The organism is Bacillus sp. ISL-41, from assembly GCF_018613235.1.
Lineage (GTDB): Bacteria > Bacillota > Bacilli > Bacillales > Cytobacillaceae > Mesobacillus.
On record NZ_JAGGQP010000006.1, the window covers coordinates 1 to 57,671 of the forward strand.

At 43.0% G+C, this 57,671-nt stretch carries 52 protein-coding genes and 3 tRNA genes (1 of these 55 running past the window's edge); 41 read left to right on the top strand and 14 right to left on the bottom strand.

The features are described 5' to 3' along the window. Positions 1 to 337: 337 nt before the first annotated feature. The 8 genes from J7I80_RS02215 to dnaA form a co-directional block, all read right to left on the bottom strand. Positions 338 to 1,423: an HD-GYP domain-containing protein gene (locus tag J7I80_RS02215; protein ID WP_214735803.1), complete on the bottom strand. Its 1,086-nt coding sequence runs from the start codon at positions 1,421 to 1,423 to the stop codon at positions 338 to 340. Positions 1,424 to 1,516: 93 nt separating this feature from the next. After that, positions 1,517 to 4,069, bottom strand: coding sequence for a DNA gyrase subunit A (gyrA, locus tag J7I80_RS02220; RefSeq protein ID WP_214735804.1), 2,553 nt, complete (start codon positions 4,067 to 4,069; stop codon positions 1,517 to 1,519). Between the two features lie 129 nt (positions 4,070 to 4,198). Further along, positions 4,199 to 6,106 carry a DNA topoisomerase (ATP-hydrolyzing) subunit B gene (gyrB, locus tag J7I80_RS02225; RefSeq protein WP_251027546.1) on the bottom strand — a complete coding sequence of 636 codons (1,908 nt, stop codon included), beginning with the start codon at positions 6,104 to 6,106 and terminating at the stop codon, positions 4,199 to 4,201. 129 nt (positions 6,107 to 6,235) lie between these two features. Further along, positions 6,236 to 6,484: an extracellular matrix regulator RemB gene (gene remB, locus J7I80_RS02230; RefSeq protein ID WP_214735805.1), complete on the bottom strand. Its 249-nt coding sequence runs from the start codon at positions 6,482 to 6,484 to the stop codon at positions 6,236 to 6,238. Between the two features lie 10 nt (positions 6,485 to 6,494). Then, the gene (gene recF, locus J7I80_RS02235) at positions 6,495 to 7,613 is read right to left on the bottom strand and encodes a DNA replication/repair protein RecF (protein ID WP_214735806.1); all 1,119 of its coding nucleotides are present in this window, start codon (positions 7,611 to 7,613) and stop codon (positions 6,495 to 6,497) included. A gap of 19 nt (positions 7,614 to 7,632) precedes the next feature. Beyond that, positions 7,633 to 7,848 (bottom strand): S4 domain-containing protein YaaA, encoded by a 216-nt coding sequence (gene yaaA, locus J7I80_RS02240; RefSeq protein ID WP_192472744.1) that lies wholly within the window; start codon positions 7,846 to 7,848, stop codon positions 7,633 to 7,635. A gap of 389 nt (positions 7,849 to 8,237) precedes the next feature. Further along, entirely contained in the window at positions 8,238 to 9,374 is a 1,137-nt protein-coding gene (gene dnaN, locus J7I80_RS02245) for a DNA polymerase III subunit beta (protein WP_214735807.1), read from the bottom strand. A gap of 182 nt (positions 9,375 to 9,556) precedes the next feature. Next, the gene (gene dnaA / locus J7I80_RS02250; RefSeq protein ID WP_214735808.1) at positions 9,557 to 10,903 is read right to left on the bottom strand and encodes a chromosomal replication initiator protein DnaA; all 1,347 of its coding nucleotides are present in this window, start codon (positions 10,901 to 10,903) and stop codon (positions 9,557 to 9,559) included. A 1,087-nt stretch (positions 10,904 to 11,990) separates the two neighbouring features. On the opposite strand from dnaA, the gene rpmH reads away from it, so the two are divergent. The 8 genes from rpmH (at position 11,991) to noc (ending at position 20,049) form a co-directional block, all read left to right on the top strand. Next, positions 11,991 to 12,125: a 50S ribosomal protein L34 gene (gene rpmH, locus J7I80_RS02255; protein ID WP_013059930.1), complete on the top strand. Its 135-nt coding sequence runs from the start codon at positions 11,991 to 11,993 to the stop codon at positions 12,123 to 12,125. A gap of 179 nt (positions 12,126 to 12,304) precedes the next feature. Beyond that, positions 12,305 to 12,649 (top strand): ribonuclease P protein component, encoded by a 345-nt coding sequence (gene rnpA / locus J7I80_RS02260; protein ID WP_214735809.1) that lies wholly within the window; start codon positions 12,305 to 12,307, stop codon positions 12,647 to 12,649. Between the two features lie 180 nt (positions 12,650 to 12,829). After that, the gene (gene spoIIIJ / locus J7I80_RS02265) at positions 12,830 to 13,603 is read left to right on the top strand and encodes a YidC family membrane integrase SpoIIIJ (RefSeq protein WP_214735810.1); all 774 of its coding nucleotides are present in this window, start codon (positions 12,830 to 12,832) and stop codon (positions 13,601 to 13,603) included. Further along, positions 13,600 to 14,220 (top strand): RNA-binding cell elongation regulator Jag/EloR, encoded by a 621-nt coding sequence (jag, locus tag J7I80_RS02270; protein ID WP_214735811.1) that lies wholly within the window; start codon positions 13,600 to 13,602, stop codon positions 14,218 to 14,220. The genes spoIIIJ and jag overlap by 4 nt, the downstream gene beginning before the upstream one ends. Positions 14,221 to 14,817: 597 nt before the next feature. Next, entirely contained in the window at positions 14,818 to 16,203 is a 1,386-nt protein-coding gene (mnmE, locus tag J7I80_RS02275; RefSeq protein ID WP_214735812.1) for a tRNA uridine-5-carboxymethylaminomethyl(34) synthesis GTPase MnmE, read from the top strand. 113 nt (positions 16,204 to 16,316) lie between these two features. Beyond that, positions 16,317 to 18,197: a tRNA uridine-5-carboxymethylaminomethyl(34) synthesis enzyme MnmG gene (mnmG, locus tag J7I80_RS02280; RefSeq protein WP_214735813.1), complete on the top strand. Its 1,881-nt coding sequence runs from the start codon at positions 16,317 to 16,319 to the stop codon at positions 18,195 to 18,197. A gap of 51 nt (positions 18,198 to 18,248) precedes the next feature. Then, on the top strand, positions 18,249 to 18,965 hold the full coding sequence (rsmG, locus tag J7I80_RS02285) for a 16S rRNA (guanine(527)-N(7))-methyltransferase RsmG (protein ID WP_214735814.1): 717 nt from the start codon (positions 18,249 to 18,251) through the stop codon (positions 18,963 to 18,965). 190 nt (positions 18,966 to 19,155) lie between these two features. Next, entirely contained in the window at positions 19,156 to 20,049 is an 894-nt protein-coding gene (gene noc / locus J7I80_RS02290) for a nucleoid occlusion protein (protein ID WP_192472750.1), read from the top strand. 378 nt (positions 20,050 to 20,427) lie between these two features. Here the strand turns inward: noc and J7I80_RS02295 are convergent, their stop codons facing one another. Continuing rightward, complete coding sequence (locus J7I80_RS02295) at positions 20,428 to 20,607, bottom strand: hypothetical protein (RefSeq protein WP_214735815.1); 180 nt, start codon at positions 20,605 to 20,607, stop codon at positions 20,428 to 20,430. 85 nt (positions 20,608 to 20,692) lie between these two features. On the opposite strand from J7I80_RS02295, the gene J7I80_RS02300 reads away from it, so the two are divergent. From J7I80_RS02300 to J7I80_RS02310, 3 genes are all read left to right on the top strand, one after another. Next, positions 20,693 to 21,454 (top strand): ParA family protein, encoded by a 762-nt coding sequence (locus J7I80_RS02300; protein WP_102264747.1) that lies wholly within the window; start codon positions 20,693 to 20,695, stop codon positions 21,452 to 21,454. Continuing rightward, positions 21,447 to 22,295: a ParB/RepB/Spo0J family partition protein gene (locus J7I80_RS02305; protein ID WP_214735816.1), complete on the top strand. Its 849-nt coding sequence runs from the start codon at positions 21,447 to 21,449 to the stop codon at positions 22,293 to 22,295. Before J7I80_RS02300 ends, J7I80_RS02305 begins: the two co-directional genes overlap by 8 nt. A gap of 69 nt (positions 22,296 to 22,364) precedes the next feature. After that, a complete protein-coding gene (locus J7I80_RS02310) occupies positions 22,365 to 23,075 on the top strand; it encodes a DUF554 domain-containing protein (RefSeq protein WP_214735817.1) in 711 nt (236 codons plus the stop codon). Positions 23,076 to 23,117: 42 nt separating this feature from the next. Here the strand turns inward: J7I80_RS02310 and yyaC are convergent, their stop codons facing one another. After that, positions 23,118 to 23,750, bottom strand: coding sequence for a spore protease YyaC (yyaC, locus tag J7I80_RS02315; protein ID WP_214735818.1), 633 nt, complete (start codon positions 23,748 to 23,750; stop codon positions 23,118 to 23,120). 375 nt (positions 23,751 to 24,125) lie between these two features. On the opposite strand from yyaC, the gene J7I80_RS02320 reads away from it, so the two are divergent. The 26 genes from J7I80_RS02320 to J7I80_RS02445 all read left to right on the top strand — a co-directional run bounded on the left by J7I80_RS02320 (position 24,126) and on the right by J7I80_RS02445 (position 50,241). Then, positions 24,126 to 25,034, top strand: a complete 909-nt coding sequence (locus J7I80_RS02320) for a mechanosensitive ion channel family protein (protein WP_192472732.1) — start codon at positions 24,126 to 24,128, stop codon at positions 25,032 to 25,034. Positions 25,035 to 25,051: 17 nt separating this feature from the next. Then, positions 25,052 to 25,246, top strand: coding sequence for a DUF951 domain-containing protein (locus J7I80_RS02325; RefSeq protein ID WP_192472731.1), 195 nt, complete (start codon positions 25,052 to 25,054; stop codon positions 25,244 to 25,246). A gap of 87 nt (positions 25,247 to 25,333) precedes the next feature. Beyond that, a complete protein-coding gene (locus tag J7I80_RS02330) occupies positions 25,334 to 27,334 on the top strand; it encodes a molybdopterin-dependent oxidoreductase (RefSeq protein ID WP_214735819.1) in 2,001 nt (666 codons plus the stop codon). A 325-nt stretch (positions 27,335 to 27,659) separates the two neighbouring features. Then, on the top strand, positions 27,660 to 28,760 hold the full coding sequence (ychF, locus tag J7I80_RS02335; protein ID WP_214735820.1) for a redox-regulated ATPase YchF: 1,101 nt from the start codon (positions 27,660 to 27,662) through the stop codon (positions 28,758 to 28,760). A gap of 249 nt (positions 28,761 to 29,009) precedes the next feature. Next, positions 29,010 to 29,297 (top strand): 30S ribosomal protein S6, encoded by a 288-nt coding sequence (rpsF, locus tag J7I80_RS02340; RefSeq protein WP_213369671.1) that lies wholly within the window; start codon positions 29,010 to 29,012, stop codon positions 29,295 to 29,297. 78 nt (positions 29,298 to 29,375) lie between these two features. Next, the gene (gene ssb, locus J7I80_RS02345) at positions 29,376 to 29,873 is read left to right on the top strand and encodes a single-stranded DNA-binding protein (RefSeq protein ID WP_214735821.1); all 498 of its coding nucleotides are present in this window, start codon (positions 29,376 to 29,378) and stop codon (positions 29,871 to 29,873) included. 50 nt (positions 29,874 to 29,923) lie between these two features. Next, a complete protein-coding gene (gene rpsR / locus J7I80_RS02350; RefSeq protein ID WP_079507585.1) occupies positions 29,924 to 30,160 on the top strand; it encodes a 30S ribosomal protein S18 in 237 nt (78 codons plus the stop codon). A gap of 211 nt (positions 30,161 to 30,371) precedes the next feature. Beyond that, positions 30,372 to 31,313, top strand: coding sequence for a YybS family protein (locus J7I80_RS02355; protein ID WP_214735822.1), 942 nt, complete (start codon positions 30,372 to 30,374; stop codon positions 31,311 to 31,313). A 30-nt stretch (positions 31,314 to 31,343) separates the two neighbouring features. Continuing rightward, positions 31,344 to 33,317, top strand: a complete 1,974-nt coding sequence (locus J7I80_RS02360) for a DHH family phosphoesterase (protein ID WP_214735823.1) — start codon at positions 31,344 to 31,346, stop codon at positions 33,315 to 33,317. Then, positions 33,314 to 33,763 carry a 50S ribosomal protein L9 gene (gene rplI, locus J7I80_RS02365; protein ID WP_214735824.1) on the top strand — a complete coding sequence of 150 codons (450 nt, stop codon included), beginning with the start codon at positions 33,314 to 33,316 and terminating at the stop codon, positions 33,761 to 33,763. Before J7I80_RS02360 ends, rplI begins: the two co-directional genes overlap by 4 nt. Before the next feature lie 121 nt (positions 33,764 to 33,884). Next, positions 33,885 to 35,249, top strand: a complete 1,365-nt coding sequence (dnaB, locus tag J7I80_RS02370) for a replicative DNA helicase (RefSeq protein ID WP_214735825.1) — start codon at positions 33,885 to 33,887, stop codon at positions 35,247 to 35,249. 218 nt (positions 35,250 to 35,467) lie between these two features. Further along, a complete protein-coding gene (locus tag J7I80_RS02375; protein ID WP_214735826.1) occupies positions 35,468 to 36,757 on the top strand; it encodes an adenylosuccinate synthase in 1,290 nt (429 codons plus the stop codon). 552 nt (positions 36,758 to 37,309) lie between these two features. Beyond that, positions 37,310 to 37,385: transfer RNA gene (locus J7I80_RS02380), tRNA-Lys, on the top strand. A gap of 70 nt (positions 37,386 to 37,455) precedes the next feature. Next, positions 37,456 to 37,530: transfer RNA gene (locus tag J7I80_RS02385), tRNA-Glu, on the top strand. 159 nt (positions 37,531 to 37,689) lie between these two features. After that, positions 37,690 to 37,762, top strand: a tRNA-Phe gene (locus J7I80_RS02390). A 390-nt stretch (positions 37,763 to 38,152) separates the two neighbouring features. After that, complete coding sequence (locus tag J7I80_RS02395; RefSeq protein WP_214735827.1) at positions 38,153 to 39,637, top strand: peptidoglycan DD-metalloendopeptidase family protein; 1,485 nt, start codon at positions 38,153 to 38,155, stop codon at positions 39,635 to 39,637. Positions 39,638 to 39,923: 286 nt separating this feature from the next. Continuing rightward, positions 39,924 to 40,634, top strand: a complete 711-nt coding sequence (gene yycF / locus J7I80_RS02400; RefSeq protein WP_192472720.1) for a response regulator YycF — start codon at positions 39,924 to 39,926, stop codon at positions 40,632 to 40,634. Between the two features lie 8 nt (positions 40,635 to 40,642). Beyond that, entirely contained in the window at positions 40,643 to 42,463 is a 1,821-nt protein-coding gene (gene walK, locus J7I80_RS02405; protein ID WP_214735828.1) for a cell wall metabolism sensor histidine kinase WalK, read from the top strand. Next, positions 42,460 to 43,773 carry a YycH family regulatory protein gene (locus J7I80_RS02410; RefSeq protein WP_214735829.1) on the top strand — a complete coding sequence of 438 codons (1,314 nt, stop codon included), beginning with the start codon at positions 42,460 to 42,462 and terminating at the stop codon, positions 43,771 to 43,773. Before walK ends, J7I80_RS02410 begins: the two co-directional genes overlap by 4 nt. Further along, entirely contained in the window at positions 43,760 to 44,554 is a 795-nt protein-coding gene (locus J7I80_RS02415) for a two-component system regulatory protein YycI (RefSeq protein WP_214735830.1), read from the top strand. The genes J7I80_RS02410 and J7I80_RS02415 overlap by 14 nt, the downstream gene beginning before the upstream one ends. A 6-nt stretch (positions 44,555 to 44,560) precedes the next feature. Then, the gene (locus J7I80_RS02420) at positions 44,561 to 45,355 is read left to right on the top strand and encodes an MBL fold metallo-hydrolase (RefSeq protein ID WP_214735831.1); all 795 of its coding nucleotides are present in this window, start codon (positions 44,561 to 44,563) and stop codon (positions 45,353 to 45,355) included. Positions 45,356 to 45,852: 497 nt separating this feature from the next. After that, a complete protein-coding gene (locus J7I80_RS02425; protein WP_214735832.1) occupies positions 45,853 to 47,085 on the top strand; it encodes a S1C family serine protease in 1,233 nt (410 codons plus the stop codon). A gap of 121 nt (positions 47,086 to 47,206) precedes the next feature. Next, positions 47,207 to 47,377, top strand: a complete 171-nt coding sequence (locus J7I80_RS02430) for a CxxH/CxxC protein (RefSeq protein ID WP_483297209.1) — start codon at positions 47,207 to 47,209, stop codon at positions 47,375 to 47,377. Positions 47,378 to 47,477: 100 nt separating this feature from the next. Further along, positions 47,478 to 47,957, top strand: a complete 480-nt coding sequence (rlmH, locus tag J7I80_RS02435; protein ID WP_214735833.1) for a 23S rRNA (pseudouridine(1915)-N(3))-methyltransferase RlmH — start codon at positions 47,478 to 47,480, stop codon at positions 47,955 to 47,957. A 30-nt stretch (positions 47,958 to 47,987) separates the two neighbouring features. Further along, entirely contained in the window at positions 47,988 to 48,524 is a 537-nt protein-coding gene (locus J7I80_RS02440) for a GNAT family N-acetyltransferase (protein WP_214735834.1), read from the top strand. Positions 48,525 to 48,720: 196 nt separating this feature from the next. Continuing rightward, positions 48,721 to 50,241, top strand: a complete 1,521-nt coding sequence (locus J7I80_RS02445) for a malate:quinone oxidoreductase (protein WP_353050078.1) — start codon at positions 48,721 to 48,723, stop codon at positions 50,239 to 50,241. A 79-nt stretch (positions 50,242 to 50,320) separates the two neighbouring features. Here J7I80_RS02445 and J7I80_RS02450 read toward each other — a convergent pair whose 3' ends face one another. The 3 genes from J7I80_RS02450 to ahpC form a co-directional block, all read right to left on the bottom strand. Continuing rightward, a complete protein-coding gene (locus J7I80_RS02450; protein WP_214735836.1) occupies positions 50,321 to 51,025 on the bottom strand; it encodes a DUF421 domain-containing protein in 705 nt (234 codons plus the stop codon). A gap of 200 nt (positions 51,026 to 51,225) precedes the next feature. After that, on the bottom strand, positions 51,226 to 52,755 hold the full coding sequence (gene ahpF, locus J7I80_RS02455) for an alkyl hydroperoxide reductase subunit F (RefSeq protein WP_214735837.1): 1,530 nt from the start codon (positions 52,753 to 52,755) through the stop codon (positions 51,226 to 51,228). A 13-nt stretch (positions 52,756 to 52,768) separates the two neighbouring features. Further along, positions 52,769 to 53,332, bottom strand: coding sequence for an alkyl hydroperoxide reductase subunit C (gene ahpC / locus J7I80_RS02460; protein WP_167830988.1), 564 nt, complete (start codon positions 53,330 to 53,332; stop codon positions 52,769 to 52,771). A gap of 307 nt (positions 53,333 to 53,639) precedes the next feature. Here ahpC and J7I80_RS02465 point away from each other — a divergent pair, with 307 nt between their 5' ends. From J7I80_RS02465 to J7I80_RS02480, 4 genes are all read left to right on the top strand, one after another. Next, positions 53,640 to 54,590 carry a heme-dependent oxidative N-demethylase family protein gene (locus J7I80_RS02465; RefSeq protein ID WP_214735838.1) on the top strand — a complete coding sequence of 317 codons (951 nt, stop codon included), beginning with the start codon at positions 53,640 to 53,642 and terminating at the stop codon, positions 54,588 to 54,590. Beyond that, a complete protein-coding gene (locus J7I80_RS02470; RefSeq protein ID WP_214735839.1) occupies positions 54,587 to 55,045 on the top strand; it encodes a dimethylamine monooxygenase subunit DmmA family protein in 459 nt (152 codons plus the stop codon). Before J7I80_RS02465 ends, J7I80_RS02470 begins: the two co-directional genes overlap by 4 nt. An 18-nt stretch (positions 55,046 to 55,063) precedes the next feature. After that, positions 55,064 to 56,023, top strand: a complete 960-nt coding sequence (locus J7I80_RS02475) for a PDR/VanB family oxidoreductase (protein WP_251027549.1) — start codon at positions 55,064 to 55,066, stop codon at positions 56,021 to 56,023. A gap of 205 nt (positions 56,024 to 56,228) precedes the next feature. Next, entirely contained in the window at positions 56,229 to 56,984 is a 756-nt protein-coding gene (locus J7I80_RS02480) for a hypothetical protein (protein WP_214735840.1), read from the top strand. A 53-nt stretch (positions 56,985 to 57,037) separates the two neighbouring features. Here J7I80_RS02480 and J7I80_RS02485 read toward each other — a convergent pair whose 3' ends face one another. Then, positions 57,038 to 57,671, bottom strand: the 3' portion of a protein-coding gene (locus J7I80_RS02485) for a dicarboxylate/amino acid:cation symporter (protein ID WP_214735841.1). It continues 596 nt past the right edge of the window; only the last 634 of its 1,230 coding nucleotides appear in the window; the start codon falls outside the window, past its right edge; the stop codon is at positions 57,038 to 57,040.

A 57,671-nucleotide genomic window follows, 5' to 3' on the forward strand; every position in this document is an offset into this window, starting at 1 on the left:
ATGTTCTTATAGAAGAAACATGATCATTTATTGTTTGTTGACGCTTGTTTGTTTAGTTTTCAAAGAGCAATTCTTGCATCGTCGCCCAGAAGCGACTTTAATAATATAACATTTACTAACTGTATAAGTCAATAACTTTTTTCAAAAACTATTGATTTGAAAGTTGTTGTCTCGTTACTGACTTTGAAGATTATATCAGGCAAATTATTTTAATGCAATACTTTTTAGCCACTTTCTTAAAACTATATAGTTTTTTAGGTATATCTCTTTTTCAGATCACAAAAGACAGCGGCATGCTCTCCATTTTAAAAAACAAAAGCCGGCTTAGAACGCCAGCTTACTGAATGATTTCCTCGATATGCAAGTACCTGTTCTTTTCCAAGGCAAGAATCTGTTCTGTCTCAAGCAACTTAACCAGCGGCCTTGCCGGGTTCTTCTCTTCTACAAAAATGATTTCTGCTGCCTGTCCATCTGAAAGGCGGATTTTTGTTCCAACTGAATAATTCATAATGGCAGAACTCAATGCTTTCAGGGCGGTAATGTCGAATTCGCCAAATAGCTCCTCATTGATCATCTCTAGTACTTTAAATGGGGAGTGTTTTGGCTTATAAATCCTTTCTGAAGTCATTGCATGGAAAGAATCAGCTACAGCAAGGATTTTTGCAAAAGGATGGATCCTGTTTGCCTTTTCTCCAAATGGATAGCCGCTGCCATCCATTCTTTCATGATGATGGAGAATGGCAATCTTTGTAGCATCCTTCAGCAATGGACTGTTTTTTACCATCTGATAGCTGTATGTAGGATGCTTTTTGATTTCTTCAAATTCATCTACAGTCAAAGTCGAGTTTTTATTAAGAAGTGTTGGACTGATCTTCGCCATCCCGCAATCCGATAAACATCCAGCCAGTGCAATCTGGGTGATATCCCCTTTGCTGTAATTCAGCTTTTTGGCGATGAAGGCACTGATGATGCCTACGGCCAATGGATGATCGTATATGTATTCAGTCTTGGTTGAATAATGATGAAGATTGAATATATCCGAAGAAGTCAGCTCTGTCTGCTCGATCAAAGGGACAATAATCGTTCTTAGTTTAGCGATATCTATCTGCATTCCTGATTGCCAGGAGATAAACTCTTTCCTGAATTTCTGTCTGGCCTGTAAAAACAGATCGATAAAAGTCTCTCCATCCTCATTAGACTTGAAGCCCGCTTTCTTATCGCTGCCAGTCGAAGGGGCATGAAAAGGCAAACCATTCACTAATGTTTTCTCCACATCCACTTCTTTAATCAGAAACACTTTCAGGATTCCTATTAGATGTTCTGATAATACTGTTTTTTTATTCATGATAGGTCTATTCGTTTTACTAAGAACATCATCAGTAAGGATACAGCCCTCTTTAAGGTTGTCTACTAGTACACGCAAGGCTTTCCACCCCAGAATTTTAATTTTCTTACAATTTATTTTACTTTATTTTACCAAAAAAGAGGAACACATTTTTGTGTTCCTCTCAAAAGTTTATTCTTCATCCACTTCAGTTGGCAGTTCAGTCGTTTCTGTTTCTTCACTGGCAACTTCTTCTGGGTCAACTGTTGCTTCAGCATTTTCATCCAGTTCGGCGTCTTCAGGCTTTTCTTCTTCCTTATCGACTTTCGCAACTGTAGCAACATATTCATTTTCTGCTTTGTTGAGGCTGATCAATTTTACACCCTGTGTATTACGGCCTGTCATGGAGATCGAGCTTACCGGGATGCGGATCAGGACACCGCCTGTTGTGATCAGCATCAGGTCTTCCTCGCCAGTCACGACTTTCATCGTCACAAGGTCGCCGTTTTTATCAGTGATGTTACATGTCTTGATTCCTTTACCGCCTCTGCCTTGCCTTCTGTATTCTTCGGAAGGGGTTCTTTTTCCGTATCCGTTCTTCGTTACAACAAGGATTTCAGCAGTTTCTTCAAGGACTTCCATGCCGACAACTTCATCATCACCGGACAGGGTAATACCTTTAACACCTGTGGCAGTACGGCCCATAGAGCGAACATCGGTTTCAGGGAAACGAATCAGTAAGCCATTCTTCGTGCCGATGATCATTTCCTTGCTGCCATCTGTCATCCGGACTGAGATCAATTCATCGCCTTCACGCAAGTTCAGGGCAATTAGTCCATTGTTCCGGATATTCGCAAATGATGAAAGCGGTGAACGTTTTGAGATCCCTTCTTTCGTTGTGAAGAATAGGAACCAGTCATCCACGAATTCCGAAACAGGAATGATGGCGTTGACCCACTCGCCTTTCTCGATTTCCAATAGGTTGATAATTGGTATTCCCTTCGCTGTACGGCTGAATTCAGGGATTTCGTAACCCTTCGAACGATACACCTTACCCTTGTTTGTAAAGAAAAGAATGGTATCGTGCGTTGAAGTAGTGATCAGATGTTCTACAAAATCATCTTCATTCGTTCCCATACCCTGGATTCCTCGGCCGCCGCGGCGCTGTGCCCTGTATGTTGATACAGGCAGGCGCTTAACGTAGCCGTTATGTGTCAGGGTAATGACGATATTTTCACGAGGAATCAAGTCTTCATCCTCGATCATTTCCAATCCGCCCGATACGATTTCCGTACGGCGCTCATCGTTGAAGCGCTCTTTGATTTCAGTTAGCTCTTCGCGGATGATTTCAAGAACTTTTTCATTATCAGCAAGGATCGCTTTTAATTCCGAAATCAGCTGCATAAGGTTCTGGAATTCTTCTTCGATCTTTTCGCGTTCCAAGCCTGTAAGTCTCTGCAGACGCATATCAAGTATTGCCTGCGCTTGCTTTTCAGACAACTTGAATTGTGTCATCAATCCTTCTCTTGCTATATCCGTCGTGCGTGAGCTTCTGATCAGGCTAATGACCGCATCGAGGTTATCGAGCGCGATTCGCAGACCTTCGAGAATGTGGGCACGTGCTTCAGCCTTCCTAAGTTCAAACTCTGTGCGTCGTCTAATGACGACTACCTGGTGGTCAAGGTAGTATTCCAGGCATTGCTTGAGGTTCAGAACCTTCGGCTGTCCATCGACTAAAGCAAGAAGGTTGATACCAAAGCTTGTCTGCAATGCAGTTTGTTTATAAAGGTTATTTAAAAGGACATTGGCATTCGCATCCTTGCGAACTTCAATTACAATCCTCATACCCTTGCGGTCAGATTCATCTCGCAGGTCTGTGATGCCGTCAAGCCTCTTGTCGCGGACTAATTCAGCGATTTTCTCAATCAGCTTGGCTTTGTTGACCTGGTAAGGCAGTTCTCTAACGATGATAACTTCCTTGCCATTTGATTTCTGTTCGATTTCAACTTTCGCACGGAGGGTGATCGATCCGCGGCCTGTCTCATAAGCCTTGCGAATGCCACTGCGGCCTAATATCAATCCCGCTGTCGGGAAGTCAGGTCCTGTGATGATTTCCATCAATTCCATGATGGTCATGTCAGGATCCTTACTGATTGCCAGTACTCCATCAATTACCTCGCCAAGCTGGTGTGGAGGGATGTTTGTCGCCATTCCGACAGCGATTCCTGAAGTACCGTTGACGAGCAGGTTCGGAAACCTTGATGGCATAACAATCGGCTCTCTTTCAGAACCGTCATAGTTGTCCTGATAATCAATTGTATCTTTGTTGATGTCACGTAAAAGCTCCATCGAGATTTTCGACATACGTGCTTCTGTATAACGCATCGCAGCAGCGGCGTCGCCATCGACAGAACCAAAGTTTCCATGTCCATCTACAAGCATATAACGATAGTTGAAATCCTGTGCCATACGGACCATAGTGTCATATACAGCAGAGTCACCGTGCGGGTGATACTTACCGATAACTTCACCGACGATCCTCGCCGATTTTTTGTAGGCCTTATCCGAATGCATACCAAGGTCATGCATCGCGTACAGTATCCTTCTATGTACCGGCTTCAAGCCGTCACGGACATCCGGAAGCGCACGTGCCACGATAACACTCATGGCATAATCCAGGAAAGATGAACGCATTTCCTGGCTAATATTAATCTCTTTTACACGTGGATTTGGTGTTTCAGCCATTTAAGAGAGACCTCCTTTAGGAACTCTGTTCAGCACGGCCATATAGGGGCAAGGCGCTCTGCGCGGCCCCTTGGCCATTTCAGAAAAAGCAGGATAGAGGCAGAACCTTCTATCCTGAGCATATATTTATTAAATATCCAGGTTCTTTACATAAAGTGCATTCTGCTCGATGAAATTGCGTCGAGGCTCTACCTTATCACCCATCAGGATTTCAAAGGTTTCATCCGATTCGATTGCATCTTCAAGGCTTACCTGGAGCAGTGTCCTTGTTTCAGGATTCATCGTTGTCTCCCATAGCTGCTCTGGATTCATCTCACCAAGACCCTTGTAGCGCTGGATGCCTGGCTTCGGCTGCTGTGGAAGTTCCGCTAGAATCTCTTCAAGCTGCTTGTCGTTATAAGCATACTCGATTTTTTTACCCTGCTGGATCTTGTATAAAGGCGGCTGGGCAATATAAATGTACCCTGCTTCAAGGATCTTTCTCATATATCGGTAGAAGAACGTCAATAATAAAGTACGGATATGGGCGCCGTCGACATCGGCATCGGTCATGATGACGATTTTTTGGTATCGTGCTTTTGAAAGGTCGAAGTCTTCGCCGATCCCTGTTCCGATCGCTGTAATGATCGCTCTTACCTCATTATTGGATAAAATTTTATCAAGACGTGATTTTTCAACGTTCAGGATTTTACCGCGCAATGGCAGGATCGCCTGGAAGTGGCGGTCACGGCCCTGCTTGGCAGATCCGCCCGCAGAATCACCCTCAACGACATAGATTTCACTGATGGATGGGTCCTTTGAAGAACAGTCAGCCAGTTTGCCCGGCAAGCTTGAAATTTCAAGCGCACTCTTTCTCCTGGTCAGCTCGCGTGCCTTTTTCGCCGCAAGTCTTGCTCTTGCTGCCATGAGTCCTTTTTCGACAATCTTTCTTGCGACATTCGGATTTTCGAGCATGAATTTTTCAAAGTGGTCGGAAAACAGTGTGTCAGTTACCGTACGGACTTCTGAATTCCCGAGCTTTGTTTTCGTCTGGCCTTCGAACTGTGGATCAGGGTGCTTGATGGACACGATTGACGTCAATCCTTCACGAACATCATCACCCGAGAGATTTGAATCACTTTCCTTGAAGATTCCGTGTTTACGGGCATAATCATTAATGACACGCGTCAAAGCTGTTTTAAAGCCAAACTCATGCGTACCACCCTCATAGGTATGGATATTGTTCGCGAATGAATAGATATTCCCTGTATAGCTATCGTTATATTGTAGAGCCACTTCGACCGTAATGCCTTCTTTTTCACCCTCAATATAAATCGGTTCTTCGTGAAGGACTTCTCTAGTACGGTTTAAATGCTCAACATAGGATTTAATACCGCCCTCGTAATAATACTCATTCTTTTTGCCTTCTCCCCGCTTATCTTCAATCGTGATCTTGATTGCTCTGTTCAGGAAGGCAAGCTCACGCAGACGGTTTGCGAGTGTATCATAGTCATATTCCAATGTCTCGGTGAAAATTTCCGGGTCAGGCTTGAAGTGGACAGTTGTTCCTGTCCGGTCCGTTTCGTCAATGACCTTCAACGGGTCACCAACAGCGCCTCGTTCGAACTTTTGATAATGGACTTTGCCATCACGATGGACAAATACTTCAAGATAAGTAGACAGGGCATTAACAACGGATGCACCAACACCGTGGAGACCTCCGGAAACCTTATAGCCTCCGCCTCCGAATTTACCTCCGGCGTGAAGTACTGTCATGATGACCTCGACTGCTGGCCTTCCCATTTTCTCGTGGATACCGACAGGGATTCCGCGGCCATTATCCTGAACTGTAATACTGTTATCTTCTTCGATAATGACATTGATCTCGTCACAGTAGCCGGCAAGTGCTTCATCTATACTATTATCAACGATTTCCCATACAAGATGGTGCAAGCCTTTTCCACTCGTTGATCCGATATACATCCCTGGACGTTTGCGTACAGCTTCCAGGCCCTCAAGCACTTGTATCTGGTTTTCATCGTACGCTTGTCCTTGCATGGATTGTTCCTCCATAGCCATATCGATCACCTACACTTTCATTTTGACTCAACTTTTTGAAAACATATCTATTAGCTATTTTCGCATATATCGTTGTTTTTCGACATTTTTTGCGAAGATGCCGATCTATTAAAATTCCTGAACGGATAATTTTTGGGAGCGTTTCTTTAATGTTCCTGATGCAAGTGGGGAATAATATATATGATTTCCTGTTACCACGATTGATTTGACCGTTCCTTTGGCCAAATGGATTATCTGCTGGCCCTGGCGCGTTATGAACTCCTCCATGAATGGAGAAGAACTAGCGCTTTCAATATCTAATATCGCTATAATATCTTTTGTCCTGACTAGGACTTCTTCACCAACATGCAAATACATGTAATCCACCTCATTGGATTCTTGACATTTCGCCGGTTTTCACTTTGTAAGTGGCTGCTTCCCTTAATGTCTGATGGTCAATCCCATCCACACTAGTGGTCGTGACGAAGGTTTGGACTTTCCCCTGGATGGTATTTAATAAATGGGATTGGCGATAATCATCTAACTCAGACAGGACATCATCAAGCAGCAGGATTGGATATTCGCCAATTTCTGAATTGATCAATTCAATTTCCGCCAGCTTTACCGAAAGTGCTGTCGTCCGCTGCTGACCCTGCGATCCGAATGTCTGGACATCACGGCCATTCACGAAAAATTGCAGATCATCCCGGTGCGGCCCGAACATGGTGGTCCCCCGGTCAATTTCTCTCATCTTCATTTTAGCAAATTTTTCTTCATACACTGCTATCATTTTCGACAAATCATCATCTTCTGATACCTCTGCTGAGGGTTTATAGACTATTTTTAAATCCTCAAGCCCTCTCGATATACCATGGTGGATTGGTAATGCCCACTGTTCGAGCAAATTCAGGAATTCAAACCGCTTCACGATGATCCTGGCAGCTGCCTGGATAAATTGTTCAGTGAGAATATCGAGCATGGTATGGTCTGATGCTTTTTTGATTTGCAGCTGCTTGAGATAATGATTCCGCTGCTGAAGGATTTTGTTGTACTGGCCCATATCATGCAAATAAATCGCCGATACCTGGCCAATTTCCATATCGACAAACCGTCGTCTTACTTGAGGACTCCCTTTTACAAGATTAAGATCCTCAGGAGCAAACATGACGACATTCATATTGCCGACATACTGGCTTAGCTTCCGCTGTTCAAGATGATTGACCTTCGCCTTCTTGCCTTTTTTTGAAATGACAAGCTGCATGGGCAATGAACCGTTGTTTTTTTTAATCCGTCCCTCTATTTTAGCATATTCCTCATCCCAGCGAATTAAATCTTTATCATTGGAGGTACGGTGCGATTTTGCCATTGCCAGCACATAGATGGACTCCATGACATTCGTTTTCCCCTGAGCATTCTCCCCGAGGATGACATTTACCTTATTTTCAAATGCCGCCTCTAATCCCTGGTAATTGCGGTAATTCCTTAATTGCAGTTCCTCTATATACATGAACAGTTCATCCTCTGGATTATTGCGTTATGCTGAACTCGCCTAAACCAGGAATTGATACCTGATCTCCGGAACGAAGCTTCCTTCCTCTTCGCTGATCTTGTTCACCATTGATAAAAACATCATGTTCACTTAAAAACCACTTTGCCATTCCGCCTGATTGGATTACATCGGCAAGTTTCAGGAATTGGCCAAGCGTGATATATTCCGTATCAATTTTTATTTCCTCATTCACGTTTCTCACCCTTTTCTTCCAAAAGGACTTAATACTTTATTTTACTAAATTTTTTCCATAGAAACAAATTTTCTTATATTCAGATGGATTTTCGCTCCAGGCACTTCGCTTTCCGCGGGAAGAATATGAAAAAGACCACTTGCCGTCTTTTTCATAAGCAATTCTTCCTTGGGGCTGGCGGTGAGCCTCCTCGGAGCAAGCCCCTGTGGGGTCTCACCTGTCCAGCTGATCCCGCAGGACATTGAATTACTTCCTCGAGTCTGCCCACGCACGATGGAAATGCGTTAGCATTTTCGAGGAGTCTTCGTGCCTCCCGCTACAATCCAATTAGTATACATTTTCAAGCTATAAGTAAAAAGCCACCAGCAAAAACTGGTGGCGTTATGAAATTAGTAAGTTCTAACCGGCAGGATCAGCTGCAGGATGGAGTCATCGTGGAGCGGTCGGATGACGAATGGTCTCATTGCGCCTGTAAAGCTGATCTGGATTTCTGTTCCTTCCAATGCTTTCAGGGCATCCATCATATATTTTGCGCTGAATGAAATTTTCAGATCCTCGCCATCGATTGATTGGCTTTGGATTTCTTCGACAACAGTACCGATTTCTGGCGTGTTGGAGGAAACCTCGATAGCGCCCCCTTCGATTGTAGAAAATTTAACAACATTGTTTCTTCCTTCTCTGGCAAGCAGGGATGCACGATCGATTGCATGAAGGAATTCTTTTGTGTTAACGACTACATCTGTTTTGCTCTCAGTCGGGATCAATCTTCCTGTGTCAGGATAATTTCCTTCAAGCAGTCTTGAGAAGAACAATAAGTGCTTTGCTTTAAACAATACTTGGTTTTCTGTAATGACGATATCGACTGACTCTGAGCTGTCATCAAGAATCTTGCTCAATTCTGTCAAACTTTTACCCGGGATGACCACATTATAGCTTCCAGTGTTCTCCGCCTCGAGTTTCGCTTTTCTTAATGCAAGCCTGTGGCTATCTGTTGCAATACAGATTAATTCATTGTTTTCGACCTTCCAGTTTACACCTGTCAAGATTGGGCGTGTTTCTGAGGTGGACACTGAAAAGACAGTCTGGCGAATCAGGCCTTTCAATAAGTCTGTAGGAATTTTGAATACATGCTCTTCCGAAATTTGCGGAAGGTGTGGATATTCCTCAGCATCCAGGCCATTTAGGTTAAATTCTGATTTACCAGAACGGATAATGGTTTGCAGATTATTGTGGACTTCGATTTCTACTGAATCTGTAGGAAGCTTCTTAACGATTTCACTAAAGAAACGCGCCTGCAAAACAATAGATCCTGGCTGTTTGATTTCGACGATTTCATCCCCAGCTTCTTCTTTAGGAATGAAAGATTCGATGGAAATATCAGAATCGCTGCCTGTAAGAGTTACTCCCTCTTCAGTCGCAACAATCTTAATACCTGTCAAAATGGGGATTGTTGTTCTGCTCGTCACTGCCTTCATTACGTCTTGGACGCTTTGGAGCAATGAATCGCGCTGGATAATAAATCTCATTTTTTAGCCTCCGTTTAGGAATATTTTTTATCTTAAATGCATATATTAATATGTTTTAAAAAATAGTAGAAGTACTAGTAGGGCCTGTGGATTTGTGGATAAGTGGATTTTTTCAAAGGAAACACAGCCTATCCACATGTGGACAGACTGTGCGTAACCAATGGAGAGTTATTCACACTTTCCTAAACCCTTAATTGTTCATTTATTTCTTTTAGCTGCTTTTGCAGACTTGAATCAACAGCAATCATCTTAGAGATTTTTTCATGGGCATGGATGACCGTCGTGTGGTCACGCCCTCCAAATTCTTCGCCAATTTTAGGCAGAGAGAAGTCGGTCAGTTCTCTAGATAAGTACATAGCGATTTGCCTAGGGAATGCGACTGATTTTGTCCTTTTCTTCGCTTTAAAGTCCTCTAGCTTCACATTGAAATGCTGGCCTACGACTCTCTGGATGTCGAGAATCGTGATTACCTTCGGCTTGGAACTCGGGATTATATCCTTTAGCGCTTCAGCCGCCAGGTCCGCATTGATATCCTTGTTGATCAGTGATGAATAAGCAACGACACGAATCAATGCTCCTTCAAGCTCACGGATGTTGGAGTCGATTTGGTTCGCGATATAGAGCATAACCTCATTCGGGATATCCAGGCCTTCTGCTTTAGCCTTTTTACGGAGAATCGCAATCCTGGTCTCGAGATCTGGAGGAGTGATATCCGTAATCAACCCCCATTCAAAGCGGGATCTCAGCCTGTCTTCAAGCGTTGGAATTTCTTTTGGCGGACGGTCACTGGAGATGACAATCTGCTTGCTTTCCTCATGCAATGTATTGAATGTATGGAAAAACTCTTCCTGTGTTTGTTCTTTTCCAGCCAAAAATTGAATATCATCAATGAGCAGGACATCGACATTGCGGTACTTATTGCGGAAATCTCCCGCTTTATTGTCCCTGATAGAATTGATGAATTCATTCGTGAATTTTTCGGATGACAAATAAACCACTTTCGCATTCGGATTATGGTCCTGGACATAATGTCCGATTGCATGCATCAAGTGGGTCTTACCAAGTCCTACGCCCCCATAAATGAATAAGGGATTATAGGCTTTTGCCGGCGCTTCAGCTACTGCAAGCGACGCTGCGTGTGCGAAACGGTTGCCTGAACCAATGACAAAAGTATCGAATGTATACTTCGGGTTCAGCATGCTGACAGGCAAATCTGGAATATCGTCTTCTTTCTTCACTCGTCTTGGCGGCAATGGAATGTCGAGATCCTCTTCGTTCTGGTTCTGAGGAATGATGAATTTTACAGAAAGCTCTTCACCAGTGATTTCATACAAAATACCGCTGATTAACTGGGAATAACGTTCTTCCAGCCAGTCACGGGCAAACTCATTCGGGGCTGTAATCGTAAGGACGTCCCCTTGCAAGGAATGTGCCTTAGTTGATTTAAGCCATGTATCGAAACTTGGCTTGCTGATCTTTTTCTCGATTTTAGCGAGAGCGTTGTTCCAGAGATCTGCAATGTTCTCCAACAATTATCCCTCCTTTTCTCGTCGTTTTACGCTTTTTTATTTGTATCTGGCTGCATTTGCACTCACAGTTTCATAATTTAATCTTCTGCATCCATGCTCGAAAAGCACAAAATCAAAGGTTATACATGCTGTACAACCCTTGGATTAATAAATATACAAAACTATTAATGTGGAAAAATATATAATAAGGAAGAAATGAAGCTTTTCGACAATATCCACTTTCTGTGGACAAAGTTTTACAACAGGTCTGAATAACCTATCCACAGCTTATCCACAATTTGTGGATAAGTATATTTTCGTTATCGAATTATTAAGAGTGAAAACACAAATATAATATCAGATAATCTAGCATGGCGCAACGCTTTTTAATACATTATCCACAATACACTATCACTGTGGAGATTAATTGTCCACAGGCACTTGAATTGTGTAAAAGCTGTCAGAAAGGGCTGTGGATAATAAAAAACGTGTCGATTTTTGTCCACAGGACGCTGGAAAGAGAAAAAATGGCGGATAAATATTGGGATTAATATTTATTTTGTTGGGAGAAAATATTCTTCTTTAAATGTTTTTGATGTCAATGGAAAAATTCTATGATCCGTACTGCTGGATTAACTTTTTCTTATAAAATGGCTTTAGACAATAGTAAGTTTTGAGGACCGGTTGATTGGAGTTGAAGGCGTGAAGACTCCTCGAAAATGCTAACGTATTTCCTTCGTGCGTGGGCATTTTCGAGAAAGCTAATTCAAAGTCCTGTGGGATGAGCAAGTCATCGGGAGACCCCGCAGGTGTGTTAACGCCGAGGAGGCTTCGGGACTCCAAGGAAGAATTTAATTTTTGAAAAAGCCGGCAGTTGGGCTGTTTCTTAATTCTTCTCCGCGGAAAGCGAAGCACCTGGAACAAAATCAACAGCCTAATTTACCAAGCCGAGACCTTTTTAAGAGAACGAATTAAATCATGGGCATTAGGAACTTAAATTTTGCCAATGCCGTCGATTTCCGAATAGGCACTTGACAATATACGGTGCCCCTCTTTATAATTACAAAGACTGTCTGTAACAGCTATTCCTCAGGGAGGTGTAACATATATGAAACGCACTTATCAACCAAATAAACGTAAACACAGCAAAGTTCACGGATTCCGTGCCCGCATGAGCAGTGCAAATGGCCGTAAGGTTCTTGCTCGCCGTCGTCGCAAAGGAAGAAAAGTATTATCAGCTTAGGCCACTGAAATGTCAGTGGTCTTTTTTCTCTTTGGGCAATACTATTTTGGGAGCTGGAATTACTGGCGAATGGGCTTTACGGGATTTGTTTTTGGAAATACTTATAAATGAATCCCGGTGGAGCCATTTTTAAAAGATCCCTAAAAAAACGGATCCATAGAGAATTGTAGGTGTTATAGATGAAAAAAGACTTCAGAGTGAAAAAAAATAAAGAATTCCAAGAAGCTTTTAAAAAGGGAAGATCAGTCGCGAACCGGCAATTTGTCGTTTATATTTTGAAAAAACCGGAGCAGGAAAATTTCCGCATCGGGCTGTCAGTGAGCAAAAAAATCGGCAATGCCGTCATGCGCAACCAGATCAAGCGTTATATCCGACAATCCTTTCATGAATTTCAGGACCGCGTCCAAAATGGTAATGACTACATCATCATCGCCCGAAAGCCGACTGCTGAAATGGACATGCATGAAGTGAAGAAAAGCCTGGAGCATGTCTTGAAGGTCGGAAAGGTTTTGAAGAAGCCATAACCTGGAGATAATGGAAGAGGCAAAAATATTTACCGAATTGCATTTTTTAAAAGCGCTTCCCTATAAAAGATGTTAAAATACTCTTGATTGCATTGTGCTGGCAAAGCTAAATGTACATAAATTTTGGGACAAACTATTGAAAATAAATGAACGCACCGGGAAGTTAGGAGGAAATGAAGCTTGAAAAAAAGAATATTATTGATAATGGGCTTGCTTTTAGTGATGACCGTGCTGACAGGCTGTATGGAGTATGATCAGCCAATCACTGAGGAAAGCAAGGGTTTTTGGAATGAATACATTGTTTATCCATTGTCCTTGTTAATCGTCAAGATGGCTGAATGGCTCTGGGGCAGCTTCGGTTTATCGATTATCGCTGTTACTTTGATCATCCGCCTGGCTATCCTGCCGCTTATGATCAAACAGACAAAGAGTTCCAAGGCAATGCAGGCGTTGCAACCGGAAATGCAGAAGCTGAAGGAAAAATACAGCTCGAAGGACCAGAAAACCCAGCAGAAGCTGCAGCAGGAAACGATGGCACTTTTCCAAAAGCATGGTGTCAATCCGCTTGCAGGCTGTTTCCCGCTGATCGTTCAGATGCCGATCCTGATTGGTTTCTACCACGCGATTTCAAGAACAAGGGAGATTGCCGAGCATAACTTCATGTGGTTCGACCTTGGTTCACCGGATCCATATTATATCCTGCCGTTAGTCGCAGGTGCTACAACGTTCATCCAGCAAAAAATGATGATGGCAGGCCAGGAAGCAAATCCGCAAATGGCGATGATGCTATGGCTGATGCCAATCATGATCATTGTATTCGCGATCAACTTCCCAGCAGCACTTTCATTGTACTGGGTAGTCGGTAACTTATTCATGATTGTTCAAACTTACTTTATTAAAGGGCCGGATCTTAAGGCAACTGCTGCCGGCAATGCGGGAGGAGCAAAAAAGTGAAACAGGTAACTGCTACAGGACAAAATGTCGACGAAGCAGTAGAATCCGCTTTAGCTCAATTAAAAACAACCAAAGACCGCACAGAAATTGATGTAATTGATGAAGGCAAAAAGGGGATTTTCGGACTTTTCGGCACACGCCCGGCTGTCGTCAAGGTGACAGTTAAAATTGATGCTGTTGAAGAAGCCGTAAATTATTTGAAATCGGTTGGCTTGCAAATGGGGGCTCCAATTGAAGTTGATGTGAAGAAGGAAGGGAAAACAGTACTCTTTACGATGTCAGGTGAGAAAATTGCTTTGTTGATCGGAAAAAGAGGACAAACACTGAATTCTCTGCAATTTTTGACCCAGCTCGTAATGAACCGTTACTCTGAACAGTATGCTACTGTCCTGCTTGATGCGGAGGATTATCGCCAGCGCAGGAATGATACACTCGTGCAATTGGCTGAACGCCTTGCGCAAAAAGCAGTCAGAACCGGACAGACAGTTGCGCTCGAACCTATGCCTTCGTATGAACGCAAAGTGATTCATACTGCATTGATGTCAAATAAAAAAATCAAAACCTTTTCCGATGGCACCGAACCACATAGACATATTGTGATCGCGCCTTCGAAGTAATAATGAGCGAAAAAACCCGATCCAGGAGCTGGTTCGGGTTTTTTTGTGCGATATTTTTAAGGATTTGGCACATATTTTGAAGTATCTGCTTCATTAATCCTTCATGAGAGTTGAAATTCAATATTTTATGGACTCTCAGTGATGTTAATTTTGTTCATTTAAAATTTTTATTGGCGAATTGGAAATCATCATGAATTTTTTCCAATTTAACAACCCGCTCATCAGCCTTAAAACATCATTTTTCGTCATCAGTTCCAAACGTCTACCAACATGGAGATCACTAGTTGAATTAAAATCAAAATCCAACATTCAGTTCCTCAAGTTCAGACAACTTATGTTCCTTAGCCGGACCTCTAGCAATCCACTTTTCCACAACACAAATAAAAATCATTTATTTCCTCATTTGGTTTTATTGTTATTCACATGTGGATAAGTTAAAATTAAATAAGTTTATTTAATGAGTTGTGGATAAATTCAGAGTTGAAAGTATTCCTTTCTTTTTTTCGCTAAAGTGATGTGGTATTCTAGTAATTTGTAGAAAACAAACTTTAATCTTTTTTGATATAAATAATTCTTTTGAAAAAGCGGGGTGAGCAAATGGAATTTGATACGATTGCGGCGATTTCTACGCCGATGGGTGAAGGTGCGATTGCGATTGTCCGTTTAAGCGGTGATCAGGCTTTTGAAATTGCAGATCGCCTGTTCAAAGGGGTTGGCAGCAAGAAGCTGAGTGAGGTGGCCTCGCATACAATCCATTACGGCCATCTGATTGATCCGAAAACTGGACAAGTCGCGGAAGAAGTAATGGTCTCTGTCATGAGAGGGCCAAAAACTTTTACGAAAGAAGATGTAGTCGAAATCAACTGCCATGGGGGTCTTGTTTCTGTAAACCGTGTGCTCCAGCTTGTTCTGAATCAGGGAGCGAGACTGGCGGAGCCGGGGGAATTTACAAAACGGGCTTTTTTAAATGGACGGATCGACCTTTCCCAGGCGGAGGCAGTCATCGACTTGATCAGAGCGAAAACGGACCGTGCGATGAATCTGGCGCTTGGCCAGATGGAAGGACGCCTATCTAAGCTGATCCAGAAGCTGCGCCAGGAAATCTTAGAAGTTCTTGCGCATGTCGAAGTGAATATCGATTATCCGGAGTATGACGATGTAGAAGAAATGACGCATAATATGCTTTTGGAGAAGGCGAAGTATGTAAAAGGGGAGCTTGAAAAGCTTCTGCAAACCTCACAGCAGGGAAAAATCCTCCGTGAAGGATTGTCCACGGTCATAGTTGGCCGCCCGAATGTAGGGAAATCTTCGCTGCTTAACAGCCTTGTGCATGAAAATAAAGCGATTGTTACTGATATACCAGGGACCACGCGCGATGTCATCGAAGAATATGTGAATGTTCGTGGTGTTCCTTTACGACTTCTTGATACAGCGGGGATCCGCGAAACTGAGGATATCGTTGAACGAATCGGCGTCGAACGGTCTCGCCAGGTTTTGAAGGAAGCGGATTTGATCTTGCTCGTTCTGAATTATTCGGATGGGCTTTCGGAAGAGGATCGGAACATTTTCAAAGCGGTTGAGGGGATGGACGTGATTGTCATCGTCAATAAAACAGACCTGCCGCAAAAAATTGATATGGACCAGGTGAAGGAGCTTGCGAATCAGTATTCCCTTGTAACAACCTCATTGCTGGAGGACAAGGGAGTGGATGAGCTGGAAGAAGCGATATCCAGCCTGTTCTTCTCAGGTGCGATCGAATCGGGAGACATGACGTATGTTTCGAACAGCCGCCATATCGCACTCCTGAATCAGGCTGTCCATTCAATAGAAGAAGCAATCTCGGGTGTTGAAATGGGAACTCCAATCGATATCGTCCAGATCGATCTGACTCGTTCCTGGGAGCTGCTTGGCGAAATCATTGGAGAAAGCGTCCATGAAAGCTTGATCGACCAGTTATTCTCCCAGTTCTGTTTAGGGAAGTAATAGGAAAGAAACTATTTTCATAAAACATTATCTCTTGCTACTAGAGAATTATCTGGTGTAGCACTTTTGGACTATAAAGGTATTTGAATGGAGCATAAAAAGGAGGCAGCAGGATGGGTTATGAAGCCGGAAATTTTGATGTGGTTGTAGTTGGTGCCGGCCATGCGGGCGTTGAGGCGGCCCTTGCGCCAGCACGCATGGGTGCGAAAACAGCGATGATTACCATCAATCTTGATATGATTGCGTTCATGCCGTGCAACCCGTCAATCGGCGGACCTGCAAAGGGTATTGTTGTACGGGAAATTGACGCATTGGGCGGAGAAATGGGCCGCAATATCGATAAAACTTACATCCAGATGAGGATGCTGAATACAGGAAAGGGACCTGCAGTACGTGCGTTGAGGGCCCAGGCCGATAAATTCGATTATCAAAATGAAATGAAAAAGACGCTGGAAAATGAAAAGAACCTTACATTGGTACAAGGCATGGTTGAGCGCCTGATTGTAGAGGACGGAGAATGTAAAGGGGTCATTACGCAGACTGGAGCCATTTATCGCGCAAAAACAGTCGTCATTACGACTGGTACGTATATGCGCGGGGAAATTATCCTCGGCGAATTGAAATATTCAAGCGGTCCGAACAACCAGCAGCCGTCAATCAAGCTTTCAGAGCATCTTGAGGAGCTTGGCTTTGACCTGGTTCGTTTTAAAACGGGAACGCCGCCTCGTGTGCACAGCGACAGTATTGATTATACAAAAACAGAAATTCAGCCTGGTGATGATGTCCACCGTGCATTTTCTTATGAAACGACGAAATACATCACAGATCAGCTTCCTTGCTGGCTGACATATACGAATGAGCGCACACACCAGCTGATTGATGACAATTTGCACCGGTCACCAATGTATTCCGGAATGATCAAGGGAACTGGCCCGCGCTACTGCCCATCCATCGAGGATAAGGTCGTCCGATTTAATGACAAGCCGCGCCACCAGATCTTCCTCGAGCCGGAAGGCAGGAACACTCAGGAAGTGTATGTTCAGGGACTATCAACCAGCTTGCCTGAAGAGGTCCAGCATAAAATCCTTCAGACGATACCTGGTCTTGAAAAAGTACAAATGATGCGTGCCGGCTATGCGATTGAGTATGATGCTGTTGTGCCGACGCAGCTGTGGCCAACATTGGAAACAAAACTAGTCAAAAATCTTTATACAGCTGGCCAAATCAACGGTACTTCTGGCTACGAAGAAGCTGCCGGCCAGGGAATCATGGCTGGAATCAATGCCGGCAGAAGGGCGTTGGACAAAGAAGAAGTCATCCTGAGCCGCGCCGATGCCTATATCGGGGTATTGATCGATGACCTCGTGACAAAAGGAACAAATGAACCATACCGTCTATTGACATCCAGAGCGGAGTACCGCCTGCTTCTGCGTCATGACAATGCAGATCTTCGCTTGACTGAAAAAGGATACGAAATCGGCTTGATTACCGAAGAACGTTACCAGAAGTTTTTAGCGAAAAAAGAAGCAATCGAAGGTGAGAAACAACGCCTGCAATCGATCATCATCAAACCGACAGCGGAAGTTCAGGAACTGATCCGTTCACTTGGCGGCAGTGAGCTGAAGGATGGCATCCGTGCTTCAGATTTATTGAAGCGACCTGAGGTTTCTTATGAGCATATCAAGCAGCTTGTTCCTGCAGCAGGCGAACTTGATTTTGAAACAGAAGAACAGACCGAAATCCAAATCAAATATGAGGGATATATCGAGAAATCTCTTCAGCAGGTTGAAAGGCTGAAAAAGATGGAAGACAAGAAAATCCCGGAAAATATTGATTATGATGCGATTTCTGGATTGGCGACAGAAGCCCGCCAAAAATTAAAAGAAGTACGTCCGCTAACCTTGGCACAGGCATCGAGAATCTCAGGTGTGAACCCTGCTGACATCTCAATTCTGCTTGTCTATATGGAACAGGGGCGTATTGCACGGATCTAATCGTTCATTTTTTGTAAGGAAATCACCAGCAAGGACAGAAAGGGTTGGCTTATGAATACAGATCAATTTAAAGCTTTGCTCGCTGAAAAGGGGATTGAGCTTTCCCAGAAGCAAATGGAGCAATATGAAAAGTATTACCAAATGCTCGTCGAGTGGAATGAAAAAATGAATTTAACTGCGATCACAGAAAAGCCTGATGTGTATTTGAAGCATTTCTATGATTCCGTTTCCGCAGCATTTTATTTTGATTTTAACAAGCCGCTCAATTTGTGTGATGTTGGTGCCGGTGCCGGTTTCCCAAGCATCCCGATTAAAATTGCTTTCCCGGAAATCAAGGTGACGATTGTTGATTCCCTGAATAAGCGAATTACGTTTCTGGAGCAGCTTTCGAAGGAATTGGGTCTTGAAGGAACGACTTTCATTCACGATCGCGCCGAGACATTCGGACAGAATCCTTCTCATCGTGAAAAATATGAGGTTGTGATGGCAAGGGCAGTTGCAAGGATGTCAGTATTAAGCGAGCTTTGTCTCCCGCTGGTGAAAGTAGGCGGGACATTCGTCGCCATGAAAGGCAACCAGGCAGGGGAAGAACTGCAGGTTGGCGAAAAAGCGATTTCTGTCCTTGGCGGGAAGCTGGAATCCGCTCACTCCTTTACTTTGCCGGTGGAAGAGAGCGAACGGAATATTTTAATCATTAACAAACTAAAAGCAACACCTAAGAAGTACCCAAGAAAACCGGGAACTCCGAATAAAACGCCGATTGAATAGAGGCATCCATCATCCGCAGCACCTCCAGTCAAAGACCCGAGGTGCACGGTTGATGAAACCGGCCATGTTCACGTATGCTCTTTGGTCTATTTTGAAAAATGAATTTAGTTTATAATAGAGTCTATAGGCAGGAACTTGTCATTTTTATAGAGAATATGTAATAGGGAGTTCATAAAGGTGGTGTAGGGTGATGAAGCCTTCTTTTTCGCGCTTTTTTGGCCTTGGGGAAAAGGAAAAAGAACGGAATCAAATGGAAGAACAGAACCAAGTGGAAGAACAGACGGTTGAGGATATTGACAACATAGAAAACGAAGAAATAAAGAAAATTCCGATTGACCATATTATTCCAAATAGATACCAGCCAAGAACTGTATTTGATGATGAAAAAATTGAAGAATTGGCCCGTACCATTCACATACATGGAGTGATCCAGCCTATCGTCGTCCGGGAATTCGATCAGGATCGGTTTGAAATCATCGCAGGTGAACGCCGCTGGCGAGCGATGAAAAAGCTTGAGTGGGAAGAAGTTCCTGCAATTGTTAAGAACTTATCCGATTCCGAAACGGCATCCGTTGCTTTGATCGAGAACCTCCAGCGTGAGGAGCTGTCACCGATTGAAGAAGCAATGGCTTATGGTAAATTGCTGGAAATCCATAACCTTACCCAGGAAGCCTTGGCGCAAAGGCTGGGAAAAGGTCAATCAACCGTTGCGAATAAGCTGCGATTGCTTAAGCTTCCACAGGAAGTGCAGGATGCACTTTTGAATAAGTTGATCACAGAACGTCATGCCCGTTCGTTAATTCCGTTAAAAAACCCTCAGCTTCAGGTACAGCTATTGGCAGAGGTCATTGAGAAAGCCCTCAATGTCAAACAAACGGAAGAACGCGTCGTAAAGCTACTGAGTCAGAATGAAGAGAAGCCAAAGCCAAAGCGGAAGGCATTCAGCAAGGATATGAGGATTGCCGTCAATACAATCCGCCAGTCACTGACAATGGTTTCCGACAGTGGCATCAATCTCGATTCGGAAGAAGAAGAGTTTGAGGAATTCTATCAATTCACGATTCGCATACCAAAGAAGAAATAATAGATTGCTAGCGGGGGACAGGCTGTCTCCCGTTTTTTTTGTTGCAAAATTAAGGTTATCAGCTGAAGAAGAGTGCTGTGTATATAAGTTGAACTTATGAATTCGAAATGAAAAGTAAACTTTCTGGTTCAACTTATATAGTTAAATAACTTTTCATATTACCGCATTATTACTTTGGCATAAAAATTCTATCAACTATCTTGATTCATGATAAAATAGAATACATGATTGCTTTTTTTAAGATTTGTTTCCCTTGATTCAGTGAGGATTCATAATCTCCTTTTATAATTTATGTTTCTACTTCGATGAGTGTCTAGCTCCAGCGCCTAGCCAGTTTTCTTCCCTGCTAGTGCTTCCTCGAGTATCTTGCGAGAAGCGTTAGCTTTGAGCAGCTCGAGTCGCTTGTCTAGTGTCGCCTCCTAGAAACTCCGAAACTTCAACTCCGCCGGCAGAAGCAAAAAGCGCTTCTTTGTCGGAGTCTCCAGTTTCTGCGTTTCTGGGCAGTCGGCTATACATTTCGATTTCAGTCCTGCCAATGAAGTCAAAGAGCGACTTCACTGTCAGGCCCTCCAGCGCTTGTCGGGGCTGACCAAGGCCCTTGCGCTTTTCTAATTATTTTACGGGTTTGAAAGAAGGTGACAATGTGGGAAAAATCATTGCGATTGCGAATCAAAAAGGCGGAGTCGGCAAAACGACGACATCGGTGAATCTTGGTGCTTGCCTTGCATACATAGGAAAAAAGGTGCTGCTTGTCGATACGGACCCCCAGGGAAACGCTACGAGCGGTGTGGGGATTGAGAAAGCGGATGTTGAGCAATGCATCTATGATGTTCTTGTTGACGATGTTGAAGCCAAGAATGTAATCCATCCAACAGCGGTAGAAAATTTATATACAATTCCTGCAACGATCCAGCTTGCTGGAGCAGAAATTGAGCTTGTACCCACAATTTCAAGGGAGGTTCGCTTGAAGCGGGCCCTCGAGGAAGTAAAGGATCGTTTTGATTATATTATCATCGACTGTCCGCCGTCCCTTGGGTTATTGACACTGAATGCTTTGACGGCTTCAGATGCTGTCATCATCCCTGTCCAGTGTGAGTATTATGCGCTGGAAGGACTAAGTCAGCTCCTGAATACGGTCCGGCTCGTACAAAAGCATTTGAACCAGGATTTGAAGATTGAAGGCGTCCTGCTTACCATGCTTGATGCGCGTACGAATCTTGGTCTCCAGGTCATCGAGGAAGTGAAGAAATACTTCCAGGACAAGGTATATAAGACAGTCATTCCACGGAATGTCCGGTTGAGTGAAGCTCCAAGCCATGGAGAGCCAATTATCATTTATGATCCAAAGTCCCGAGGGGCAGAGGTTTATTTAGATCTTGCAAAGGAAGTGGTTGCAAATGGCTAAAGGCTTAGGTAAAGGATTGAATGCATTCTTTAATATGGAAGCTGAACAAGAAGAGAAAGTCCAGGAAATAAGCATCAAAGAAATAAGGCCGAATCCTTATCAACCACGAAAAGTTTTCCAGCCAGAAGCGATCGAGGAATTGAAACTATCAATCCAGGAACATGGTATCCTTCAGCCGATTATTGTCAGGAAAACGATAAAAGGCTATGAAATTGTCGTTGGGGAAAGACGTTTCCGCGCAGCGAAGGAAGCAAAGCTGGAAACAGTTCCGGCAGTTGTCCGCGAATTGAATGAGCAGCAAATGATGGAGCTTGCCGTATTGGAAAATCTTCAGCGTGAAGACCTGAATCCGATCGAAGAGGGTATCGCCTATCAAACTCTGATTGAAAAGCTGAAGCTCACACAAGAAGAGTTAGCGAAAAGGCTGGGCAAGAGCCGGCCGCACTTAGCAAACCATATACGTTTGCTGTCGCTGCCTCCTAAAATACAGCATCTGATTTCAGATGGCAAGATATCAATGGGACACGGGCGCGCGCTACTAGGGTTAAGGAAGAAGGACAAGCTTCCGGTGCTGGTGGATAAAATCCTTAAGGATGGAATGAATGTCCGCCAGCTTGAGCAGCTGATCCAGCAGATGAACGAAGTTGTTCCACGTGAAACAAAAAAGGAAAAAGTGACAAAAGATGTTTTCATCCGTGAACGGGAAACGACGCTTCGAGAGCGCTTCGGCACAACAGTGAACATCAAACAATCCAAAAACAAAGGGAAGATTGAAATAGAATTTTTCTCTAAGGATGATCTCGAACGTATTTTGGAACTATTAGATCAGCAAAACTCTTAAGCTATCGATTTGATGGCTTCTTTTTTTACATACACGTATTCATACAAAATCTGAAGATAGGTGAACAATATGTTTTTACTTGGCACCATTGTAAATGGTTTATTAATTATTGTAGGGACCTTGCTGGGCAGACTATTGACAAGAATCCCTGAAAATATGAAAGCTACAGTCATGCATGGCATTGGGCTTGCTGTAATGGTGCTGGGACTGCAAATGGGCTTTAAAAGTGCTAATTTCCTGATCGTCATTTTAAGTCTTGTGATTGGTGCGGTGCTCGGAGAAGCCTGGCAGTTGGAGGATAAGCTGAATTCAGTTGGGGACTGGCTTGAAAGAAAGCTTGGCTCAAAAGGTGAAGGGAGTATTTCACAAGGGTTTGTGACTGCGACGCTGATTTTCGTCATTGGCGCCATGGCCATTATTGGCGCTCTCGACAGCGGGATCCGAGGCGATCATGATGTCCTTTATACAAAGGCAATTATTGACGGCTTTACGGCACTAATTCTGACTACTACACTAGGTATTGGCGTTCTTTTTTCAGCCATTCCGGTTATGCTTTACCAGGGGACAATTGCATTATTCGCGACGCAAATTGATAAGTTTATTCCACAGGCATTGATGGACAGCTTTATCCTTGAATTGACTGCAACCGGGGGTGTCATGATTTTTGCCATCGGCTTGAACCTGATCGGTTTGACAAAAATCAGGGTTGCGAACCTCCTGCCAGGTATCCTGGTTACTGGCGTGCTTGTTACGATTTCACACTATATGATTGGCCTATAAAATTGAAAAATGCCTGGATAGCCTCCAGGCATTTCAGGCAATTTATTCGGCAACTGTTGGCTGCTCAGTTTCTAGGTCCCAGTTGATTTTAGGCCAATCCTGCTTCTTCGGCAGCTGCTGGCTGCTCTCAAAAATACCATTCGCAATCGTTTTCGCCATTTTTAAGACGAGGTTCAACCTTGTGTTTTGCAAAACAAAGAATTCCATGAACCCGCTGACATTGACGATGCCTGTAATGTGCATATTGCCGACCTCAGGAAGTTCCTTATTCACTCCGGCACCTGGCTTGACTGGCCCATTGCCTACCTGGATGGACCCGACACTTTTTAACCTGCCGAGACAGGCGTCTATGCCAATAATAAAAGGATTGAAGTGTTTTTCTTTGATTTCCGCCAGTTTTGCATCCATATTGACAGCATGTATCGGATCATCGAGAGTTCCATATACATGGTAAGGTGCAATTTCTTTTTCCTCGAGAAGCGTTCCGATTAGCGGACCCAATGAATCACCGGTAGAGCGGTCAGTTCCAATACAGACAAAAACAATTGGGCGTGTGCTGAAATTAGGCAAATGGTCCAGGATTTCAGAAGCCAGCTTTTCGGCAGCTAGCTCATCTTCATGGTTAATTTTTGCCACATTGTTTTTCCGCTCGAAAAAATGGTTTTTGAGATTCATTGGATCAACTCCTTAAAAATTCGTACTATCAGTATACGGACTTTTTTTGTAATCTATACATACCTGTAAACAGAAAGATTTAAACAGGGTCTTTTGGAGCAGCGAATCTTTTTCGGAGGAAAAAGGACTTATTTTTTATGAAAGACTTAATAATGGTTGAGTCCCTATCACAAAATGATTATTCTATATTAAAATAATAAAATGTTGATTTTGAATGAAACCTTCATACTATCTACTTATACCACCAACTTACAGTAACAGCCTTCTTTAACTACATTATAAAACTTGTTAAAATGATTGTGCTTGTATGAAATCTTCTACTTTGTTACATAAAGTATGATAATGTAAGCGTGAAATTTACAGGCGGGTGAAATTATGACTAAAACGGAAGAAAGTCTGACCAGAACACAAGCATTTTTAAATAAACTCAGTCAAAAGCTGATGGATGAAGAACTCTGGTTCGCGATTGGGGAAAGTGCCCTGAAAATCCTGGCGATCCTGATTATTTCAGGTTTGCTGATCAGAGTTGGCAAGGTTGCGATCCAGAACTTTTTCAAGATGAAAACAAGGGGACCAATCAAAGTTTCTGAACGGCGAGAAATGACCTTAATGAAGCTGCTCGAAAATGTCCTAAAGTATGTTGTGTACTTTATTGCGATCATGTCCATTCTTGCGGCGCTGACGATCGATGTCAAGGCAATGCTTGCCGGTGCCGGGATTGTCGGTTTGGCTGTCGGTTTCGGTGCACAGAGTCTCGTAAAAGACATCATCACCGGTTTCTTCATTATTTTTGAAGATCAGTTCTCTGTAGGTGATTATGTCAGAATCGGACAATTTGAAGGAACGGTAGAGGAAATTGGGCTGCGGACGACGAAGATTAAAAGCTTTACAGGGGAAATCAATATTCTTCCAAATGGCAGCATCATAGAAGTCACCAACTTCTCGGTTTATAACAGCGTTTCGGTTCTCGATATAGGGATTGCTTATGAAGGGGATATTGAATACGCTGAAAAAGTACTGCAGGATTATCTTGAAACAACAACTGAAAAGTATCCAGAACTGGTGAAGACACCCGAGCTTTTAGGTGTCCAGCAATTTGGCGCTTCAGAGGTTGTGATGAGGATCGTCGCGGAAACACTTCCGATGAAACACTGGTATATCGGAAGACAGCTCCGCAAGGACATCAAGCTTCTATTGGACCAGCACGGAATTGAAATTCCATTCCCAAGAATGGTTATGTATTCACGCCAGGAAGGCGGAGAGCAAAAAGAATTCGGTAAATAAACAAGGAGGTTTTACAATTGGAGCACGAGTTTCAACTGAATGACGTTGTTGAAATGAAAAAACCACATCCTTGCGGCACCAACAAGTGGAAAATCATCCGCCTTGGCATGGATTTCCGGATCAAATGTGAAGGCTGCGAGCACAGTGTCTTGATTCCCAGAAAAGAGTTCACACGAAAAGTAAAGAAGATTTTATCGAAGCAGGGTGAGTAATCCTGCTTCTTTTTTTATCGTAATTGTATTATCCTTATTAGTAAAATTAACGAACGATATAGAGAATGATTGGGGGGAGATGAGGAAGTGGCGACAGTACATCATTCAGCGTGTCCATTGAATTGCTGGGACAGCTGCGGGTTCCTTGTTACCGTGGAGGACGGAAAAGTAACAAAGGTTGAAGGGAATCCGGAGCACCCGATTACACAGGGGAAAATTTGCGGTCGCGGCAGGATGCTTGAGAACAGGGCAAACTCGGAAGACAGATTGCTTTATCCTCTGAAAAAAATCGACGGCAGATTTCAGCAGATTTCCTGGGAGCAGGCGCTCGAGGAGATTGCCGAAAAACTGGCCTATTATAAAGAAAGTTTTGGTACCACTTCCGTTTTGCACAGTCATGATTATGCCAACGGTGGCTTGCTTACCAATCTCGACAGCCGCTTTTTTAACCTCTATGGCGGTGTGACTGAATTGACCGGATCGATTTGCTGGGGAGCAGGGATTGAAGCGCAAAACTGGGATTTTGGCGATGCTTACAGCCATGCACCAGAGGATTTGAAAAACAGCAAACATGTTGTGATCTGGGGCAGGAATGTCGCCCGGACGAATATGCATCTTTTCCAAAACCTCCAGGCTGCGAAAAAGAATGGGACGAAGATCTATGTGATTGATCCTATATATAATGCAACGGCCAAGCTGGCACATGAATATATCTCTATCAAGCCAGGTTTTGACGGACTTTTAGCGGCGGGTATCATGAAAGAACTGCTCAGGATGGGTTTGCAGGATGGCGAGTTCCTGGAGAACCATACTGTAGGGTTCGAAGATTTGAATGCATTGCTCGATAGCGTTTCAATAGACTATATCAGTGGAGTGACGGAAGTACCGGCTGACATCATCACCCATCTGGCCGAGGTATATGCTGATAAGCCGGTATCGACCATCATTGGACTTGGTATGCAGCGCTATGAAAATGGCGGAAATACAATCAGGCTGCTGGATGCTCTGGTCGCTGTCAGCGGCAATATCGGCATTTCGGGCGGCGGTGCCAACTATGCGAACAAGCAGGTAGGACAAAGTTTTGACTACCAGAATATGACCATGCCAGAACGGAAAAATTCATCACGTACGTTTACAATGATGAGGCAGGCAGAGGAGATATTGTCGGCGGTGGACCCTGTGGTGAAAATGGGAATCGTTACATGCGGAAATCCATTGACACAGGTACCAGATACGAACAGAGTTCGAGAGGCTTTTGAATCGCTTGAAACCCTCGTGGTGATTGACCAGTTCATGACGGATACAGCGGAGCTAGCGGATTATGTGCTGCCGGCTGCGACAGCTTTTGAGGTAGAAGATGTTTACTACTCTTCTATGTACCATCATTATGTGAACCATGGCCCGAAGCTCGTCGAACCGCCGGGAGAAGCGAAGCCGGACGCATGGGTCTGGACTGAACTAGCGGCTAGATTAGGCTTCGGTGACGAATTTGATTTTAAAAGAGAAGAATTCATCGAGATGGGTCTGGCATCACTGACTGCAAAGGGAATCAGCCTTGATAAAATCCGTGTGGAAAGATTTGCGGAGCTTCCCGTGGAAAAAATACCTTGGGCAGCCAGGAGATTCAAAACGCCAAGCGGCAAGTATGAATTCACATCTTCTGCAGCCGCTGACGGCGGGATCAAACTGTCACTGCCAACAGAGACGAAGTGGACGAATCCCGAGCTGGCAGAAAAATATCCATATACCTTGCTGACAATCCACCCGCTTCGTTCCAATCATTCGCAGCATTTCCATCTGTTCCAGCCGGAGCCGTATGTGAAAGTCGAGATTGCTGGCAGCGTGGCTGCTGAAAAAGGTTTGAAGGATCAGGACGATGTCCGGGTTTGGAATGACAGAGGCGAACTGAAAGGGACAGTTTCAATTTTAAAAATGGCTCATCCGGGAACGGTGAATATTGATGAAGGCTTGAGCGCACGATTCGGCGGCTCCGTCAACCAGCTCACATCCAGCCGGGAATCGGACAACGGCCTCGGCAGTACACTTTATGATTGCCTCGTCAACATCGAAAAAATTGAAAAAGAATGATGTTCGTTTTGCCGCACTTTCATTTTGAAGTGCGGTTTTTCTTTTTGAGAGAATTGGGACCAGCAGTACATTGGCGCCCAAAAAATCAGAATTTCGGAAAAAGAGGTCACCAATAGGCGTAATTAGCGCCCAAAATATCTGAATTTCAAGAAAAGAGGTCACCAATAGCGTGAATGGGCGGTTCCTGATGGAAGCTGGTAATATCGGACGCTTCCTTTTATAAGCTTGTCTTTTCCTTTCGTAATCTCTATAATTGTGAGAGGAAAAAATCGTTTAGGTGATTCTTGCTTGAATAGATACATTTTTAAATAGAGGAGTGACATGGATGGCCTTAACAGCAGGTATTGTTGGACTTCCTAACGTTGGGAAATCTACATTGTTTAATGCGATCACACAGGCTGGTGCTGAATCAGCCAACTATCCGTTCTGTACAATTGACCCGAATGTCGGAATCGTTGAGGTTCCTGATCATCGTTTAACTAAATTGACTGAGCTAGTACAGCCGAAAAAGACTGTACCGACAGCTTTCGAATTCACTGACATCGCCGGAATCGTAAAAGGGGCGAGCAAGGGTGAAGGACTCGGAAACAAATTCCTTTCTCATATTCGCCAGGTGGATGCTATCTGTCAGGTTGTCCGCTGTTTTGCGGATGACAATATCACACACGTTGCCGGTAAAGTTGATCCTATATCAGATATCGAGGTTATTAACCTTGAATTGATTCTGGCTGACCTGGAATCTGTTGAAAAAAGAATCAGCCGCGTCGAGAAATTGGCTAAGCAAAAGGATAAGGAAGCATCTATTGAGTTTCCAATCCTGGCTCGACTGCGCGATGCATTTGAAGCTGAACAGCCAGCACGTGCGGTTGAATTTACTGACGAAGAAATGAAAATCGTTAAACATCTTCATTTGCTCACAATCAAGCCAATGCTTTATGTTGCTAACGTAGGTGAAGAAGATGTCGCAGATCCAAGCGGAAATGAATATGTACAGAAAGTCCGCGAGTTTGCACAAAAAGATAATGCAGAAGTAATCGTCATCAGTGCCAAAATTGAGGAAGAAATCGCTGAGCTTGAAGGCGAAGAAAAGCAAATGTTCCTAGAGGAACTAGGCATTGAAGAATCAGGTTTGGACCAGTTGATCCGTGCGGCTTACAGTCTGCTTGGACTTGCAACTTATTTCACAGCTGGCGTCCAGGAAGTCCGTGCGTGGACATTCCGCCATGGCATGAAAGCACCTCAGTGTGCCGGTGTCATCCACTCTGATTTCGAGCGTGGATTCATCCGTGCAGAAACAGTCCACTACGATGACCTTCTTGCAGCCGGATCCATGGCAGCAGCCAAGGATGCTGGTAAAGTACGCCTGGAAGGTAAAGAATACGAAGTAAAAGACGGAGACATCATCCACTTCCGCTTTAATGTATAATTCATAATGCCCTGCTCATTAGCAGGGCCATTATTTTTTTATTTTAAAATAACTAAGCATGGACAAAAATACGAACATATGTTAGTGTTTTGTTATGGAAATCTATCACATAGAAATAGGCAAAGTAGATTCTCTATACATATCGTTGCCTTTGAATATGTTCTATGATATAATTTCATCTTGTGAGTAATTAATCAATTACTCCTTGCCCTGTAATGGGGCCGTTTAGACCAAAAGGAGGTGACAGTGATGAGAAAGTACGAAATTATGTACATCATCCGCCCAAACATTGAAGAGGAAGCTAAAAAGGCTCTTACTGAGCGTTTCAGCACAATCCTTACAGAAAACGGTGCGGAAGTTGCAGAAGCTAAGGAATGGGGCAAACGCCGCCTAGCTTATGAAATCAATGATTTCCGTGATGGCTACTACCAGCTTGTTAAGGTAAACGCTACTCCGGCAGCAGTTGAGGAATTCTCTCGTCTTGCTAAGATCAACGAAGATATCCTTCGCCACATCGTAATTAAAGAAGAAGAATAATTAATGATATAAATATAAACTTTCAGCGGAAGATGTTTCTTATGGAACATTCATGCTGGGGGGAAGGAGTTGATTCTGATGATGAATCGTGTCATTCTTGTTGGCCGTTTGACCAAGGATCCTGAATTACGTTTCACACCGAATGGAGTTGCTGTGGCTACTTTCACACTTGCGGTAAATCGTTCATTTACCAACCAGCAGGGGGAAAGAGAAGCTGACTTCATTAACTGTGTGGTATGGCGCCGTCCAGCCGAAAATGTTGCTAACTTCTTGAAGAAGGGCAGCCTTGCAGGTGTTGATGGACGCGTTCAAACTCGCAGCTACGAAGGACAAGATGGTAAGCGTGTATACGTTACGGAAGTTCTTGCTGAGAGTGTTCAGTTCCTTGAGCCAAAAGGACAAGGTCAAACTTCAGACAGAGGGGATAACAACTATTCCCGTCAAAATGATCAAGGTTCCCCATTCGGGAATCAGAATCAGAATCAACGCCAGAACCAAGGTTATACCAAAGTAGACGAAGATCCATTTGCAGGTGGCGGCCAGATCGACATTTCAGATGATGATCTTCCATTCTAATATAACTCGGACTTGAAATATAATACACAAGGAGGGAAATGACCATGGCAATGGGTGGACGCAGAGGCGGACGTGCAAAACGCCGTAAGGTTTGCTACTTCACAGCAAACGGAATCACTAAAATTGATTATAAAGATGTTGATCTTCTTAAAAAATTCATCTCTGAGCGCGGTAAAATTTTACCACGCCGTGTAACTGGAACTAGCGCTAAATATCAGCGTAAATTGACAGTTGCTATCAAACGTTCTCGTCAAATGGCATTACTGCCATACGTTTCAGGCGAATAATGATCGGATTTTAAAAGGCAGCGGGACTTTCCCGCTGCCTTTTATATTAGCTATATGTCACTTCGTTTGCTTGTCAGTAGTTTAAAAGCTAAAATAGTTCTTATCGATTATTTTAAAAATAGTTCCTACTTTGGTTCAGGATACTGTTATAATTTCTAGCTTGAACTATTAGGACTGACCAAGGCGCATACGCTTTTCTGTGAGGTGGATTATGAAGAATACATACAAGCTGACGGAAGGTTCCATCCTGTTGGCGATTTTTGCGGTTTTATTATTGATCACTTTTTATATACCTGGTCTTGGGTTAGTTGTTAACCTATTCCTTTCTTTGCCATTCTTATTTTTCGGTGCTAAGTATGACGGGAAAAGTACGGCTGTGTTTACGCTCGCAGCTGTATTATTATCCATGATTCTAGGGTCCCTTCTGGCAATCCCGCTTGCATTGGCATATGGGACGACTGGTGCTGTGATGGGTTACATGGTCAGGAAAGGGAAAAGCAGATTTGCTGCATACATAGCTGGTTCCCTCGTGTTTCTTTTAAATTTAGTGGCACAATATGCATTGTCGGTTATTTTATTTAAAATCAATATCATCGAAGAACTGATGGAGGCTTTTCGAGTCTCTACCGACCAGGCGATCAAAATACTGGAACAAATGGGACAGACCCCTGATGAGAAACTCATTGAGCAATTTGAAACAATGATTGATATGATGGAAGTACTTATGCCAAGCATGTTCGTCATGGCTTCATTTTTAATTGTGTTCCTGCTTCAGCTTGTCTCGTTTCCATTCTTGAAGCGGTTTGGGATAAAAGTGCCATCCTGGCCTCCGTTCAGGGAATTGAATCTGCCAAAGAGTATCTTATGGTACTATCTCATTACGATGATCGCAGCATTGATCATGCAGCCGGAAAAAGGAACATACTGGTTCTGGGTGATTTCCAATCTTACATTCATCCTGCAAATGCTGATGGTTCTCCAAGGGATCTCATTGGTGTTTTATATAACACATATTAAAAAGTATCCTAAAGCTGTTCCAATCATCGTCATTGTCCTAATTTTCCTCCTGCCATTTGTTCTTTATATTGTGAGGATATTAGGTATAATTGATTTAGGGTTTGACTTAAGAAAACGTCTTGGGGAGAAGAAGTAATCAGAAACTAACGCTTTAGGAGCTGAGCACATGCCTTCTTATTTAGAGAGGCGGCAAATACGTTATCCATTGTATGGATTGATGGCCGTAACACTGGTGCTGATTGGATTTCTGTCTTACTATAACTGGATTATAGGAGCAGCAGGGTTCATTCTCACTGGCCTGTTGATATATTTGATTTTTCAAGTGAATCATAAAATCAGGCAGGAGACGGAAGAGTATATTTCCACACTGTCTTATCGAGTTAAAAAAGTCGGCGAAGAAGCTCTGATGGAAATGCCAATAGGGATCATGCTGGTTAATGATGACTATTATATTGAGTGGACGAACCCATTCATAGCTGCCTGTTTCAATGAAGACTCACTTGTAGGAAAATCGCTTTATGATGTTGCCGATGCAGTCATTCCATTGATCAAGCAAGAGGTGGAAACAGAAATCCTCACTCTTCACGACCGGAAGTTCAGGGTCATACATAAACCTGAGGAACGCTTGCTCTACTTTTTCGATGTGACCGAACAGGCAGAAATCGAAAAAATGTACCATGATGAGCGCACGGTTATTTCAATCATTTATCTAGATAACTATGAGGAACTGACTCAGGGAATGGATGACCAGACGAAAAGCAGCTTAAACAGTCTTGTCACTTCCATTTTAAATAAATGGGCGACCAATAATGGGGTATTCCTCAAAAGGGTTTCTTCAGAACGGTTCATCGCTGTTTTTAGTGAGCATATCCTCCAGCTGCTGGAAAAAGGGAAGTTCTCAATCCTTGATGAAGTAAGGGAAACGACATCGAAGCAAAATGTCCCGTTAACATTGAGCATTGGTGTTGGCACAGGGTATTCATCGCTGCCAGAGCTCGGAGCTCAGGCACAGTCCAGCCTTGACCTCGCTTTAGGGCGCGGCGGTGACCAGGTGGCGATCAAACAGCCTAATGGCAAAGTTAAGTTTTATGGCGGCAAGACGAATCCTGTTGAAAAGCGGACAAGGGTTAGGGCACGCGTCATTTCTCATGCATTGAAGGAATTGGTGGTCGAGAGTGACAAGGTCTTAATCATGGGACATAAGAACCCGGATATGGACGCCATCGGCTCAGCGATTGGGATTCTCAAAGTAGCGCAAATGAACAAGCGTGAAGGTTTTATTGTCTATAATAAAAATGAGATTGATACAGGTGTACAACGACTGATGGATGAGATTAAGGAAAATGAATCTCTCTACTCTAGATTCATTTCTCCGGAGCAGGCATATGAAATTGCATCTGATGACACATTGCTTGTCGTTGTCGATACGCATAAACCGTCGCTTGTGATCGATGAGAGACTTTTGAATCGGATTGAGAACGTCATCGTGATCGACCACCATCGCCGTGGAGAGGAATTCATTAAAAATCCTCTGCTCGTCTATATGGAGCCTTACGCTTCATCGACAGCTGAACTCGTGACAGAATTGCTGGAATACCAGCCAAAGAACGGTAAAATCCAGATGCTTGAGGCAACTGCTTTATTGGCGGGAATCATCGTAGATACTAAAAGCTTCACTCTAAGGACCGGGGCCAGGACATTCGATGCTGCTTCATACCTGCGCAGCCATGGTGCGGACACCATTCTGGTTCAGAAGTTTTTAAAAGAAGATATTAATACGTATATCAGAAGAGCTAAAATTATTGAGAATGTATATTTTTACCGGGATAGCATTGTCATTTCAAAAGGCGCGGACGATGTATACTCCGATCATGTGCTGATTGCACAGGCTGCAGATACACTGTTGACGATGGATGGAGTGTCAGCGTCATTTGTCATCTCAAAAAGATCTGAGGATACCATTGGCATCAGCGCAAGGTCGCTTGGCGACATCAATGTCCAGGTGATCATGGAAAATCTAGAAGGTGGCGGGCATTTAACCAATGCTGCGACACAAATGTATGATATAACTACGGATGAGGCAGAAACACTTTTACAAAATGCAATAGATGATTATCTAGAAGGGGGACAAAAAGAATGAAAGTAATCTTTTTGAAGGACGTTAAAGGAAAAGGTAAAAAAGGCGAAATCAAAAATGTGGCAGATGGCTACGCACACAATTTCCTGATCAAACAGGGTCTTGCAGTTGAAGCAAATCAGGCTGCTATGAGTTCCCTTAACGCACAACAGAAGAAAGAAGAGAAAATGGCTGAGCAGGAGCTAGAAGATGCGAAAGCGCTGAAGGAAAAGCTGGAAAAAGTTACAGTAGAATTATCTGCTAAATCTGGCGAAGACGGCCGTCTTTTCGGCTCAATCACTAGCAAGCAGATTGCTGATGAACTGCAAAAGGCGAACGGCATCAAGCTTGATAAGCGTAAAATTGAGCTTTCAGATGCAATTCGCACACTTGGATACACAAAGGTTCCAGTCAAGCTCCATAAAGATGTACAGGCAACTATGAATGTCCATGTAAAAGAAGGAAAATAATTTACAGTTCCATATAGCCGTAAACATGATAAAATAATATAGTTACAGAAATAGGTGATCGGTTCTGCTGATCACTTTTTTCAATTAGACGAGAGAGTCAATTTTGTAAGGGGGCTGGCAGATGAGTGAATTATTCGCGGATCGACTTCCGCCGCAAAACATGGAAGCGGAACAAGCCGTACTTGGCGCAATATTTTTAGAGCCATCAGCTTTAACTCTTGCTTCAGAAATGTTAATACCAGAAGATTTTTACCGTGTTGCCCATCAGAAAATCTTCAATGTCATGCTGGATTTAAATGATAAAGGCAAAGCCATCGACCTTGTGACCGTTACTGAGGAATTGGCCTCATCCAAGCTGATTGAAGATGTTGGAGGCGTCAGCTATTTAAGTGAATTGGCTGCATCCGTTCCGACGGCTGCTAATATAGAGTATTATGCTAGAATCGTAGAAGAAAAATCACTGCTTAGAAGGCTGATCCGCACAGCGTCAGGCATCGCTGAAGATGGCTATATGCGTGAGGATGAAGTCGAAGCATTGCTTGCTGAAGCAGAAAAGAACATTATGGAGGTTGCCCAGCGCAAAGGCGGAGGAGCCTTCCATAATATAAAGGATGTCCTGGTCAGGACATATGATAATATCGAGGAAATGCATAACCGTAAAGGGGATATTACCGGACTTGAGACTGGATTTACCGAGCTTGATCGAATGACAGCAGGCTTTCAGCGAAATGATTTGATTATCGTTGGTGCCCGTCCTTCTGTTGGTAAAACAGCCTTCGCCTTGAATATCGCCCAGAATGTTGCGAAAAAGACAGGAGAAAATGTCGCGATTTTCAGTTTGGAGATGGGTGCAGAACAGCTTGTCATGCGTGTCCTTTGTGCTGAAGGAAATATCGACGCCCAGAGGCTGCGTACAGGTTCCCTGAATGATGAAGACTGGGGCAAGTTGACAATGGCAATGGGAAGCCTCTCGAATGCAGGAATTTTCATTGATGATACTCCGGGTGTCAAAATTACCGATATCAGGTCAAAATGCCGCCGTTTAAAGCAGGAGCAAGGACTAGGCATGATCATGATTGACTATTTGCAGTTGATCCTTGGAAGCGGCCGTGCCGGTGAAAACCGCCAGCAGGAAGTATCCGAAATATCCCGTTCCCTCAAGCAGCTTGCACGTGAATTGCAGGTCCCTATAATCGCGTTGTCCCAGCTTTCCCGTGGTGTGGAACAGCGACAGGACAAGCGTCCGATGATGTCCGATATTCGTGAATCCGGTTCAATTGAGCAGGATGCCGATATTGTAGCCTTCCTTTACCGTGATGACTACTATGACAAGGAATCGGAAGACAAGAATATCATTGAAATCATAATTGCCAAGCAGCGTAACGGCCCGGTAGGAACCGTAAAGCTGGCGTTCGTAAAAGAATATAATAAATTCGTCAATATAGAGAATCGATATGACGAATCGTACGCTCCACCAGGGGCATAATGAGAATTGACCGTGCAGGTTGATTCTCTTTTTTTTATATCTCGATAATCTAGCAGAGCCTTTATTGAGGTCATATAGCACGTGGATTTATACGAACGAATTAAATGAAACACAAATTTAATGTTCGTGTTTAGTTGACTTGTGGTTGTGTTAACTGGTAAACTTTATATGTTTGAAACGGAAAAAAATAACCGTATACCTTTGGAGGTGCTTTTTATATGTCATCCGTAGTAGTAGTAGGGACACAATGGGGAGACGAAGGAAAAGGGAAGATTACAGACTTCCTATCAGAGAATGCCGAAGTGATTGCTCGTTACCAGGGAGGTAACAACGCCGGACATACAATAAAGTTCAATGGTGAAACATATAAATTGCATTTAATTCCATCTGGGATTTTTTATAATGATAAAATCAGCGTCATTGGCAACGGCATGGTTGTGGATCCAAAAGCGTTAGTGAAGGAACTAGCTTATCTTCACGACAAAGATGTTAAGACAGACAATCTGCGCATCAGCAACCGCGCTCATGTCATCCTTCCGTATCACTTGAAGCTTGATGAGGTGGAAGAAGCGAGCAAAGGTGCCAATAAAATTGGAACGACTAAGAAGGGGATCGGTCCTGCATATATGGACAAGGCTGCACGTATTGGAATCCGGATTGCAGATTTGTTGGACCGTGAAGTATTTGAGGAAAAGCTTACACGAAACCTCGAAGAAAAGAATCGCCTGCTTGAACGAATTTACGAAACAGAAGGCTTCAAGCTTGAAGATATTCTTGATGAGTATTTTGAATATGGACAGCAAATCAAGGATTATGTTGTCGATACATCCGTGGTTCTGAACGATGCGTTGGACGAAGGACGCCGAGTGCTATTTGAAGGTGCACAGGGAGTCATGCTCGACATCGACCAGGGTACATATCCATTTGTTACTTCTTCTAACCCAGTTGCCGGCGGTGTGACAATTGGTTCAGGAGTAGGTCCGACGAAAATCACTCATATTGTCGGCGTATCTAAAGCATATACAACACGTGTCGGTGATGGCCCGTTCCCTACAGAGCTAGACAACGAAATCGGCCACCAGATCCGTGAAGTCGGCCGTGAATATGGTACCACTACAGGCCGTCCGCGCCGCGTCGGCTGGTTCGACAGCGTTGTCGTCCGCCATGCCCGCCGTGTCAGCGGAATCACGGACCTATCTTTAAACTCGATTGATGTTTTGACAGGAATTGAAAATCTTAAGATTTGTGTAGCTTATCGCTACAAGGGCGAGTTGATCGAAGAGTTCCCGGCAAGCCTCAAGACACTGGCAGAATGTGAGCCAGTATATGAGGAGCTGCCAGGATGGACAGAAGATATTACAGGAGTGAAATCACTCGATGAACTGCCGGAAAACGCAAGACACTATCTTGAGCGCATTTCACAGCTGACAGGCATTCCATTGTCCATCTTCTCAGTTGGCCCGGACCGCACTCAGACAAATGTCGTTCGCAGCCCTTGGAGATCATAATTTTAAACAAATCCCTCGTTCTTTACAACGGGGGATTTGCTTTTATTTGTAAAACAAACCAACTGTTTTCCAGTTCGCGGAATTAAACAATTTTTATAGAGTCCAGCTAGATAAACAGCATTAAATGTAAACAATAAGAGTACGGTATACGCAGGAAAATTACATTTTTAAAGAAAAAAGCAAAAAAAAATTAAAAAAATATATACAAACAATAAAATGCTATGGTAATATAAACAACGTTGTCACTAATTCGACAAAAAATGATAAGATACGAGCCATTAGCTCAGTCAGTTGCTAACATCTTTGAACTCACTTCAGCGGCAACTTGCGAGAAAGGCCTAAGGTCTTTTGAGCACTGTATCAAGCTAATAATCATTTAGGGTTAAAGTTTTAATACGAGCCATTAGCTCAGTCGGTAGAGCAAGTTGCTCACTTCCTTGAAAAACTTCTGCGGCAACTTGCGAGAAGGACCGTAAGGTCGTTCGAGCATCGCAGATGCGAAAAACAAAACTAACTAGGGTTCACAAAACTAGGTGTTACTTCTTTTCATACGAGCCATTAGCTCAGTCGGTAGAGCATCTGACTTTTAATCAGAGGGTCGAAGGTTCGAGTCCTTCATGGCTCACCAAGATTTTTTTGCGCAAGCAAAAATAATCTTCCTTAGATTCGCGACAGCGAAAAAGATCAACTTTATATCTGGCCCCTTGGTCAAGCGGTTAAGACACCGCCCTTTCACGGCGGTAACACGGGTTCGAATCCCGTAGGGGTCACCATAATACATATATAATTGAGTAGTTTTATCGTGGCTCAGTAGCTCAGTCAGTTGCTTGCTTCTCCGAATAAGCATCTGCGGCAACTTGCGAGAAAAACCGCAAGGTCATTCGAGCAAAGGACTTAAACCAGTCAAATTTTAGGAAATAACTTATTATCTTGGCTCAGTAGCTCAGTCGGTAGAGCAAAGGACTGAAAATCCTTGTGTCGGCGGTTCGATTCCGTCCTGAGCCATTAAAAAAGGGAGCGTGTCATATGACATGCTCTCTTTTTTTTTGTTTTGTAACATTTATGTAATATAACTGTGAACTTCCTATTTTTAACATGTTTGTGTTGCTATTAACAACAATCTTCAATAACAATCCAACTAAAGTAGGAGAATACCCTGATATTACTAGGTTTTTGGCTTATTTTCATTTTCCGAGATAGGAAAATGTACCGATTCTGAATACCATTTAACTGACAAAAATCGTAATTAAATGTCAGCTATTATACATTTTTGTTACATAATGAAGACTAGTCTTCCCATTGATACATTATATGGTAAAGTATAAAGGTACAATTATCAGATAATAGTTATTTAGAACTAGACTAATAGTGTTTGACCGTTGTAGGAGGATCAGGATGAAAAATTTTAAACATAGGCTGTCCAATCTTGCCGGCAAAACATCTAGAGAGATGAAGCCAGCAATAAAAAAGTCGATCATGGCTGCAGTAACTGTAGCTGCGTTGTCTTTTGGTGCAGGAAATGCTGCACTTGCGGCTGAGTCTGACTTAACAACCGTGTATTATGTGTATGTAAATGATAAATTTGTAGGAACTGTAGCAGATAAAGCGCAAGTAGAACAGCTGGTGGAAGACAAGTTGGCATCCGTGAAGAAGGAATACGCTGACCTTGATGTTGAGCTTGGGTTAGACGTATCTTTTATTCCTGAGCAGGTGTTCAGCTCAGCTGCCAACGCAAACACAAGTGAAGTAATCGAAGTGCTTAAAGACGAGATGACTGTTCAAGCCGATGCGTCAGCTCTTTTGATTGGTGATAATCCAGTAGCATTTGTAAAAGATGCTGAAGCTGCAAAAGAAGTCCTTAGGACATTAATGCTTGAACACGTTACTGAAGATGAATTAGCTGAGGTGGAGAGTAGAAAACAATCTCCTAATCTACCAGTACCCGAAGTGAAAGAAAATGAAACTCGTATATTAGACGTTTATTTAACTCTAGAAGTTTCACATTCGGATGAAAAAGTTGATCCTGAAAAAGTACTTTCTGTAGAGGAAGCTGTCCAGCTTTTTAAAAAGGGTACTTTAGAAGAACAGAAGTACCAGGTTAAAGAAGGGGATGTGTTAGGAAACATTGCCAATTCACATAACCTAAAGCTTGCTGAATTACTTACTTTGAATGAAGGTCTTACTGAAGACTCTGTACTAAAACCAGGACAGGAATTGAATGTGACTGTCTTGAAGCCTTTCGTTGAAGTCGTGGTCGACCGCCAGGTTTACGAACAAAAAGAAGTGCCTTTTGAAAGAGAAGTCAAAGAAGACTCATCCATGTTCAAGGGAGATACGAAGAAGCAGCAGGAAGGTAAAGTTGGCAGGAGTGGTATCACCTATTCAGTGTCAGAACAAAATGGCAGGGTAACCAAGAAGGAAGTCATTAATGAAGTCGTACTTGAAGAGCCTGTGAAGGAAATTATCATTAAAGGTACAAAGGTTGTTCCTTCACGCGGAGATGGAACTTTTGTATGGCCAACAAATGGCGGGTATGTATCCAGCAGGCAGGGCTATCGATGGAGCAGGATGCATAAAGGAATTGATATCGCAAGGCCAAGTAACTACACAATCAAAGCTGCTGATAATGGAAGAGTCGTATACGCTGGTAACAGGGGCGATGGATATGGCAATAAAGTCATCATCGATCACCAAAACGGATACCGCACAATGTATGCCCACCTTGCCTCCATCTCAGTTAGCGTAGGCCAGTCAGTTTCTGGCGGTTCGAAAATCGGTGTTATGGGAAGAACAGGTAATTCCACCGGTATCCATCTTCATTTTGAAGTATATAAAAACGGCAAGATTATTGATCCACTTTCTAAACTAAGTCGAAAGTGATTCCATTTTAAAAAAGTCTCTAGATTAACTAGAGACTTTTTTTATTAGTTGTTTTGCCTTTTAGAAGTGATGAGCAGGGAGCTTTATAATGCAGCGCATGAAAATAATCCTGTCAGTTTATTGTTATGGGCAGGATTGGTACAATTGGGAAGAGAAGAATTAGAAGTTATATAACAGATAAATTCAGTTTTTCTCTGTTTTAAAGTAAAATAGATAAGATAGCTTTTTTAAAGAGAGAAAAATTATTCATATATGATTGTTAATTTGGCTTAAAAGGAGAATTGGTATGGAGAAGAAGATACTGGTAGTAGACGATGAAAAACCAATTGCAGATATTTTACAGTTCAATCTAAAAAAAGAGGGTTACGATGTTTACTGTGCATATGATGGGAACCAGGCAGTTGAAATGGTGGAGGAAGTTCAGCCAGATTTGATCCTGCTGGATATCATGCTGCCGATGCGTGATGGCATGGAGGTTTGCCGTGAGGTCCGTAAAAAATACGAAATGCCGATTATCATGCTGACTGCTAAAGACTCGGAAATTGATAAAGTGCTCGGACTTGAACTTGGAGCGGATGATTATGTCACGAAGCCATTCAGCACAAGGGAATTGATTGCCAGGGTAAAAGCAAACCTGCGCCGTCATCAGCAGATTGCAACCAAAGAAGATGAACAGGAAGAATCCAATGAAATTACGGTTGGCTCCTTGACGATCCACCCGGATGCTTATGTTGTTTCCAAAAGAGGAGAAACGATTGAATTGACGCATCGCGAATTTGAACTTCTCCATTATCTTGCCAAGCATATTGGACAAGTCATGACAAGGGAGCACTTGCTGCAAACGGTTTGGGGCTATGACTACTACGGAGATGTCCGAACAGTAGACGTAACGGTAAGACGTCTGCGTGAAAAAATTGAGGATAATCCAAGCCATCCGACATGGATCGTGACAAGACGAGGAGTAGGATACTATTTGAGAAATTCTGAGCAGGAGTAAGGACAGGGATGAAAAAGGTAGGTTTCTTTCGATCCATTCATCTTAAATTTGTGATTATTTATGTCCTGCTTATTCTCGTTGCCATGCAAATCATCGGAGTTTACTTTGTCCGCAAACTTGAGACGACCCTGATGACGAATTACCAGGATTCTATAAAATCCCGTGTGGACCTGCTGGTTTATGATATACAGGAAGAGCTGGTCAAGGAGCGCGGGAAGGAAGACCCTACGAAAGAGGAAGCGATTAGGGAGATTTTAAGAGATTATAAACCTAATGATATTTCCGAAATCAGGGTAATTGACGGGAGCAGCTTTAAAGTACTCGGTACTTCAATCTCTAGTAATCAAGGGATGGTGGGACAGAGGACGCCTGATGTCAAAATCAAGCGTTCAATCATCTTTGAAGAAGATGAAGACGGCATCCAGTTGAAAGGTAATGATAGGGTTTGGGTACTATCCACACCTATCATGCATAACAGTGAAGCAATCGGCGCTGTTTATCTTGTAGCCCAGATTGAGGATATTTTTAAACAGATGAATGATATCAATAAAATCCTGGCTACCGGAACAGCCATTGCCCTGATATTCACAGCCATTTTGGGAGTCTTGCTGGCACAGACGATCACGAGGCCGATCTCTGATATGCGTAAACAGGCATTGGCCATGACGCGCGGCAATTTTTCCAGGAAGGTTAAAGTTTATGGGTATGATGAGATTGGCCAACTTGCGATCACTTTCAATAATCTGACGAAAAAATTGCAAGAGGCACAGGCAACAACTGAAGGAGAGAAAAGAAAGCTTTCCTCTGTCATTTCCTATATGACCGATGGTGTCATTTCAACCGACCGAAAAGGCCGCATTATCCTAATCAATGACCCTGCAACACAAATGCTGGGTGTTCCACGTGAAACAGTGCTGTCCCTGCCGTTGGTTTCAGTACTCGGTCTGGATGAAAATTATACTTTCGAAGATTTACTGCAGGAGAAGGACTCGATTGTCCTTGATTACAGCACCAAAAGCAAGCCATTTATCCTTCGGGCAAACTTTTCTGTTATTCAAAAGGAAAGCGGCTTTGTGAATGGATTAATTGCTGTCCTGTACGATATTACAGAACAAGAAAAAATTGATATGGAGAGACGTGAATTCGTTGCGAATGTTTCCCATGAACTGCGGACTCCGCTGACAACGATGCGCAGCTATCTTGAAGCGTTAGCGGAAGGAGCATGGCGAGATGAGGAAATCGCTCCAAACTTCCTAGAGACTACCAGAGGCGAAACGGAGCGGATGATCAGGCTTGTTAACGATTTGCTGCAGCTTTCAAAACTGGATAGTGTGGATTATCGTCTTTCAAAGGAATGGGTCAACTTCCCGGTCTTTTTTAACAGGATCATTGACCGGTTCGAAATGACCAAGGAACAAAATGTTTCTTTCAAAAGGGAAATCACAGAGGATGCGATTTTCGTAGAAATAGATGAAGATAAAATCACGCAAGTACTCGACAATATCATTTCTAATGCCATGAAGTATTCGCCAGAGGGCGGGACGATCACGTTCAGAGTTAAAGAGCTGGATGACCAGATTGTTGCGAGCATCTCTGATGAAGGTGTTGGTATCCCGAAAGATAATCTTGATAAAATTTTCGACCGTTTTTACCGTGTCGATAAAGCCAGGACCAGAAAACTTGGCGGGACAGGCCTCGGACTGGCCATTGCCAAGGAAATGGTCAATGCCCATGGCGGCAGAATTTGGGCGGAAAGTGTAGAAGGCAAAGGAACAACCGTTCAATTTACTCTTCCTTATGACCGGAGTGCAGAGGATGATTGGTCATGACATATGAAAATATAAAATCTGTTATTTTAGCATTTCTCGTTGCTCTGAGTGGTTTCTTAACCTGGAATATTTGGAATTACCAGCCGGATTATGAGTTAGTCAATAATCAAAAAACGGTTGAAGAAGTGAATATTGCTACACAGAAGGAACTTAAGAAAATCGTTAAGCCACACCAGATTATTTATCATGCAGGCGGGAAACAGTTTGGCTCTGTAGACAATGGTTATATTGATAATATCATTGGTGTCATTTCAAAATGGAAGTACTTTGATATGGAACAGTATCCTGGGCGGATCAGTGAATTTAATGAAAAAATAGCCCAGGGAGACAATACAGAGATTATTTTTCCAGATGAGGTACCAATTGAACTCTATAAAAGAGTATTGAATATTGACGAGAAGGATATCCCGAAGTTTGATTTCGACCGGATCATCATTAATTCAGAAACCCAGCAGAAACAAGAGGGAATTGTCTATTTTTACTCGCAAAAAAACCAGGAAGTCTATGTCAGCAATGTCAGTCCTTCCTATATCAATAGTTTTACAAATAAATACTATGATTCTGCTAGAAGGCTGACGCCATATTTCCTTTATACAGTTTCAGACATCAGGAAAATCTATCTGCCAACCGAAGAAGTGAAAATGGTGATGCATACCTATTACCAAAATCCACTGGATTCAGAACAGTTTAAGGAAGCGCTATTCACGGACCCGAGTTTTGTTCAGCGCAGCATGGTTGATGGCGTTGAGGAATACACCGATGATGCCAGCAAAATGATCGTGGATACGCAAACCAATATGATAAACTATGTGAATCCGGTCCGGTCCGGTGATTCGGTTATCGGCACGAACAATGTTTTACAGAAAAGCATCGAGTTCGTGAATAGTCATGGTGGCTGGACGGAGACTTACCGTTATGTTTATAAGGATGATTTTAACCAGAATGTCCTTTTCCGCCTTTACAGCAAGGAAGGTTATCCTGTCTTCAACCAGATAGGAATGTCCGAGATTTATCAACAGTGGAGACAATCGGAAATCAGCAGATATGTGCGCCCTGGATTCCATCTGGAGCTGCCTTTGAATCCAGATGTCGTCACCAAGACATTGCCGTCTGGATATGAAGCGCTGGAATACCTGCAAAACAAGAAGGATTTTAAGCTGGAGCTGCTTCAAAACCTTATGCCAGGCTATTACATGACCCAGGGCCCAGAAAATTCATTGATCCTGTTGGAGCCAGGCTGGTTCTATTTATATGATCAGCAGTGGAGGCAGTTGATATGGGAGGAGGAATTGAATAATGGATTGGAGTAGGATCAAGACAATCTTTATTCTTACCTTCCTCGTCCTCGATGTCTATCTTGTATATCAGTTCATGAATACGAGGGATGCTGCTCAGTATGAGATTCCAAAGGAAGCAACCCTGGAGGAAAAACTGAAGAACGATGATATCACCTATGTTGAACTTCCTGATATTAAAAAGAAAGAACAGTATCTAAGTGTCAGGACGAAAACTTTCACAACCGAGGAAATGGCAAAGATCAAAGGACAGACAGTCAGCCTTGGAGACGGGACTACTATTGAAGCTAAGCTGGGAAAGCCGTTTAAATTAACGAGCAAGTTCCAGCCAGCCGAGCTGTCCGATTTTATAAAAACGAACATTTTTGCTGGTGAACAGTATAAGTACTGGAATAAGAATGATGAGGAAAAAACGATCACCTATTACCAGGAACATGACAATAAGACTTTTTACTATAACAGCAATGCGAAATTGACGTTTTATTTCAATGAAAATAATGAAGTGACTTCGTATAAGCAAACGTATGTGGAGATCATCGATGAGCTCTCGGATGCAGAAGAATTGCTGCCGCCATTAAGGGCGCTGGAAACTCTTTATAAAAAAGGTTTAATCAAGCCGAAGAGTGAAATTACCGATTTTGAATTAGGATATTCCACTCTTGTTTCACTGACTGCATCACATGTCGTGACACCGACGTGGAGAGTTGAAGTCAATGGCAAAGAGAACCTTTTTGTACATGCATTCGAAGGCCGGGTCATCCCGTTGTCTGACGGAGAAAATAAAATGACGGAGTGAAGAGATATGAGTTTGCATTTTAGTGTTCTCGCCAGCGGGAGTACGGGAAATGCGATCTATGTGGAGACGGAGGGCCAATCCTTTTTAGTGGATGCCGGATTGAGCGGCAAACAGATGGAGGCATTATTTAAGCAAATTGGCCGTGATATAAAGGACCTCTCAGGTATATTAGTGACGCATGAACATAGCGATCATATCAAAGGCATAGGAATCGTTGCCCGTAAGTACAAGCTGCCAATCTATGCGAATGAAAAAACATGGAAAGCGATGGACGGCTTGATTGGGGAAGTCCCGCTTGAACAGAAATTCTCTTTTGACATGGAAACTGTGAAAACCTTCGGCGGCCTGGATATCGAATCCTTCGGTGTCTCACATGACGCGGCCGAGCCGATGTTCTACGTATTCCATAAAGAAGGCAAAAAGCTGGTGCTTATCACAGACACAGGCTATGTCAGCGACCGGATGAAAGGAATCATATCCAATGCTGATGCCTATGTGTTTGAAAGCAACCATGATGTCCAGATGCTGAGAATGGGAAGATATCCATGGAGCGTCAAGCGCCGGATCCTTAGCGATTATGGCCATGTCTCGAATGAGGATGCAGCTGTCGCAATGAGCGAAGTGGCAGGGGACAATACAAAACGGATTTATCTGGCTCACTTAAGCACAGATAACAATATGAAGGACCTTGCCAGGATGTCAGTCACCCAAACCCTGGAAGGCAAAGGCATCTTAGTAGGGGAGCAGTTCGATTTGCTTGATACAGATCCAAAGACCCCAACCCCTTTGACAGCCATTTAACTTGTTTATAGCCATGAATGAATAGGGAAAGGAGTAAAGGCATCATGCTTAGATGCTTTTGCTCTTTTTTATTTTCAAGGCTCTTTTAAAGCTAAGTGTTGTTATTACATCCTGGTGATTGAAGTGGAAGGCGCAAAGACTCCTCCGAAAATGCTAACGCATTTCCATCGTGCGTGGGAAGGTTCGACGAAGCTCTTCAAAGTCCTGCGGGATGAGCAAGTCATCGGGAGACCCCGCAGGCGCTTGAAGCGCCGAGGAGACTCCCGGACTGCAAGGAAGAATTTGATCTTTGAAAAAGCCGGCAGTTGGGCTTTTTCTTAATTCTTCCCCGCGGAAAGCGAAGCGCCTGGAACGGAAATCAACAGCCGAGTTTAACAGAGCAATTTTCAAAAGGGAATTGAGGGGCTTATGATTTAGAAATTTCCTTCACTGATAGTATAATAATCTATATAAAAATAACTAACGTTTCTATTGGTCAATGAAAGGATTGGTGGACATTGGGTTATTATGATCAAGATTATCAAAGCCGGTATAAACCACAAAATAGCAGGAAAGGCGGCTTCTGGGCCAGCCTGGCAGGCGCAGTCATAGGAGCATTATTGGTGATCTTCTCGATTCCCTTATTATCTAACTTGGATGTGCTGCCATATAAAATAGAACCTAAAAATCAAACAGCAATAACAGATGAAGAGCTTGCTGAAGAAAGTGAAGAAGGCAATACAACTAAGAAAAATGTATCGATTGATGTTTACTCGCAAATCACTGAAGCAGTTGACAAGGCAGGAGATGCAGTAGTCGGGATTACGAATATCCAGGAAAGTACTAGCTTCTGGGGGCAATCCCAGGAATCAGGCGGCACAGGATCTGGCGTCGTTTATAAAAAGGAAGGTGACAAAGCCTATATTGTCACAAACCATCATGTTGTGGCGGAAGCCTCCGAACTTGAGGTCAGCCTTATAGACGGAACGAAGATACCTGCCAAGCTTTTAGGAAGCGATATCTGGACTGACCTGGCTGTATTGGAAGTCCCAGCCGACCAGATTAAAGTCGTTGCTGAATTCGGCAATTCAGACAACCTGAAACCAGGTGAACCAGTCATTGCAATCGGTAACCCGCTCGGACTTACTTTTTCAGGATCCGTTACACAGGGAATCATCTCTGGTTTAGAACGGGCGATTCCAGTCGATATCAATCAGGATGGAACTCCCGATTGGCAGGCAGAAGTTTTACAGACAGACGCAGCCATTAACCCTGGAAACAGTGGAGGAGCTTTGATTAATATCGATGGCCAGGTGGTTGGCATTAACTCGATGAAGATTGCCCAGAGTGCTGTAGAAGGAATCGGTTTATCTATTCCAATCAATTACGCTGCGCCAATCATTGAGGATCTGGAGAAGACAGGAGAAGTGCAGCGGCCATTCATGGGCGTGGAATTAGCGTCCGTAAATGAGATATCATCCTATCATCAGCAAAATACATTAAAGCTTCCTAAGGATGTTAACTATGGTGTCGCTATTAGAGGCGTACAGCCAAATTCACCAGCGGCGCAGGCAGGATTGAAGGAGTATGACGTCATTATTGAAATGGATGGCGAGGAAATCCGAGATGTTGTTGATCTTCGCAAGCACCTTTACAATAAAAAGAAGGTTGGCGATGAGATGCAAATCAAGTATTATCGAAATGGGCAGTTGGAAGAAACGACAATGAAGCTTGGTGGAGAAACACTATAAGAGTTGTGGATAATGACAGGAGGCGGAATGCTTCCTGTTTTTTTGTGTTAAAATGGTCATTGTGGATAAATTTAAAAGTCAATTTAAGCAAATGATAATGATATAAAAAGAAGTTGAAAGGATGAGTTTTATGAAGTATTGCTGCGGTGAACATGTAGAATTGGCGCTGGATGAAGCGGTTGATGAGTTTGAAACTGCACCTCAATTAACGAAATTAGAGGCTGTTGATAAGTCGGAGTTCGTCTGTGGATACTGTGGACAACCTGCTGTATATATTGTGGCGAACGAATGATCGCCTACTAAATGTGGATATCGATGTGAATATGTGGATAACTCCTGTTGATAAGTTGTTTGTAAACTGTTTGTAATCTGTTTGTAAAGTGGGGATGACTGTGAATATCTCAATCGTGACGGTTGGAAAATTAAAAGAAAAATACCTGAAGCAGGGGATTGAGGAGTACTTAAAACGACTTGGCAGCTACGCGAAAGTGGAAGTCATCGAGGTTCCTGATGAAAAAGCGCCGGAGGAATTAAGCGATACTGAAATGATCCAGGTCAAGCAAAAGGAAGGCGAACGAATCCTCGCGAAAATTGGCCCGGATACATTTGTTATCGCTTTGGCCATTAATGGAAAACTTAAATCATCAGAAGAGCTCGCAGACACCCTCGATAAACTGGCGACGTACGGAAAAAGCAAAATCGCTTTTGTCATCGGAGGATCCCTCGGGCTGAGTGATGAAGTTTTAAAGAGGGCAGATGAACAGCTAAGCTTTTCAAAGATGACCTTCCCGCACCAGCTGATGCGGCTGATCCTCGTTGAGCAAATTTATCGGGCTTACAGGATAAATCGTGGGGAACCTTATCATAAATGAGATTTTTAAATATAGTCAGGAGAAATTATATTGGTAACGATTCGGCAAATCTATCAAAAAGACTTCCCTGCAGGGAAAAAAGTAGTATATAAATATACGTCAGAAAAATATTATGAAATCCAAATAGAACGCCAAAATAATGGTTGGGACTTCTCATTAGCTGAAGAAAGATTTGAAATTCCTTTTGTAAAAAAATTTGAAGAAGAAATTTTCGAACCTTATAAGGAAGGATCAGAAGTTTATTTGGCGGAGTTTGATGAAGAAGAAGCTGCTGTTATGGTAATACAACACATGGAGTGGAATAATACATTATTAATTCATGATCTATATGTAGATGATCGTTTTAAGAAAAAGGGGATTGGCAGAGGATTAATTGAAGTAGCTAAGAAAAGAGCAACTGAGTTAGGCGTCAGAGCGATTAATCTAGAAACGCAAACATCTAATTATCCTGCCATCCAATTCTATTTGAAAAATGGTTTTGATTTAATTGGATTTAATGCTATTTCTTATTCAAATGAGGATAAAGAGAAAAAAGAAGTGCGCATAGAAATGGGCTGTATTTTATAAAAACTCATATAGACATTTCATTCTTAAACCTTATATAAAAACTTCTCACTTTTTTACTATGGAAAAATAGTTTATAATAATCAGTAAATAGTAGAAATTTTAAACTATAAATCATTATAATTGAATATGTTAAGGTTTGAACGAACGATTAAGGTGTGCACATAAGTGGTATATATGCTGGCGCGCCTACTCAAATATATGGACAAGGAAGGGTATAATGAGCAACGTACAGAAAGCAACAGACGTTATCTTAATTGGTGCCGGAGTCATGAGTGCGACGTTGGGATCCTTACTGAAAGAGTTAGCACCAGAGTGGGAAATCAAAGTGTTTGAGAAACTTGCTTCAGCTGGTGAAGAAAGCTCGAACGAGTGGAATAACGCTGGTACTGGCCATGCCGCATTGTGCGAACTTAACTACACACCTGAAAAATCAGATGGTTCAATAGATATTAGTAAAGCAATTAACGTAAATGAGCAGTTTCAGATTTCAAGGCAATTCTGGGCTCATCTTATAAAAAGCAATTTGATTCACAATCCCCAGGACTTTATCAGGCCCCTGCCTCATATGAGTTTAGTAGAAGGGGAAAAAAATGTTGAGTTTTTGAAAAAACGATTTAAAGCGCTTTCAGATATACCTATGTTTCAAGGAATGGAGTATTCGGAGGATCCAGCAAAGCTGAAGGAGTGGATTCCTTTAGTCATGAAGGGCCGTACATCTAATGATCCGATAGCGGCAACCAAAATTGATTCAGGAACGGATGTTAACTTTGGCGCGTTAACTCGTATGTTGTTCGAGCATTTGGAGAGTAAGAACGTCGAGATTAACTATAGACATAGTGTAAAAGATATCAAACGTGCCAGCGATGGTACATGGGAAGTAAAGGTAAAGAACCTTGAAAGCGGAAGAACAGAATCCCATTATGCTAAATTCATCTTTATCGGTGGTGGAGGCGGCAGTCTGCCGTTGCTGCAAAAAACGGGTATTCCAGAATCAAAGCAAATTGGCGGGTTCCCGGTAAGCGGATTATTCATGGTCTGCAACAATCCTGAGATTGTCGAGCAGCACCATGCAAAGGTATACGGAAAAGCCAAGGTAGGCGCTCCTCCGATGTCTGTGCCGCACCTGGATACACGATTTATCGATAACAAAAAGAGTTTGCTGTTTGGACCGTTTGCCGGATTTTCACCGAAGTTCCTGAAAACAGGTTCGAATCTGGACTTGATCGGTTCTGTTAAACCAAATAATGTAGTGACTATGCTGGCTGCAGGCATGAAGGAAATGGCATTGACTAAGTACCTCATTGAGCAGGTAATGCTCTCTCATGAAAAACGGATGGAAGAACTCCGTGAGTTCATTCCCAATGCCAAGAGCGAGGACTGGGGTATCGTCGTCGCAGGACAGCGTGTACAAGTCATCAAGGATACCGACACTGGCAAAGGGACCCTGCAGTTCGGAACAGAGGTTGTAAGCGCCTCTGACGGCTCAGTAGCCGCATTGCTAGGAGCATCCCCAGGAGCATCTACTGCGGTTAACGTCATGCTTGAGGTACTGGAAAAATGCTTCCCAGAGAGAATGTTCGAATGGAAAGATAAAATCAAAGAAATGGTACCTTCGTATGGAGTGTCTTTAGTCGACAACCCTGAGTTGTTCCATGATATTCATGAATCAACAGCTAAAATGCTTGGATTAAATGAAAAAGTAAAGGTCCTCAGTTGATATAGTTTTAACCTTCGATCCGCTTGGATTGAAGGTTATTTTTTTTCTATACTCCGCTGTCAGGTCTGAAGCATATTGATTATTTATATAAAAATATTTTAAGGATGTCTTTATTATCAAGGGTGGCAAGCAGGACATCTCGAACCTCTGTCTGAAATACTTTTTCTAAATTTGAGACAACCCAGCCTTCGTCCTTGTGAACTTGATTCAATACTTCGTAATTTATTTTTCCTTCTTTAATGATCGTCCTTGGAAAATTGAATGGCTCTGCAGCCATTTGCAGAGAGGAGGGAGTCAGTGGTTCATATTTTGGATCTAAGAAAACGGATAATTTTCCGTCAGCCTCCCAAATCGCCAGGGCTACTTTTTTCACATCTTCTATTTTTCTTTCTCGCAGCTCTTCCAATAATACATCAATGGAGATTCTTGCTTTTTTTAATCCTTTGTTAAGTATTTCTCCATTTTCAACAATGGTGGTTGGTGCATGGTTGAGTAACCTTCTAAACCAGGGAAATTTGAGTATCAGATAGATTCCGCCAAGATATAATGCCAATAAGACAGTAGTTGTGATGATAGAGCCTTTTAACCCTAGATGCTCGTCTGATAGGGGATGGGCAATAATGTTCCCGATTACTAAGGCAATGGCAAAATCCAGGGGTCTTAATTGGGAGATGGCCCGTTGCCCAAGAGCTCTGGTTACAATTAATAAAAAGAAAAAACCAATAATAGCCCGCAGCACCCACTGAATAGCAGTAAGCGATTCCTGGCTCTGGAAAAAATCCATTAAAGTCACATCCTTTACCCAGAAGCTATCACTTAGTTTATCTCCCAGGTCCATCTATTAATCCAATTTAGTGAGTAATAGTTATCTCTTTTATCCATACAATAATCTTTTTCCAAAAAACTAGTCTCTAGAAAATAAAAAGCGGACTCTAAAGGCGTCATTCAACGACCTTTGGAGTCAGCTTCTTTCTTGCATATAAATTAATTTCGGATTAAATAATCAAACGCACCTAATGCTGCAGTTGCACCTGATCCCATTGAAATGATGATCTGTTTGTATGCACTGTCCGTGCAGTCGCCTGCAGCAAAGACGCCAGGTAGATCTGTGGCACCTTGCTTGTTTACGACGATCTCACCGAAACGAGTGCGTTCAAGAGTGTCACCGAGCCATTCTGTGTTCGGTACAAGGCCGATCTGGACGAATACACCTTGCAGTTCAACATGGTGTTCTTCACCGGTTGCACGGTCAACATAGGAAATACCGTTCACTTTGTCTGTTCCGGTAATTTCAGTTGTTTGTGCGTTAGACACGACTGTAACATTCGGAAGGCTGTTCAAGCGTTCTTGTAAAACGGCATCAGCTTTAAGTTCTGGGTTGAACTCGATGACTGTTACATGCTTTACGATACCCGCAAGGTCGATTGCTGCTTCAACACCGGAGTTTCCTCCGCCGATAACCGCAACGTCTTTTCCTTCGAACAATGGACCGTCACAGTGAGGGCAGTAAGCAACACCTTTGTTCTTGAACTCAGCTTCTCCTGGTACGTTGACATTGCGCCAGCGGGCACCAGTGGAGATGATGACAGTTTTACTCTTAAGGACTGCACCATTATCAAGTTCAAGTTCAATAAGGTCTTTTTTCGACAGGCGTTTTGCGCGCTGTAAGTTCATGATATCAACGCCATACTCTTTTACATGCTCCTCAAGGCTTGCGACAAGCTTTGGACCTTCAGTATGCTTCACACTGATGAAGTTCTCAATGCCCAAAGTATCCATAACCTGTCCGCCGAAGCGTTCTGCAACGATACCTGTACGGATTCCTTTACGAGCCGCATAGATTGCCGCACTGGAACCAGCTGGTCCGCCGCCGACAACAAGGACATCGTAAGGTTCTTTATCGTTCAATTCAGATGCATCAGGGCCTGAACCCATTTTTGCAAGGATTTCTTCCAGGGACATACGTCCGCTTCCGAATGTTTCACCATTCAGGAAGACCGTTGGCACGGCCATGACCTGCTTGCTTTCAACTTCATCTTTAAAAGCAGCGCCATCAATCATGACATGGGAAATGCCAGGGTTTAAAATGCTCATCAGGTTCAAGGCCTGCACCACATCAGGGCAGTTATGGCAGCTGAGGCTGACATAAGTTTCAAAACGATATTCGTCTTTAATCGCTTTTACCTGATCGATGACTTTCTGGTCTACTTTAGGGGCTCTTCCGCTAACCTGCAGCAGAGCCAGGACTAATGAAGTGAATTCATGTCCTAAAGGAATGCCCGCGAAAGTCACGCCAGTGTCTTCACCAGGGCGGTTGACACTGAAGCTGGGTGTTCTTTCTAATTCAGCATGCTCCACTTTAATATGGGATGACATTGTTGCCAATTCGTCTACTAAAGCCAGCATGTCTCGTGATACATCATCCGATCCTGCGCTAACTTTAAGCAGCACATCGCCCTCCATCATTTGAAGATATTGGGCTAATTGTGCTTTAATTTCTGCGTCTAATAACATGGGAGTGTACCCCTTAAATCTTTCCTACAAGATCAAGGCTTGGCTTAAGAGTTTCTCCGCCTTCTTTCCACTTTGCAGGGCAAACTTCGCCTGGGTTGTTGCGTACATATTGTGCTGCTTTTAGCTTGCTTACTACTTGGCTAGCGTCACGGCCGATTCCGCCTGCGTTGATTTCAACAGTCTGGATAACGCCATCTGGATCGATGATGAAAGTTCCGCGCTCTGCAAGACCATCTTCTTCGTTCAATACGTCGAAGTTGCGAGAGATTTTCTGTGAAGGGTCGCCGATCATGATGTACTCGATTTTGCCGATTGCTTCTGAGTGGTCATGCCATGCTTTGTGAGTGAAGTGAGTATCAGTTGATACAGAGTATACTTCAGCTCCCATTTCTTTTAATGTAGCATATTCGTTTTGCATGTCTTCAAGCTCAGTTGGGCATACGAATGTGAAGTCAGCAGGGTAGAATACTACTACGCTCCACTTGCCTTTAAGGTTTTCTTCAGAAACAGTGATGAATTCTCCGTTGTGGAATGCGTTTGCTGTGAATGGTAAAACTTGAGTGCCGATTAATGCCATGATTAATTTCCTCCTTGAATGGTTGAATTATTTTTTGAAATAGTTTCACTGATAGAGTTCAGTTAACTATTCGGTAAACTAGAATAATTCTAATACAGTAACGATTATTATATAAAACCTATTAAGTGTCAAGTGATAAACTCCGGCTTTTAATACTTCATCATTATTTCAGAAAAAAGACACATTTATACCGCAGTTTATAACTTGCCATCTATCAGCTTGTCCAACTTTCGCCCTTGTAATGAATTCATCAGCAAACTTATGTATAGTATTAAGTAGATGAAAAATTCAGAAAAGAGGGGATAGAATGGTCTCCACTGAGAAAAACCGCTCATTTCCTTATCCATTTGGTGAACATGATGTCTATAGATATTCTAACAATGCCATTCCATTAAATCCACCAATTGCAATCGAAGTGACGGAATCTTATATAGAAGAAATGAATTTGAAAAGAGAGCTGCTGAAAAAGCATCCCGAGCGTTGTTATCACTCAGAGCCACATACGATGGATGCCCAGTGGGAAGCGGTGGATTTAATCCTGCACCAGCTGGCCAAATATTATCCTGAAACATTCAAGCTTGTTAACAATGATGATCATTGGATATTCACTAACCTGCAAACGGATGAAAAACAATCTTTCACCTTTGGAGATCCGACTACACTGGACGTGGAGCCACTGGATTATGTGGGGCGGCATGTCCAGGAAGACTTGATCCTGATGATGCAGAGGGACGGCGATTTATTCCTGGATGCGGGCCAGCTTTGTTTCCCGGCCAATTGGTCATTGTATTTTGATGCTGGCATGTCCTTCAAAGAAATACATACACCCATTCCAGGCTTCAAATCGGAGTCTCTTGATGAACGGATCCTTCAGTTTTTAATGAGAATCGAGGCCGGAAGCCCATGGTGGAGGAAAAACTGGTCACTGATGGCAGGAAACCGGTTGGATACATCGCTTGAAACCTTTGCGGAATGGGGCCAGGCTCGTAAAAAGGTGACAAAAGAAAATGTGGGCGATCTGGTACATCTTCGAGTGGAGGTCCAAAAATTATTCCGTCTGCCAAAAAGCAATGGAATTTTATTTACGATCCATACCCATATGCTTCCTCTTGAGGAATTCATTGAGCATACACCATGGCTGGAGCAGTTTTTTGCGATTCTCAAAGAACTTCCGGAATTCATAGCTGACTATAAGGGCATCTCTCTCTACCGTGAAGTTGTCCTGGAGTATCTGGAAGGGGAATTAAAAAAGAGATGATTCAAGATCATTCTTCATTAATAGAAGGTAAGAGAAAGTTTCTATTCTGTGCAGGTCCGGAAGGGGCCAGGTCTTTATATATTCTCGTTCGCCAGGCGATGGATGAGAATGTGCCATTTGATTTTCAAATTTTCCTAGAAGAAAGCGAAGAAGGATTTGTGAACGAATGGTTTAGCCAGCAGAAAATGGGTGCGTATCTCTACATTTCAGGTAAGCCTGATTTTTTAAAAAGGATACAAGGTGAAGCCATCAAGGCAGGCTTTTCGGAACATGACTTTCAATTGCTCACTATTGAACCTGCTAAAAGGAGACTGATCTGCTGCACTTGCCATGCCGAAAGTGAAGTTTCGGAGCAAACGCATATTATTTGTGCATATTGCGGCCAGGAACTTGAAGTGTCGGACCATTTTTCACGCCGTTTGGATGCTTATTTAGGTTATGTCAATATCAAGTAGAATAGGAGGAGCCTTCGATTGCATCGTAATTCGACTCTGGACATACGGATAAAATCAATTAAACAAGAAACAACGACGATTAAAAGGTTCACTCTGCAGGCGCTTAATGAATCGAAGCTGCCACCCTACAGCGGGGGATCGCATATCACCACTTATTTGCCGAAGAAATCAGGGACATTGGAGAGATCATATTCAGTTTTTAACCTGTCTGAACCCGGCTTGATCGAAGTCGCAGTCAGGCTGGCAGAACCTTCAACTGGCGGCTCTGAGTACTGGCATCATCATGTTTCTGAAGGTGATGTGTTAAAGGTCAGCTATCCAAAAAATCACTTTCCTTTGAGTTTTCAGGCCAGGCATCATGTTTTTTATGCAGCAGGTATTGGGATCACGCCCTTTTTATCGATGATGGCTGAGCTTGCTGAAAAAAACCAATCCTTTGAGCTGCACTATGCAGCTAAATCAAAAGAGCAGTGTGCGTTTTATGATTACTTGAACGAGACCTATCCCGGGAAATGCCATTTTTATTTTTCAGAAGGGGAGAAGCCGGAACGCTTATCTTCGAATCTACTAACGGATCATCGAATCGGCACACATGTTTATTTTTGCGGGCCGGAAAAAATGATCGATGAATTCGCAAGTGCAGCCAAAAGCTATGGCTATCCTGCGTTTAATGTTCATTATGAACGCTTCTCGCCACCTGTAATGAAGGATTCAGTCCCGTTTGCAGTTACATTGAACCAGAGCGGTAAGCATCTCAATGTGCCTGCAGACCAATCGCTGCTCGATGTCCTTCTTGAAAATGGCATTGATATCCCGTATTCCTGCAAAGTCGGCGGCTGCGGTACATGTGAAGTAAAGGTGGCAGAAGGAGAGATCAACCATTACGATTCCTTCCTGACAGAAGAGCAGCAGAGCGCCAATCACATGATGCTAAGCTGTGTTTCACGTGGGAAGGGAAATTTAGTATTGAAAATATAATGGAGACCAAATGTCATTTGTACATTTGGTTTTTTTGTTCACCAAATAGACAAGAGGATTTTTAGCTGTTGTAGCAAATTACTAAAAGAATAAGCTCTTTTTGTAAACCTTTGTTGCTTTTACACCTACGATCTCGGTTTAGGATCATAAATGATAGCAACAATCAATGCGAAAACAGCTGAAAAGTTCTAAAGGTGGTGAAATTATGACAAGCAATGTTGTGGAATTTTTACAGACAGGAACCAGGACGAAAAAATTTCGGGCAGCCCATCCATTATCCAGAGAGTTACAGGAACAAATGGTTAACGAAGTATGGAACGACTTCACGGTGTTTGCATTAAAAGAATACTACCCTGTATATTTAACGTTTCTCAAGGAACTGATGGAGAATATGGATGTAATGGAGGAAAAGGGAGCTGCTCTGCTGCAAAATCTATTTTGGTGGCGGCTATCCTGCGAATCAAAATTATCTTTCAGCAGCACATGTATAGATGAATATATTATCACCCATAAACAAATTTTTAAGAACCAGCCTATTTTGGAATCGTGGATGAAAACATTCGATCGAGCGGTTACAAAGTTTTACGCTATTGTGTATAAGTTTAACGATGATGTCCTGATTGTCATGGACATGCTGGAAGAGAAGCTGATAGATGTAATCGTGGTGGATCCGCTAGCAGTCCCTGTAAAAGTTGGAGAAGTTGTGGTCGGAACCCTAATGCCAATGGGGGACGGACTGTATTTCCCGGTTACCGATTTCTATCATTTTGATTATGAAGCCAGAAAAGATATGGGCGTACATTTTCATCCACTCTTCGCTCACCAATTACAAACATCCCCAATGTACGAGGCCTTCATATACGTACTCTCCGCGATGCTTCATATTGAAAAAACAGTTTCCGAAGTTTCAGCTGCTGAAATCGATTCTCTATCTGGCAATTTGAATAATAACGAAGTATAAGTATTTGAAATGCGAAAAAACCGCATCCCATAAGATGCGGTTTTAATCAGTTACTATCCAGCCATTTCAGCCTTCTTTTCAGATTGGTCGACAACTGCTGCACCAACCACGTCTCCTACTACATTAGAGGCTGTTCCGGCCATCCCGATAATGGCATCGACGCCGGCAATCAGCGCTACGACCTCCAGCGGCAAATCAAACATCGTCAGCACGACTGATAAAGTCACCAGCCCTGCGGCAGGGATGCCTGCTGTGCCAATGGAAAGGAGAGTCCCGATCAGCACGATCGTAATGAAGTCAGTCAGTGAGAAGCTGATCCCTGTTACATTGGCAGCAAAGACTATCGAGGCACCCATCCGAAGTGCGCCGCCATCTGAGTTGAACACAGCTCCCAAAGGTAAACTGAAATTCACCATTTTTTCGCTGATGCCCGCCTTCCTCGCACTTTCAATCGCCACTGGCAATGAGGCAATGCTGCTGGAGGTGAAGAACGCAGTCGTGTAGGCATCCTTAGTGTTGGCAAAAAAGCTTCTGACCGGAATCTTGAATAGTTTCAATGTTCCGCTGTAAACAAAGATCCACAGAATGATGACCCCGATATAGAATACCGCTGTAAACTCCAATAGCGAAGTTAATGTATCCCAACCTTGTGTACCGAATGTCGAAGCACTTATCGCAAAAATACCG

Excerpts from the sequence above, each read along its gene's own strand:
- gyrA (WP_214735804.1), bottom strand. The coding sequence starts at position 4,069 with ATGGCTGAAACACCAAATCCACGTGTAAAAGAGATTAATATTAGCCAG.
- gyrB (WP_251027546.1), bottom strand. The coding sequence starts at position 6,106 with ATGCAAGGACAAGCGTACGATGAAAACCAGATACAAGTGCTTGAGGGC.
- remB (WP_214735805.1), bottom strand. The coding sequence starts at position 6,484 with ATGTATTTGCATGTTGGTGAAGAAGTCCTAGTCAGGACAAAAGATATT.
- recF (WP_214735806.1), bottom strand. The coding sequence starts at position 7,613 with ATGTATATAGAGGAACTGCAATTAAGGAATTACCGCAATTACCAGGGA.
- dnaN (WP_214735807.1), bottom strand. The coding sequence starts at position 9,374 with ATGAGATTTATTATCCAGCGCGATTCATTGCTCCAAAGCGTCCAAGAC.
- rpmH (WP_013059930.1), top strand. The coding sequence starts at position 11,991 with ATGAAACGCACTTATCAACCAAATAAACGTAAACACAGCAAAGTTCAC.
- rnpA (WP_214735809.1), top strand. The coding sequence starts at position 12,305 with ATGAAAAAAGACTTCAGAGTGAAAAAAAATAAAGAATTCCAAGAAGCT.
- mnmE (WP_214735812.1), top strand. The coding sequence starts at position 14,818 with ATGGAATTTGATACGATTGCGGCGATTTCTACGCCGATGGGTGAAGGT.
- mnmG (WP_214735813.1), top strand. The coding sequence starts at position 16,317 with ATGGGTTATGAAGCCGGAAATTTTGATGTGGTTGTAGTTGGTGCCGGC.
- rsmG (WP_214735814.1), top strand. The coding sequence starts at position 18,249 with ATGAATACAGATCAATTTAAAGCTTTGCTCGCTGAAAAGGGGATTGAG.
- noc (WP_192472750.1), top strand. The coding sequence starts at position 19,156 with ATGAAGCCTTCTTTTTCGCGCTTTTTTGGCCTTGGGGAAAAGGAAAAA.
- J7I80_RS02305 (WP_214735816.1), top strand. The coding sequence starts at position 21,447 with ATGGCTAAAGGCTTAGGTAAAGGATTGAATGCATTCTTTAATATGGAA.
- J7I80_RS02310 (WP_214735817.1), top strand. The coding sequence starts at position 22,365 with ATGTTTTTACTTGGCACCATTGTAAATGGTTTATTAATTATTGTAGGG.
- yyaC (WP_214735818.1), bottom strand. The coding sequence starts at position 23,750 with ATGAATCTCAAAAACCATTTTTTCGAGCGGAAAAACAATGTGGCAAAA.
- J7I80_RS02320 (WP_192472732.1), top strand. The coding sequence starts at position 24,126 with ATGACTAAAACGGAAGAAAGTCTGACCAGAACACAAGCATTTTTAAAT.
- ychF (WP_214735820.1), top strand. The coding sequence starts at position 27,660 with ATGGCCTTAACAGCAGGTATTGTTGGACTTCCTAACGTTGGGAAATCT.
- rpsF (WP_213369671.1), top strand. The coding sequence starts at position 29,010 with ATGAGAAAGTACGAAATTATGTACATCATCCGCCCAAACATTGAAGAG.
- ssb (WP_214735821.1), top strand. The coding sequence starts at position 29,376 with ATGATGAATCGTGTCATTCTTGTTGGCCGTTTGACCAAGGATCCTGAA.
- rpsR (WP_079507585.1), top strand. The coding sequence starts at position 29,924 with ATGGGTGGACGCAGAGGCGGACGTGCAAAACGCCGTAAGGTTTGCTAC.
- J7I80_RS02355 (WP_214735822.1), top strand. The coding sequence starts at position 30,372 with ATGAAGAATACATACAAGCTGACGGAAGGTTCCATCCTGTTGGCGATT.
- J7I80_RS02360 (WP_214735823.1), top strand. The coding sequence starts at position 31,344 with ATGCCTTCTTATTTAGAGAGGCGGCAAATACGTTATCCATTGTATGGA.
- rplI (WP_214735824.1), top strand. The coding sequence starts at position 33,314 with ATGAAAGTAATCTTTTTGAAGGACGTTAAAGGAAAAGGTAAAAAAGGC.
- dnaB (WP_214735825.1), top strand. The coding sequence starts at position 33,885 with ATGAGTGAATTATTCGCGGATCGACTTCCGCCGCAAAACATGGAAGCG.
- J7I80_RS02375 (WP_214735826.1), top strand. The coding sequence starts at position 35,468 with ATGTCATCCGTAGTAGTAGTAGGGACACAATGGGGAGACGAAGGAAAA.
- J7I80_RS02395 (WP_214735827.1), top strand. The coding sequence starts at position 38,153 with ATGAAAAATTTTAAACATAGGCTGTCCAATCTTGCCGGCAAAACATCT.
- yycF (WP_192472720.1), top strand. The coding sequence starts at position 39,924 with ATGGAGAAGAAGATACTGGTAGTAGACGATGAAAAACCAATTGCAGAT.
- walK (WP_214735828.1), top strand. The coding sequence starts at position 40,643 with ATGAAAAAGGTAGGTTTCTTTCGATCCATTCATCTTAAATTTGTGATT.
- J7I80_RS02410 (WP_214735829.1), top strand. The coding sequence starts at position 42,460 with ATGACATATGAAAATATAAAATCTGTTATTTTAGCATTTCTCGTTGCT.
- J7I80_RS02415 (WP_214735830.1), top strand. The coding sequence starts at position 43,760 with ATGGATTGGAGTAGGATCAAGACAATCTTTATTCTTACCTTCCTCGTC.
- J7I80_RS02420 (WP_214735831.1), top strand. The coding sequence starts at position 44,561 with ATGAGTTTGCATTTTAGTGTTCTCGCCAGCGGGAGTACGGGAAATGCG.
- J7I80_RS02430 (WP_483297209.1), top strand. The coding sequence starts at position 47,207 with ATGAGTTTTATGAAGTATTGCTGCGGTGAACATGTAGAATTGGCGCTG.
- J7I80_RS02450 (WP_214735836.1), bottom strand. The coding sequence starts at position 51,025 with ATGGATTTTTTCCAGAGCCAGGAATCGCTTACTGCTATTCAGTGGGTG.
- ahpF (WP_214735837.1), bottom strand. The coding sequence starts at position 52,755 with ATGTTATTAGACGCAGAAATTAAAGCACAATTAGCCCAATATCTTCAA.
- ahpC (WP_167830988.1), bottom strand. The coding sequence starts at position 53,332 with ATGGCATTAATCGGCACTCAAGTTTTACCATTCACAGCAAACGCATTC.
- J7I80_RS02465 (WP_214735838.1), top strand. The coding sequence starts at position 53,640 with ATGGTCTCCACTGAGAAAAACCGCTCATTTCCTTATCCATTTGGTGAA.
- J7I80_RS02470 (WP_214735839.1), top strand. The coding sequence starts at position 54,587 with ATGATTCAAGATCATTCTTCATTAATAGAAGGTAAGAGAAAGTTTCTA.
- J7I80_RS02480 (WP_214735840.1), top strand. The coding sequence starts at position 56,229 with ATGACAAGCAATGTTGTGGAATTTTTACAGACAGGAACCAGGACGAAA.